Genomic DNA, 57,671 nt, shown 5'->3' on the forward strand with positions numbered 1-57,671 from the left:
GGTCGCCGGCTCGGATACCCGCCATCGCGGCAGATGCCGCGGCCAGAGCATCGTCGTACCGAGAGCGCGGCACCAGAAGTCTGGTACTGAGCGCGCATCCCTGACCGGCATGAACGCAGACGGAGAACGCGGCAACCGAGCATGCACCCTTGATGTCCGCATCGTCGAGGACGATGAATGCGGACTTACCCCCGAGTTCGAGGAAGACCTTCTTGAGAGTTTGCGCGGCCGTGGCCATCACTGTGCGTCCGGTGGCGGTGGAACCGGTGAAGGACACGAGATCGACGCGCGGATCGCTGCACAGCTGCGCGCCTAGGGAGTGATCCGTCGACGTCACGACGTTGACTACGCCGGCCGGGATCTCGGTTTCTTCTGCAATCACCTTGGCGACCAGCGCGGCGCACCAGGGCGTGTCCGGCGCGGGTTTGAGAACGATGGTGTTGCCGGCTGCGAGGGCGGGACCGAGCTTGGCGAAATTGATCTGGTGCGGAAAGTTCCACGGTGTGATTGCGCCGACGACGCCGACGGCTTCCTTGAGCAGTCGGCGATGGGTCGGAATCCCCATGGGTGACGCGTGCCCGAGATCTTGTTCCCACGAATAGGTTTCGATCAGATCGGCCCAGTAGCGAAGATCTTCGATCGGGCCTTCGAGTTGCGGACCGCTCGTCAGCATGACCGGTGCGCCGACCTCGGCGACGGTGATCTCACGCAACTCCTCGATGTGGGACTGGAGTGCATCGCACAGTTGGCGCAGGCAGCGAGCGCGAAACCCGTGATCGCGTGCCCATTCGGTGTCGTCGAACGCACGGCGCGCAGCGGCGATGGCCGCGTCCATGTCCGCGGCGGTGCCTTCGGCCGCACGGCCGATCAGTTCCTCGGTCGCCGGGTTGAAAACTTCGAAGGTCCCGCCGGATCCGGGAACCAGTTTTCCGTCGACGAGAAGTGCAGAACTGTCTGCGGGTCGAAGCGTCATAGCGCAAACCCTCTCTTTCTGGACATGTGTCTGGACTCTAGTTCACACTTGTGGTTGAGGCAATGGTTTTTGGGGCATAAGAGATTTCGAGAGCCCAGCGGTCTCGAGAGGGTCTCGGATCTGCTTCGACGAAAAGCGCCTCGTGTCCGGTGCGGCGCCGCTACGGTTCACCGCACATTCACAACCACGTCTTCACATCCACAGGAGAGAGGTCGAAATGAACAGAGTTGACGGAAAAGTGGTGTTGGTGACCGGCGCTGCTCGAGGTCAGGGGCGCAGTCACGCCGTCCGTCTCGCGCAGGAGGGCGCGCACATCATCGCCTTCGATCTGTGCGCAGACATCGCCAGCAACGAATACCCGCTCGCCAGTCCAGCCGATCTGGAGGAAACCGCTCGCCTGGTAAAAGAGGCCGGGCAGCAGGTGGTGACGGCGCGTGTCGACGTCCGTGATCGCGCCGGACTCGAAACAGCACTTGCCGAGGCGGTAGGGCAGTTGGGCGGATTGCATGTCGTCGTGGCGAACGCCGGTATCTGTCCGCTGGGCAAACACGTGTCGACCGCCGGTTTCGTCGACGCCTTCGATGTGAACTTTCTCGGTGTCGTCAATACAGTGCACGCGTCGATGGAATACCTCGGCGAAGGGGGTTCGATCATCGCGATCGGCTCTGTTGCCGGTCTGGTGCCGCAGACCGGATTCAACGGGCAACAGGCGCTCCAGGGTCCGGGTGGCGACGGATACGGCCTGGCCAAGAAGCTGATTCAGGCCTATACCAGTTCGTTGGCGCTGACCCTCGGGCCGAGTTCCATTCGCGTCAACGCGATTCATCCGACCAATGTGAACACCGACATGTTGCAGAGCATGCCGATGTACCGGACGTTCCGTCCCGACCTCGAAAATCCGACCGCCGAGGATGCGGCTGTGACGTTCCCGTTCATGCAGGCGATGCCGACCCCGTGGGTCGAACCCGCGGACATCTCGCATGCAGTCGTGTACCTGTCCTCGGACGAGTCGCGATTCGTCACCGGCCAGCAACTGCGCGTGGACGCTGGTGCCGGGATGAAGATCGGTCTGTAGTAGAACTTTTCGCGTCGCTGCTGCCTGTTCGTGGTGAATTTTCCAAGTTTCCCCATTTCGTTGCCCTGGACAGGACGCTGTAGTAACGTCCAGACACGTGTCCAGCAAACGGGGCGATTCAAGTGGCGGGGGATCGATTGTCTACGAATCCACTCGCAGGCGCCTCACGGGCAAACAGGCGGAAACTGTGGCCAGGCTTGCCGAAGCAACAGTGAAAGTTCTACGCAAACAAGAGTTTTCCGGGCTGACTGTCCGTTCGGTTGCGGCCGAAGCGGGCGTGGGAACTGCGACCGCTTACACGTATTTCGCGTCCAAGGAGCATCTCGTCGCAGAGGTTTTCTGGCGAAGACTTCAGAACTCGTCGGCGCCTGATGGCTCAGGGTTGGATCGCACCGCGCACGTGCTGTCTGTACTTCGAAATATCGCGCTGCTTCTCGCGGACGAACCGGAGGTATCGGCCGCCGTGACCAATGCACTGCTCGGATCCGACCCTGAAGTGGAACATCTTCGCGGCCGGATCGGGCTCGAGATCCATCAACGACTCGCCTCGGCGTTGGATCCGAATGGCGAACCCGAAGTGTTGGAAGCGCTCGAAATGCTTTATGCCGGGGCGCTTCTGCGGGCAGGGATCGGCTACGGAACCTACGCGCAAATCGCTGGACGCCTCGAGGCCTCAGCTCTACTGATCCTGGAGAAATCATGACAGAAGCTTTGATCGATCCGGTGGTCTTCAATCCGTACGACTACCACTTTCACGACGATCCGTATCCGACGTACAAGCGTCTGCGCGAAGAATCACCCCTGTATCACAATCCGGACGTGGGCTTTTGGGCATTGTCGCGATATGCGGACGTGGTCGACGGATTCAAGGACAACAAGCGTCTGTCGAGCGCAAACGGAGTATCACTCGACCCCGCTGCATACGGTCCACACGCGCATTATGTGATGTCGTTTCTCGCTATGGATGATCCCCGCCATATGCGGTTGCGCCAGTTGGTTTCTCGCGGATTCACACCGCGGCGTGTTGCGGAGCTCGACGGCCGGATACTCGAACTGACGAAGCAACATCTGATACCCGCGCTGGGCGCGGGGGAGTTCGACTGGATTACGGAGGTGGCGGGAAAGCTGCCGATGGACGTCATCTCCGAACTCATGGGTGTCCCCGAACCCGACCGAGCCGAACTGCGGCGCAAGGCGGATCTGGTGGTGCATCGAGAGGCGGGTGTTCTCGACGTGCCGCAACCTGCGGTGGAGGCTTCGATCAGTTTGATGGGCTACTACAAGGAGATGATCGCGCAGCGTCGCCGATCGCGGACGGACGATCTGACCTCGGCCTTGCTCGACGCCGAGATCGACGGAGACAAGCTTTCGGACCAGGAGATCCTCGGATTCATGTTTCTGATGGTCGTGGCCGGAAACGAGACCACGACCAAGCTTCTCGGAAACGCTCTGTACTGGGGTTCGCACCACCGGGAGCAGATCGCACCGGTCCTCGACGATCCCGAACGAGCCTCGGAATGGGTGGAAGAGACTCTTCGCTACGACACGTCGAGTCAGATCGTGGCTCGGACTTCGGTTGTCGACCTCGAATACCACGGACGCACCATTCCGGCGGGGGAGAAGGTCCTGCTCCTGATCGGATCGGCCAACCGAGACGCCGACGTCTTCGACGATGCCGACAGCTTCCAGATCGGCCGGAGTTCGTCGGGCAAACTCGCGAGTTTCGGTGGTGGCGTGCACTTCTGTCTCGGTGCCCACCTTGCCAAGCTCGAAGCCAAGATCGCCCTGGCGGAGTTCGGGCGGCGGGTCAGCGACTACGAAGTCGTCGAGTCCGGAATCGAGCGTGTTCATTCGACAAATGTCCGGGGCTTTGCGGCCCTGCCGGTGAAAGTGCAGGTGCGCTGATGCCTCGTTTCGAACCCAATCCCGTTCGCCGGCCGGCACTGATCAGTGGTGCGTCGTCGGGAATCGGCACAGCCACCGCGTATGCCCTGGCCGAACTCGGGCATCCGGTTGCACTCGGTGCGCGTCGAGTCGCCGAATGCGAAGCCATCGCCGAGAAGATCCGCAGCAACGGTGGTGAAGCGTTCGCCCACTTCCTCGACGTCACGGACGGTGATTCGGTCGACGGGTTCGTCTCGGCCGCAGAGGCAGTCCACGGCCCCGCGGAAATCGTCGTCTCCGGTGCCGGAGACCTCGAATTCGGGGCTGCGGACGAGATGAATCCTGAGGCGTTTCTACGGCAGATCCAAGTTCACCTCGTCGGTGCGCAGCGATTGGCGCATCGTGTTCTCCCCGGTATGAGGCAACGACAGCGCGGTGACTTCGTACTGATCGGCTCGGATTGTGCCGAGCGCCAGCGTCCACTCATGGGTGCGTACGACGCGGCGAAGGCCGGGCTCGAGGCAATGGGGCGTCAGATGCGAATGGAGCTCGAGGGAACAGGCATTCGCGCGTCGATCGTGCGACCCGGGCCGACACTGACCGGCATGGGGATGGACACGACGCCGGAGATCATCGGACCGGTCGGGGAATCGTGGAGCAAGTGGGGGTTCGCCCGCCATGGTTACTTTCTGCGCGCCTCGGACATCGCCAATGCCATCGTCGCCGTTGTGTCGGCGCCGCGAGGAGCACACATCGTGCTCGTCGAAGTTCAGCCCGAGGCGCCACTGGACAAACTTCCCACTGCGAACTCACAGGAGACGACATGACGCACGGAGTGCAAGAGACGTCGCGAACACTGCCAGAGCCGCCGCGGGTGTCCGGCGGGGATCTCCCGCACGGGCATCTCGAGGAACTGCGAACCGACCCGATAGCGCTCATGCGCCGGGTGCGTGAGGAATGTGGTGACGTCGGCGCCTTTCAACTTGCCGACCGCACAGTGATCTTGCTGTCCGGAGCCGAGGCAAACGAGTTCTTCTTCCGCTCCACCGACGAGGATCTCGACCAACAAGCGGCTTACCCCTTCATGAAGCCGATATTCGGTGAAGGCGTCGTCTTCGACGCCAGCCCGGAGCGGCGTAAAGAGATGCTGCACAACTCGGCTCTGCGCGGCGAACAGATGCGCGGGCACGCCGCCACGATCGGCCGCGAAGTCGAGGCGATGGTCGCGCAGTGGGGAGACGAAGGCGAGATCGATCTGCTCGACTTCTTCGCCGAGCTGACCATCTACACCTCGTCGGCGTGCCTGATCGGCAAGAAGTTCCGCGACGAACTGGATGATAGCTTCGCCAAGCTGTATCACGAGCTCGAACAGGGAACGGATGCATTGGCTTTCGTGGATCCGTACGCGCCGATCGAGAGTTTCCGCCGCCGCGACGAGGCCCGGTTGGCGTTGGTCGCTCTGGTACAGGACATCATGAACGGGCGCATCGCGAATCCTCCGCAGGGCAAGGATGACCGCGACATGTTGGACGTGTTGGTCTCGGTCAAGGACGAGAACGGCGACCTCCGGTTCAGTGCCGACGAGATCACCGGAATCTTCATCTCGATGATGTTCGCCGGCCACCACACGACTTCCGGCACGGCAGCGTGGTCGCTGATCGAGATGTTGCGGCATCCCGACACCATGACGGACGTCGTCGACGAACTCGACAATCTGTACTCCGACGGCGCCGATATCAGTTTTCATGCCCTGCGCCAGATTCCGGTTCTCGAGGCTGTGGTCAAGGAAACCCTTCGACTGCATCCGCCGTTGATCATCCTGTTGCGGGTGGCACGTGGAGATTTCGAAGTGGGCGGCTTCGAGATCCGAGAGGGCCATCTTGTCGCCGCGACACCCGCGATCTCCAATCGAATCGCCGAGGACTTTCCCCGGCCGGACACCTTCGATCCCGGGAGGTACATCGACCCGAATCAAGAGGACATCGTCAACCGCTGGACGTGGATTCCGTTCGGAGCCGGCCGGCATCGCTGCGTCGGCGCTGCGTTCGCCCAGATGCAGCTCAAAGCGATCTTCTCGATCCTGCTGCGGGACTTCGAGTTCGAGATGGCGCAGCCGTCGGAATCCTACCGAAACGACCACAGCAAGATGGTCGTCCAGTTGCAGCAGCCGTGCGCGGTGAGGTACCGGCGCCGAACACGTCCCGGGCGTGAGGGGTGATCATGCACGTCGAAGTCGACCTCGACCTGTGCCAAGGCCATGCGGCGTGTGAGCTGGAGGCACCGGAGATCTTTGTCGTCCCGAAGCGGGGGAAGGTCAGTCTTCTGGACTCGGACCCACCCGAGTCGCTCCGCGGTGAAGCCGAGATGGCGGTCAGGTACTGCCCGACCGGCGCCCTGAGAATTGTCGATTGATTGCAGCGAATTCATGTGCTCGAGGGAGGAAGTTCAGATGACGGGTTTCGACCGCGCAGAGCTCGACGAGATGGTCCAACGCTGGATCGAGGCGAACAAAAAGGCCGAAGCCGCCGGCGATTGGAAACCGTTGGCGGACATGTATACCGAGGACGCCACGTACGGGTGGAACTACGGCCCCAAGCAGGATTTCATGGCGGTGGGGCGCGAGGAGATTCGCGAAGTCGCGCTCGGTCTCGAGATGAAGGGCCTCGAAGGCTGGGAGTATCCGTATCAAGACTTTGTGATCGACGACCGTAGCGGAAACGTGATCGGCTTGTGGAAGCAGATTTCCGATGCCAAGCGTGAGGACGGTAGCAACTACTCCGTCTACGGTATCGGTGGTAGTTGGTTCCGCTACGGCGGGGATTTCCAATGGTCGTGGCAGCGTGACTTCTTCGACTTCGGGAACGTGTCGGCACTGTTCATGGAGATGATCGGCAACAATGCTCTCTCGAAGGGGATGCAGGGCCGGATCCAGCGATCGATCTCGGGCGACCCGCTACCGGGCTGGTATCCGGTGGGCACCGCGCCGGTTTCGCTGTGGTGAGTCCGATGCCGGTGCGCGATTCCTTCGAGGCACTCTCGCAGCGCGACCTTGCCGTGCTGGTGCCCGAGTTGCTCCTGTGCGGGCAGCTGATCGACCGATCGGGCATGGCGCATCTGATCGTCGAATTCGGACGCGAGGGTATGGCACAGGTGGCCGTCGAGGAGTGGGAGTCGGCCAGCCCCTGGTACACCCGCCGCATGCAGAAGGCTCTCGGATACGAGGGTGACGACGTCGTGACGATCTTCAAAGGTTTACAACTCGACATCGGCGCTCCGCCACAGTTCATGGACTTTCGATACCGGGTCGACGATCCGCTGCACGGTGAATTCTGGCTCGATCATTGCGGAGCACTCATGGACGTCGAGCCGTTGGGCGATGAGTTCGTGACCTCAATGTGTCACGACATCGAGGATCCGACTTTCGATGCAACGGCCATCGCGACCAACCCGCGCGCCCAGATCCGGCCGATTCACCGACCACCGCGCAGGCCCGCGGACCGACATCCGCACTGCGCCTGGACCGTGTCCATCGACCCGTCGCACACGCCTCCCGTGATGACCGCGCACACCGAGCAGATCGGACGCACCGCCGCGGTGACGGTCGAGCTGAGCCCGATCGATCACGGTGGGGACGGTAGGGCGGACTACTCGGGTCCGTTGTTGTCCGACCTGAGGTTTTCCGACTTCTCGCGATCAGCCTTGGTTCGTATCGCAGAGGAGATCTGCGTGCAGCATCATCTGTTGGCGTTGGGCTTTCTGGCAGCGGTTCGCCGCCGTGCCGACGAAGACAAGGCTCGCGAGATCACGCGAAAGCAATTGACCGGAATCGCGGGAGTTGCGGCACAGCGTATTCGAGATGCGCTCGGGCTTCCTTCGACGCTGGAATCGTTGGCATTGGTCCTGTCCGTGCATCCCTTGCTGAATCCGAAGCAGTATGTGGAGAGCGAGATTCGACAGGACGGCGGTGCTCTGGAGCTGCGGATCTCGCGAGAAGCTCTTGTCGACCGCGACGGCGGTTGGCCGACCTTGCTCGGCAGCGAGCACCTCGATCCTCTCCAAGCTTTGGTCCGCGGCGTGAATCCGCACTTCACCGTGAGAGTGGTGGCCGAAGATGCCGCGGGGCTTCTTCTGGCCGTCGACATCACCGAAGCTCCCGCTCCGGAATGCGTCGAAGTCGCCATCACGAAGGTCAGTACCGGCGCGGCATTCGTATTCGAAGATCGCGGAATCCCTTTGCCTCTCTTCGTCGTCTGACCGGCCGAACCCGAAGGACTCAACCTATGGCGTACACGTTTGCAGACCTGTTCGAGCATTCCGTCGATGTGATGCCCGATCGCCTCGCGCTGATCGTTTCCGGCGAGGAGGTGACATACCGTGAGCTCGACGAGCGGGCCAACCGATTGGCGCATTACTTCCAGTCCGTCGGGTTGGGTGTCGGTTCGCACATCGGTATTCAGCTGCACAACTCGATCGAGGCGATGGTTGCTGTCCTCGCGGCCTTCAAGATCCGCGGCGTTCCCATCACGGTGAACTACCGCTACACGAGCGACGAATTGGTTTATCTGTACGAGAACGCGGATCTCACGGCGTTGGTTTTCCATCGTGGTTTCGCTGAGCGGGTCGCCGAGGCCTTGGTGGCCACGCCGCGGGTCAAGTACGTGATCGAGGCGGCGGACGAACTCGCTCTCGGGAACGAACCGTCGATTCCGGGGGCAGTGGCGTACGAGGATGCGCTCGGCAACCAATCCTCGCTTCGCACAGGTGAACATGCATTTCCCGAGCGTTCCGGCGATGACGTCTACGTTCTCTACACCGGCGGAACAACCGGACGACCGAAAGGCGTCGTCTGGCGGCAGGAAGACATCTGGCGCGTATTGGCCGGCGGTTACGACTTCTATTCGGGTGAGCCGATCGCCGACGAGTACCAGCAGTCGCGCGGTGGCGCCGCGGCAGCCGAACCGATGCGGTGGTGCATGCTTCCACCGCTGATCCACACCTCGGCACTGATGCCGACGTTCAACGCTCTGTTCTCCGGAAACACCGTCATCTTCGAACCGAAGTTCGATGCGGCACAGGTCTGGAAAGTCGTCGCCGAGTATCGGCCGCAGGTCATGGTCATCACCGGCGACGCCATGGGCCGTCCACTGGTCGAAGCCCATCACGAATTGCAACCGGATGGGTCGAGCCTGGCTGTGCTCGCCTCTGGCGCTGCGCTCTTCTCCGGATCGGTCAAAGATGCGTTCTTCGACGTCTTTCCGAATCTGATGATCTCCGATTCGGTTGGATCGTCCGAAACAGGCTTCGGCGGAATCGGATTCGCAACCAAAGGGCTCGAGCAGCGTGGCGGACCCAAAGTGGGTGCCAACAGATTCACGGTCGTCGTCGACGACGACAACCGTGTGTTGGAGCCGGGCTCGGGCGCCGAAGGATGGCTGGCGAAACTCGGAAACGTTCCACTCGGCTACTACAAGGATCCGGTGAAGTCGGCCGAGATATTCCGCGAGGTGAACGGCGCACGGGCAGTGGTGACCGGAGACCGGGCGCGGATCGAGGACGACGGCTCGGTCACCCTCCTCGGACGGGGAAACATGGTGGTCAACACCGGCGGCGAGAAGGTCTTCGTGGAAGAAGTCGAAGCCGTGGTGAAGGCCCATCCCGACATCTACGACGCGACAGTGATCGGTGTTCCGGACGAGCGGTGGGGCAATCGGGTGGCGGCAGTGCTTCGCATCCGCGACGGTGTGGAACCGGATTTCGAATCCATCGAGAAGCACGCCCGCAGTCACCTCGCCGGCTACAAGATTCCGCGTTCCTTCTGGATCGCCGACGAGGTCGTTCGAGCGCCGAGCGGCAAGCCGGACTACCGCTGGGCCAAGGAGTTCTCACAGAACAGCGACCCGGTCCACCGGATCGACTAGCGCTCACACGCAACACCCGGCACCCGGCACCCATCCGTAAAGGAGCATCTGCAATGCCTGAGATCGACCTTCCCGACGGGTTCGACGTGACCGACCCACATCTGTACGGCGAGCGCGTCCCGCTTGCCGAGTTCGCCGAACTACGACGATGCGCTCCGGTCTGGTGGAACGCCCAGGAACCGGGTACCGGCGGATTTCACGACGGTGGTTGTTGGGTTGTCTCCCGCCACGCAGACGTCCGCGACGTCTCGTTGCGCAGCGAGGAGTTCTCGAGCAACGTCAACGGCTGCATTCCGCGGCATGAAGACAACATCTCGGCGGAGGAGTTGGAGGCGACAAAACACGTCCTCATCAACAAGGACGCCCCTGAGCACACACAGCTGCGCAAGTTGGTGGCACGCTTGTTCACTCCGCGGTCGGTGGAAGCGATGCGGGCCGGGTTGGAAGCGCGGGCAGAAGACATAGCGTCGGCTGCCGTGGCGGAAGGTAGCGGTGATTTTGTCAGCCAGGTCGCCAGCGAGTTACCCATGCAGGCGATCTCGGAGCTGATCGGTGTACCGCAGGACGGGCGCCGTCAGCTGTACGAATGGTCGAATCAGATGACGGGATACGACGACGAGTCGCTCGCCGGCGAGTCTCGGATGGCGTCGGCGCAGATCCTGGGCTACGCCTATCAACTGGCTGAGGCGAGACGGGAGGAACCGCTCGACGACATCATCTCACGCTTGGTGCATGCCGACATCGACGGGCAGAAACTCACCCCGGAACAGTTCGGTTTCTTCGTCATCATGTTGGCTGTCGCGGGCAACGAAACGACGCGAAACGCAACGACACTCGGCATGATGGCATTTCTCGAGCATCCGGATCAGTGGGAATTGTACAAGCGCGAGCGTCCGCGCACCGCCGCGGACGAGATCATCCGCTGGGCTTCGCCACTGACGTCGATGCAACGAACAGCCGTGGTGGACACACAGATTGCCGGCACTGCGATTGCGAAGGGGCAGCGCGTCGTACTGCTCTACGGCTCGGCGAACTTCGACGAAACCGTCTTCGGGAACCCCGACGTCTTCGACATCACCCGAGACCCGAACCCGCACCTCGCGTTCGGAGGAACCGGGCCGCACTACTGCGTCGGCGCCAACCTGGCCAGAATGGAGGTCGATCTGATCTTCGGCAAGATCGCCGATCACATGCCCGACATCAGCAAGCTCGGCGATCCGAGCAGGCTCTCGTCCGGTTGGCTCAACGGGATCAAGGAATTCAAGGTCGACTACGGCAACTCCACGTCATGTCCTTCGGGGCATTGACGTGTACAGCGGAAGAGTTGCACTTGCGGGCCCGATGCGCGAACTCGGCCAGTTCTACCGGATGGGCGCCGATGTCGCAGTGGGCTTGTTCCGCACCCGCTTTCAGGTGCAGGAGTTTCTCGAGCAGAGTTGGATGATCGCCCGGGTGTCGATCGTGCCGACCGTATTGGTGGCCGTGCCGTTCACGGTCCTGGTGAGTTTCACGCTCAACATCCTGCTCCGTGAGATCGGTGCCGCCGACCTCAGCGGCGCCGGGGCCGCGCTCGGCGCCGTGACTCAGGTCGGTCCGGTGGTGACGGTGCTGATCGTGGCAGGTGCGGGCGCGACTGCCATCGCCGCCGATCTGGGATCGAGAACGATTCGTGAAGAGATCGACGCCATGGAGGTGCTCGGGATCGATCCGATCACTCGGCTGGTGATTCCTCGGGTGGTCGCGTCGACCGTGGTGGCTTTGCTGCTCAACGGACTCGTCTGCGTCATCGGCATCGCCGGCGGTTACGCCTTCTCGGTGTTTCTCCAGGGCGTGAACCCTGGCGCCTTCGTCGAGGGAATCACGTTGCTGACCGGCCTGCCCGAGGTGGCGTTGTCGATGGTCAAAGCTGCACTGTTCGGGATGCTGGCGGGATTGGTGGCCTGCTATCGCGGACTGTCGGTACGGGGTGGGCCGAAAGGCGTGGGGGAGGCCGTCAACGAAACGGTGGTGTACGCATTCATGGCGTTGTTCGTCGTCAACACCATCGTCACCGCGGTCGGCATCCGATTGACGGCGGGGTGATCGAGGTGACGCTGTCGGATTCGCTGGCACAAATCGGCAAGTTCGGACGCACGCGGGCGCGGGTGGCTCGAACGTCACGCTCGATCGACGACGTCGGGCGACAAGCTGTCTTCTTCGCGCGCGCCATCGCTCACATCCCGTGGGCAATTCGCAAACACCCGAAAGAAGTGTTGAGGCTGGTAGCCGAGATCAGCATGGGCACCGGAGCTTTGGCAGTGATCGGCGGAACGGTTGCGGTCGTAGGATTTTTGACTCTCGCCTCGGGCGGCACCATTGCGATCCAAGGTTTCAGCTCACTGGGAAATATCGGAGTCGAAGCGCTCACCGGATTCTTCTCCGCCTTCATCAATGTTCGTATCGCTGCGCCGGTCATCGCGGGAATCGGCCTGTCGGCCACGATCGGCGCAGGTTCGACCGCGCAGATCGGTGCCATGCGCATCAGTGAGGAAATCGACGCCCTCGAATCGATGGCGATCAGTTCGGTCCCGTACGTCGTCAGCACCCGCGTCACCGCAGGGATGATCGCGATCTTGCCGCTGTACTCACTGGCGCTCGTGGGATCATTTCTGGCCGGACGATTCACCACGGTCGTGCTGTTCGGTCAGTCCTCCGGTCTTTACGACCACTACTTCACGACGTTCCTCGATCCGGTCGACGTCGCATGGTCCTTCGTTCAAGTGCTCGTGATGGCACTACTGGTGATGCTGATCCACACGTACTACGGATACAACGCGTCCGGGGGACCGTCGGGCGTGGGAACTGCAGTGGGCCGCGGGGTTCGGCTCTCGCTGATCTGCGTCGTGGCGGTGACCCTGCTCGTCTCACTCGCGCTCTACGGCGGTTCCGGCAACTTCAATCTGTCCGGTTAGGGGGACTGCGTGCACAGATACGGCTACAAGTTGGCTGCTCTGGGCTTGGCTGCGGCGATCGTCGGGGTCATCGCGTTGTCGGTCGCGTCTTTCAACCAGGAGTTTGTCGCTCGCGTCCCGATCACGGTGATCGCGGAGCGCGCGGGGCTCGTGATGGATCCGGGCGCGCGGGTGAAGATGGCCGGGGTGACCGTGGGCTCGGTGGAGTCCATCACGCCGACTGACGACGCCACCGCACAACTGTCGTTGTCGATCGATCCCGAAGCGCTCGAATCGATTCCGTCAAACGTGAATGTGGCGATCACGTCGAACACGGCCTTCGGCGCGAAGTTCGTCAGCCTGTCCTCGCCGGAGCAGCCGAGTAGTGCGCGACTTGCCGCCGGAGCGACGATCGACGCATCCCGGGTGACCGTCGAGCTGAACACGGTGTTCGAGAAACTCACCACCGTGCTCCGGACAGTGGACCCGGGCAAACTCGATTCGACATTGGGTGCCCTCTCGACTGCTCTGCAAGGACGCGGCGAACGGCTCGGGGTCGCACTCGAACAAGCAGATTCCTCCTTGCTCGAATTCAACACTGCACGTGAGGCTCTCGATCATGTGTTGACTGACCTGCCAGCCGTCACACAGACCTACCGCGACGCTGTTCTCGACTTGATGGACACGCTCGACTCGCTCACGACGACGGGATCCACTGTTCTCGACGAGCAGCAGAATCTTGATCTCCTCTTGCTCAACGTGATCGGGCTGGCCCGCACCGGCGAGGACGTACTGGGAGCCAACGCCGACGGCGTCGACACCGTTCTTTCCCTGCTACGTCCGACGACCGCTCTGCTCGAGGAATACTCCCCGGTGATTCCCTGTATGTTCCACGGTCTGCAGGAGAGCAAGCGGATCGGCGACGGCGCCTACAACGGTCAACCGGGCATCAAGATGTCGATAGGTCTGATTGCCGGAACCGAACCGTACCGCTATCCCGACGACCTGCCCAAGGTGGCGGCAACAGGTGGCCCGCAGTGTATGGGTCTCCCTTTGCGTGATCCGAACGTCAATGCGCCGTACCTGGTGACCGATACCGGGGTGAATCCGTTTGCGCCCGAGCGTCAGCCGAATGGTGGGCAACCGATGAACACGGTCCCGGATCTGATGAGCTACCTGTTCGGGACGGAGATCCGATGAAAGTTCGTGGGTACACCGTCAAGTTCGGAATTTTTGTTCTGGTGATGATCCTCGTCAACGCCGGGCTGATCCTCGTGTTCGGCCAGCTGCGGGGTGGCGACGCGAGGTCGTACTCGGCGGAGTTCGTCAACGCCTCCGGGCTCAGAGCCGGCGACAAGGTGCGCATCGCCGGTGTGCCGGTCGGTTCTGTCGGCTCCGTCGAATTCGGTGGGAATCACCGTGCCCACGTGAGTTTCAGTGTGGATACGGGTGACACCGTGACCGTATCGACCAGGGCCGCTGTTCGATATCAGGATCTGGTGGGTAATCGATACCTCGAACTGCTCGACGATCCGGGGATCGCGGAACCGCAACCGGAGGGCGAGAGCATCCCCGTCGATCGCACCGCACCGGCACTCGACCTCGATGCGCTACTCGGTGGTTTCAAGCCGCTGTTTCAAGCCCTGGACCCGGAGCAGGTCAACGCGTTGTCGATGTCCTTGCTCGAGGTGTTTCAAGGCCAGTCCGGAACTGTGGCATCGGTGCTGGCGCACACCGGATCGATTACGAACACTCTCGCAGACCGCGACCAACTGATCGGTCGAGTGATCGGCAACCTCGACGGTGTGCTCAGCGAATTGCGCAGCCGCGGTGGTCAGTTCAGTGACACTCTCGATCACCTACAACAGCTGGTCAGCGGGCTCGCGGCGGACCGGGAGATGATCGGGACTGCCGTCGAGAGTGTGAACACCGCATCAGGCACCTTCGCCGATCTCCTCGCCGGAGTTCGCCCGGACATCGCGGGAAACCTGTCGAAGCTGGACGCAAGCCTGAATCCGCTGATCGAGCAACAAAGTGAGCTCGATCGGATTCTCGCGTCCATGCCCTCGAACTACAAGCAGCTGATCCGAGTCGGCTCGTACGGGTCGTTCTTCAACTTCTATCTGTGCGGAATCGCACTGAAGGTCGACGGTGCCGACGGTACGCCGCTCACTGTCGACCTGGTGGATCAGACGACCGGAAGGTGCGCACCACGATGAGAGAGATGGCACAGAGCCAGGCCGTACGCGTGGGGGTCGTGGGATTGGTCGTCACGGCCGCCGTCGTATTGGCATCGCTCCAGTATCAGAATCTGCAGTTCCTGAAATCGGGTGTCGGGTACAGCGCGGTGTTCGCCGACGCCAGCGGTCTCGCGCCGGGAGACGAAGTCAACGCCGCCGGAGTGAAGATCGGAACGGTGGATCGGATCGAGGTCGAGCACGGACTCGCGCGCGTGGATTTCACACTGGAAGGCTCGATCGGTTTGGGAGAAAGCACATCGGCGGCCGTCACCACGATGTCGTTGCTCGGCAAGCGAGCGGTATCGCTCGATCTGGACGGTCCGGGAAGGATCGCGGTCGGCGGCGAGATCCCGGTCGAGCGAACAAGATCGGCGTACTCGCTGCCCGACGTGCTCGGTGACCTCACCACGACGGTCGAGGACATCGATCTCGACCAACTCTCCGAATCGCTCGACGCAGTGGGGCAGGTGATGTCCGACAGTGCGCCGAACCTGAGGCCGGCGCTGGACGGTGTCGCACGGATCTCCGACAGCGTCAATAGACGCGACGACATGTTGCGCACCTTGCTGTCCGATGCAAACGACGTCGCCGGGACGCTGGCCGAGCGTGGACCACAGGTCAACGCGCTACTCGTCGACGGCAACGCCTTGTTGGGAGAACTGGACCGGCGACAGGCGGCGCTGGGGGAAGTGATCACGAACATCTCGGCGTTGTCGACCCAGCTGAGCGGACTCGTCCACGACAACGAGGCGCAATTGCAGCCGGTCCTCGGCAAACTCGACACGGTTGTCGGAATTCTGCAGAACAACAAGGACAACCTTTCTCAGGGAATCGACGGTCTCGGTACGTACGTGGGCACGCTCGGTGACACCGTGGCCAGCGGCCCCTTCTACTACGCCTACGTTCAGAACCTGGTGCCAGCGCAATACACCCAACCGTTGATCAACGCGATGTTCGGGCTACCACCTGCGCCGCTACCGATTCCGGAGGTTCGATGATGGGTGCCTTACGAGTTCGCAAACCGGTGAACTGGCGTCGAATCGCCGTCGTTGGTGGAAGCGTCATCGGTGCGGCGATCGTCGTCGTGTCGGGATACCTTGCGGTGCAACATCTGCGCTACTACAACGTGACGGCCTACTTCACCTCGACGACCGGTCTGTATGTCGGTGACGACGTTCGTGTCGTGGGAGTCGACGTCGGCCGCGTCACCGCGATCGCCCCACAGGGAGATCGAATGCGCGTCGAACTGAAATTGGCGCGCGAGGTTCCCGTCGCCGAGGACGCGAAAGCGGTGATCGTTGCCCAGTCGCTGGTCTCGGCCCGCTTCGTGCAGTTGACGCCGGCGGTGACGGACGGCGCCGACGCACTGAATGACGGTGCGGAGATCCCACTCGACAGAACGGCCGTCCCGGTCGAGTGGGACCAGATCAAGGAACAGCTGGGCCGGGCTGCCGATGCTTTGGGTCCCGTCGGGGACGATCGCGGTCCCGCCGCCAACTTCCTCGACGGTGCCGGATCCGCACTGGCCGGCAACGGGGAAGCGCTGGGGCGCTCGGTGACCGAACTCTCGGAGGCTATGAGCACACTCGACGAAGGCGGAGCCGATCTGTTCGGCACCATCCGCGGCCTGCAGACCTTCACGACCGCACTCGCCGCAAGCGACGAACAGATCGTTCAGTTCCAAGGACGACTGGCAAATGTCTCGAGTGTGCTCGCCGAGAGCCGGACGCAATTGGCTCCGGCTCTCGCCGATCTGGACGCCGCCGTCGTCGACGTACAGCGGTTCGTCGAACAGAACCGAACCGGCTTGACGGAGCAGATCGCGAAGTTGGCCGACGTGTCCCAGGTACTGGTCGACAAGCGCGCAGGCCTCGAGAAGGTACTGCATCTGGCTCCGACAGCGTTGTCGAACTACTACAACGTCTACCGGCCGGCCCAAGGAGCGATGGTGGGTGTGCCCGCATTCCAGAACGTCGGCAACCCGATCGACTTGATCTGCGGCGGAATCGCCGGCCTGGCCAACGACACCTCGAAGAAGGGCGCGGATTTGTGCATCGAATACCTCGGCCCGTTGCTCAACACGATCAAGGCCAACTACCCGGACCTGAGCATCAATCCGACCCGGGCGCTCGGCGCTCTTCCGGACCAACTGGTGTACAGCGAGCCTGATCTGGAACCGACTGGCGCCTTGAGCTTTCCGATCATGCCCCCGGCGCCTGACCTGGCCGGACTGCTCATGCCGTCGACGGAACCCCGATGACTACCCGGAGGTGGGTGACAGTCTGTGTGGGGGCGAGCACCGTGCTGGTTCTGGCGGGTTGCCAATGGAGCGGGCTGAATTCGGTTTCGCTGCCAGGCGCGGCTGGGCGCGGTGAAGGGAGTTTCGCAGTCGTGATCGAGATGCCGGACGTCACGTCGATAAGTCCCAACTCTCCGGTCATGGTCAACGACGTGACGGTCGGAAGTATCAGTGCGATCGAGACCGACAACTGGCACGCACGGGTGACGGTTGCACTCGACGGTTCGGTGTCCCTGCCCGCCAATGCGACGGCCAAGATCGGCCAAACCAGCCTGCTCGGGTCCAAACACGTTGCGCTTGCGCCGCCTACCGATGTTGCGCCGGAAGGGCGGTTGTCGGAGGGATCGGTGATCCCCCTCGCGTCGGCCGGCGTCTATCCCACCACCGAGGAAGCGTTGACGGCACTGTCATTGGTCCTCAACGGCGGCGGGCTCGCTCAGATTCACAGCATCACCACGGAGCTGAACACGGCGCTCGGCGGACGGACCGACGCGGCTCGCGACCTGCTGAGTCAGATGGATACCGTGACCGAAACACTCGACCGCCAACGTGATGCGATGGTCACGACCATGGAGAATCTCGACGTCTTCGCCGGTGAAATCACGGCCCAGCGAGATGTTCTCGGTCAGGCCTTGGAGATGCTCGATCCTGCCTTGGCGGAACTGAGCGCCCAGCGCGTGAGCCTGACCACCGCGCTCGATGCGGTCGGTAGGTTCGGGGACGTCGGGACCGATCTGGTCGATCGGACCCGCGACGATCTGAAAGCCAATTTGAGCTCCTTGGAATCGACGCTGCAGAAGGTGGTCGAAACGGGGCCGGACCTGATCAACAATTTGGGCAACCTGAGTACCTTTCCCTTCCCTCAGACGACCATCGACGACGGAATGCGCGGCGATTACACCAATCTGTGGGCGCTGATCGACCTCACGAGTAATCGTCTCCAGTCGGGGCTCGGCTTCGGCACTCCGTTCGGGGCGCCGCAAACCCCCGTGGAGAACGGAGTACTGGTCGATCCCTTGACCGCCCCACTCGGCACAGGGCAGCCCGGCCCACCTGGCACAGCGCAACCCGCCCAGGGAGGTGGACGATGATTCTCACGAAGTTGGTGCGAAGGCAATTGACGATCTTCGCGATCCTGGCGGTGATAGGCATGAGCGCAGCGGCTATCTCGTACCTGAGAGTTCCGACCATGCTCGGCATCGGGCGCTACTCGGTGACAGTCGAACTGCCCGACGCCGGCGGCCTGTATCGGAACGCGAACGTGACCTATCGCGGCGACACCATCGGTCAGGTCAGGTCGGTGCGTCTGTCTCCGGGAGTGGTACGCGCCGAATTATCTTTGGAGAGTGCGGTTCCCGTTCCCTCCAGCGGGCTCACAGTAGCGGTGCGAAGCGTGTCGGCAATCGGCGAGCAATACGTCGACATGCAACCGAGCACCGCGGACGGACCCTTTCTGACCGACGGAGACGTGATCGGCCCCGACGCTGTCACGATCCCGACCGAGATCGGACCGGTCCTCGATCAGGCGCAGGCGATGCTCGCATCCGTACCGCAGGACAAGTTGCGATCGGTGATCGACGAGTCCGCGGCAGCTTTCGGAGGCAGGGGAGAGGATCTGGCTCGTCTGCTGGATTCGACCACTTCGTTCGTCGATCAGATGTTCGCTGCCACAACGCCGGCTACGACGCTCGTACAGCAGTTGGATCCGCTCCTGCAGACACAGGTGGTGACGGGCGATCAGATTCGCCAGTGGGCGTCCAGTGTCGCTCAACTCAGTGGACAGTTGGCGGTCGCCGACGGGTCCGTGCGCAATATCCTCGAGACCGGACCGGGCTTCGCGACTGAAGCCGACCTGCTGTTTCAAGGCCTCAAGCCCACTTTGCCTGTGCTGCTTGCCAATTTCACCAGCACCGCTCAGGTGGCTTTGACGTACAACGCCGGGTTGGAGCAGGTGCTCGTCATCTTGCCGCCACTGGTTGCGGCACAGGAAACCGTTGTCCAACGCGGGCAGGTGGACGGCGCCGCGAACGTCAACTTCCACCTCCAAGCGCAGGACCCCGCGGCGTGCTCGACCGGTTACCTTCCGGCCGATCAGCGACGGGACCCGACCCAGATGAGTGTGCCGGACACCCCGGCTGATCTGTACTGCAAAGTTCCGCAGAACTCGGTCTTCGCAGTTCGTGGATCCCGGAACATTCCCTGTATGGAGGTACCGGGCAAACGAGCACCGAGCCCGGAGATCTGCCGGAGCCCCGAAGCGTACGTGCCGTCGGGGACCAATGCTCCCGGCGAGTTGTACACCGGGCCTGACGGTGTCGACTATCAACACACGGAATTAGCTCCTGCTGCTTCCGATTCGGGGGAGGGTGAGCCGTGGCAACAGTTGCTGACGCCGACGAATCGTTGAGAGGCGAGGTGCTCGAGCCGGTCCTAGGGAAACGCGGTGTTCTCACTGCCTTGGCATGGATCGCACTCGCGGCTCTGAGCGTCGTTGTGGTCTTCGGTGCTCTGGCAGTTCAATCCGACCGGGGCGCGCGAGACCCAGCGTCAAGGGTTCGTCGACGGTGCGGTCGCAGGAGCCCTCGCTCTGATCGACGTTTACTCTGCCACGCTCGACGAGAATCTCGCGACGCTACAGGCCCTGAGTACGGGAGCCTTTGCCGACGAACTGAAGTCCGGCGAATCTGCGTTCGTCGCGTCCATCCGTGATTTTGCCGTCGATTCCGACGGGCGTGTCGACACCGCAGCCCTGGCATCGGAATCCGGAACCTCGGGGGTGGTACTGATCGCGGCATCGGCTCAGGTCGCCAATTCAGCGGGAGAGTCTTCGGCGCGAACCTACCGTCTGCGCGTCGGTGTCGAAGAGGTCGAGGGTCGGGTACTGATGTCGAGTGTGGAGTTCGTCCCGTGAAGCGCGCGGTCTTGGCGTTTGCAGCGCTGATCTTGGTGGGAGTCGGCGGGACTCTGCTCTGGAGTCACCACCGTTCGGCAGCCGCTGAAACCGCACGTGTCGAGGTGATCGGTGTGGCGCCGATGCTCGTCGAGAATCTCTTGAGCTACAACAGCGACACGGTGGACGAGGATCTTGCACATGCTGCCGAGGGCGCAAGTGGAACATTTCAGGACCGCTTCGCTGAATTCGGATCGAAAACCGTTGCACCCCAGTCGAAGGAGCAGGGAATCAGCACGAAGGCGCGAGTAGTCGACGTGGGAGTGCTCTCCGCTGCTGCAGACCGAGCGGAATTGCTCCTGTTCGTCGATCAGATCACGACGAGTATCGCGCGGCCGGCACCAGCGTCGACGTCGAGCCGAGTCGAGGTGACACTCGATCGAGTCGACGGCACATGGCTGGTGAGTGCCATGACCCCCGTCTAGTGAAGGTTGTCGCGGCCCGCCATGATCAGCCTGGCAGTGACTTCGAGCCGGTCTGCGATCTGCGAATAGGACTCGTAACCCATGCCGGCTCGGACAAGCGCTCCGGACCAGGAGATTTCGAGTGCTTCGAGTACGTCGGGATCGTATGACGGCCCCAGCGCCTCGATGAGCCGCTCGCGGATGTTCTTGCCGATACGTCCGCGGAGGTGTTCGACGTCGGGATCGTTGCCCATCATCGCCGTGGTCACTGCCGCCGCCAGCTCCGGTTCGTCGGAGACGAGCAGTGCGACGCTGCGCAGGACCGAACAGACCTGCGCTTCCCGTTCCGCCTCCGGGGAGGGCTCGTGGGGTACCGCGTCGAGGCGACGCCAGAACAGTTCTGCCACAAGGTGACTCTTGGACGAGAAATAGGTGTATGCCGTAGCCGCGGCGACACCGGCTTCTGCTGCCACCATCCGCACGGTCAGATCGGCAAACCCTTTGTCGCGCAGGACCGTGATCGCTGCCGCGGTCAATCGATCGACGGTTTCGGCTTGCTGCTGGGTCAGTCTGCGGCGAGTGGACTCGAACTTGGTCTTACCAGACATGTGTCCAGACACTACGGGATCAGACCCGTGCGAGCAAAGTGTGCGCTATCGCTGCTCGTTCTCGCTCCCGCTCGGCGTCATGTCTCGCTCCCGCTCGGCGTCATGTCTCGCTCCCGCTCGGTGGGACAGAATTTCGAACCCCCGCGATCGCTAAGTCCATGTGTTAGAACGATTTCTAGAACATGTTCGGAAACTGTGCCCAGAATCAGAGAGGCTGACGATGACGAAGTGGGACGAGACGTGCGACGTACTCGCTGTGGGATCAGGTGGTGGACTCACCGGCGCGTACACGGCAGCCCGCGAAGGCCTCGACGTCATTGCGATCGAAGCAACCGACAAGTACGGCGGAACAACGGCGTACTCGGGCGGCGGCGGAATGTGGTTCCCGTGCAACGCCGTTCTTCGTCGGGGCGGGGACGTCGACACCATCGAGGATGCGCTGGAGTACTACCGATCAGTGGTGGGTGATCGTACGCCCGCCGACGTTCAGGAAGCCTACGTTCGAGGTGGCGCCGGGTTGATCGACTACCTCGAAGAGGACTCGAACTTCGAGTTCCAGATACTGCCGTGGCCCGACTACTTCGGTGAGGAGCCCAAGGCTCGAGCGAGCGGACGGCACATTGTTCCCAAGCCGATGAACGCGAACAAGCTGGGTGCGCTTCGTGATTCGCTTCGTCCGCCGCTGGCGACGGAACGGCTGGGGGAGGAGTTGCCGAAGTACCTCGTCGGCGGCCAGTCGTTGATCGGTCGATTCCTGTTGGCTCTTGCGGAACTCCCGAACGCCACCATGCACCTGAAGACCACTCTCGAGGAACTGGTTGTCGAGGACGGAGTGGTGGTCGGAGCCGTCGTCGACCGAGATGGTCGGCGTCGAACCATTCAGGCACGCAGAGGAGTGATCCTCGCCGCCGGTGGATTCGAGCAGAACGAGACCATGCGTGCCGAATTCGGTGTCCCCGGATCCGCTCTCGACACGATGGGCTGCCCCGGCAACCTCGGGAAGGCGCACCAGGCGGCGGTCGCCGCGGGTGTCGACACCGACCTGATGGGCGAGGCCTGGTGGTCGCCGGGACTCACCCATCCAGATGGGCGCTCCGCGTTTGCGCTGTGGTTCACCGGCGGAATCTTCGTGGACGACGACGGTCGTCGATTCGTCAACGAATCAGCGCCGTACGACCGCTTGGGTCGCTCTGTCATCGAACACATGCGGGCAGGGAAAGTGACCACGCCGTACTGGATGATCTACGACAACAGAGAAGGCGCAGTGCCGCCGGTGAAGGCACCCAACGTACCCATGGCCCAGACGGAGCAGTATGTGGCTGCGGGGTTGTGGAAGAGTGCACAGACACTCGAAGACCTCGCTGCCCAGATCGATGTTCCCGCAGCGGAACTGGTGGAGACAGTGAAGCGATTCAACGCGTTTGCGGCGACTGGCGTCGACACGGACTTCGGTCGAGGAGACACTGCGTACGACCGCGCCTTCTCCGAGGGGGCTTCGCCGCTCGTACCGATCGATCAAGGGCCGTTTCACGCTGCCGCTTTCGGCATCTCCGACCTCGGGACCAAAGGTGGTCTACGGACCGACGCGACCGGGAGGGTGCTCAAAGCCGACGGTACGGCGATTGCCGGGTTGTACGCGGCGGGGAACACGATGGCAGCGGCCAGCGGGACTACGTACCCCGGCGGTGGAAACCCGATCGGAGCGAGCATGCTGTTCAGTCACTTGGCTGCACTCGACCTCGCGAAGCTGCCGTCTTGATCATCAGTCGCTCGTCTCGGGGATGTGGTCAGGCCTTGCCGAGTCCGGCGGCGATTCCCTTGTCCAGTTGGGTGAGCATTGCTGTACCCAACGACGAAAGCTGGGCGACCTGGCGATCGTCGAGGCCCTCGAAGAGGAGACCTTGAACTGAGGCGACGTGCGGCGGTGCGGCCGCGACCACCTTTGCCATTCCCTCATCGGTGAGCACTGCGTTGGAGCCGCGGCTGCCACGAATGACTTCCCGTTTCACCCAGCCGGCCTTCTCCATCTTCGTGATCACGTGCGAGAGGCGGGACAGGGACGCGTTCGCGCGCTGGGCCAGTACCGACAACTGGAGCTTGTGGTCGGGGGCGTCCGAGAGTGCCGCGAGTACGAAGTATTCGAAGTGTGTGAGTGCCGAATCGCGTTGTAGTTGAGTGTCGAGTGCGGCAGGCAACCGTGTCACGAGAGCGATCAGTGTCAGCCATGCTTCTTGCTGCTCGGCTGTGAGCCACTTCGTCTGAGACTGCGCGTCGGGCTGCGCGGTCGGTTCACTCATCGGTGACTTCTCCTTCGGGTCGAGCATTCTTCGTGCACGGAGCGTGCTTGTGTACAGCGTCTCAGACGCATGTCCAGAAGAATCCTGCGGGGAATAGTTGCGGGACGCAAGTGTTGAGTTCTATATTAGGTTGAATCTTCAACTTACGACGAATGTCTATCCCGAGGAGTCCGTATGTCCACCACAACCATGCCTGCGCTGTATCTCAGCCACGGTGCTCCGCCGCTGGTGGACAGCGCGTTGTGGGTCGACCAGTTGGGGGCGTGGGCCAGCGATCTTCCGCGGCCGACGGCAATCCTCGTCGTATCGGCGCACTGGGAATCAGCACCGCTGACGATCGGATCGACGACCACGGGCACCCCGCTCATCTACGACTTCGGTGGTTTTCCCGAGAGGTTCTACCGCGCGAAGTACAACTCTCCCGGCGCTCCGGAACTCGCCGCCCAGGTTGCCGCGTTGATGCCGGACAACGAACGCGTGGTTCAGCAGCCGAATCGAGGCCTGGATCACGGTGCCTACGTGCCGCTCACGGTGATGTACCCGGACGCAGACATCCCGGTACTGCAAATTTCGCTGCCAACCCTCGATCCCGAGCGTTTGCTCCATCTCGGACAGCGCCTACGGCCACTCCGTGAGCAAGGTGTACTGATCGTGGGATCCGGATTCACCACGCACGGGCTACCGTTCCTGCGCGATCCGTCACCGGAGGCGCAGGCCCCGGGATGGTCGGCGGAATTCGACGCGTGGGCAGGGGAGAGGTTCGCTGCCGGTGACGTCGATTCCTTGATCGACTTCCGCGCTCAAGCTCCCGGGATGCCGTACGCGCATCCGACCATCGAGCACTTCGCCCCGTTGTTCGTCACGCTCGGTGCGTCGTCCGATCCGGAACAGGTGCCCACCCAGGTGATCGACGGATTCTGGATGGGGCTTGCGAAGCGCTCGATTCAGGTCGCATAGAGGGTTTAAATCGCGCAGAGAATCAGGTGCCCAGGCACGTCAGCTTCGATTGCGAAGGAACTCGAGCGCCTGGTCTCCGTGGGTGTTGGCGCGTAGTTCACTCGAGATGACTTTGAGGACGGTGCGGTCGGTGTCGATCACGAAGGTCGAGCGTTTGACCGGAGCCAACTTGCCCAGGAGTCCGCGCTTGACGCCGAACTGTTCGGCTACCTTGCCCTCGGTGTCGGCGAGTAGGGGGTAGTCGAAGGATTGTGCGGTGGCAAAGGTGGACTGAGCTTCGACCGTATCGGTGCTGATGCCCGCTCGCGAAGCGCCCACCGCGGCGAATTCGCTGCCGAGGTCACGGAAGTGGCACGCCTCGGCGGTGCACACCGGCGTCGAGGCTGCCGGGTAGAAGAAGAGGACCAAGGGTCCGTTCTCGAGCAGGCTCGTCAGCGAGCGCGGAGTCCCGTCCTGGTCGGGCAGTGAGAAATCGGGAGCGAGTTGGCCTGGTTTCATTCGGCCGAGGTTACCCGCGCACGACGGCCACATGGGGGAGCCTGGGATGATGGAGCCATGCACGGCGAGCCCACCTCCATGTCCGCACGGTCATCCGACACCGCGATCGTCGGTGACGCGTCCGATTCCACCACGACCCGGGAGCAGTTCCGAGCTCTCGCAGCTGAGCACCGGGTCGTTCCGGTCACTCGGAAAGTGTTGGCGGACTCCGAAACTCCGCTCTCGGCGTACGAGAAGTTGGCCGGCAATCGTCCCGGCACCTTCTTGCTCGAGTCGGCCGAGAACGGTCGTTCGTGGTCGCGGTGGTCGTTCATCGGCGTCGGGAGTCCGGCTGCACTGACCGTCGTGGACGGAGAGGCGGCCTGGTACGGCAACGTTCCGGCCGGCGCTCCGGCCGGCGGCGACCCGATCGACGCGCTCGGTGCCACCCTCGAGCTGCTTCGTTCGGAGCGGCTGCCCGACCTGCCCCCGCTGACCGGCGGAATGGTCGGATTCCTCGGCTACGACGCGGTGCGGCGCCTCGAGAGATTGGGTGACTCCGCGGTCGACGACCTGCAGATCCCCGAGATGGTCATGCTGCTTGCCGCCGACATCGCCGCAGTCGATCACCACGAAGGGGCGATCACCCTCATCGCCAATGCCGTCAACTGGGACGGCACGGACGAGCGCGTCGACACGGCGTACGACGACGCAGTCGCCAGGTTGGACGCGATGACTCGCGCTCTCGCGGCGCCGGCGAAATCGACGGTGTCGACATTTTCGAAAGCGACTCCGAACTACCGCCGTCAGCGCACCACCGAGAGCTTCGGTGTCGACGTCGAAAAGTTGATCGGCGACATCGAAGCGGGCGAGGCATTCCAGGTAGTTCTCTCGCAGCGATTCGAGATCGATTGCACTGCAGCGCCGATCGACGTGTACCGGATGCTGCGAGCGTCGAACCCCAGCCCGTACATGTATCTGCTCAACGTGCCGAACGGTGATGGAGAGACGGCGTTTTCGATCGTCGGTTCGAGCCCGGAAGCACTGGTCACGGTTGCTGAGGGCGTCGCGACAACACACCCGATCGCTGGAACCAGATGGCGCGGTGCCACAGAGGAGGACGACATCCTGCTCGAGAAGGACCTCCTCGCCGACGAGAAGGAAAACTCCGAGCACCTCATGCTCGTCGATCTGGGGCGAAACGATCTGGGTCGTGTCTGTCGCCCGGGCACGGTGAAGGTGCACGACTACCGGCACATCGAGCGGTACAGCCACGTGATGCATCTCGTATCGACCGTCACCGGTCATCTGGCCGAGGGAAAGCACGCTCTCGACGCCGTCACCGCATGCTTCCCCGCTGGAACCCTCTCGGGGGCACCCAAGGTCCGAGCGATGCAGCTGATCGAAGAACTGGAACCGACCAGGCGCGGTATCTACGGCGGCATCGTCGGCTACCTCGACTTCGCCGGCGACGCCGACACCGCGATCGCGATCCGAACGGCATTGATCAAGGACGGGATTGGATACGTCCAGGCGGGCGCCGGTGTCGTCGCCGACTCGGATCCGGTCTACGAGGACACCGAGGCCCGCAACAAGGCGATGGCAGTGCTGAGCGCGATTGCGTCGGCGCACACCCTGCGCACCATCGGAGGTGACGATCAGTGAGTGAGAACGAGTCGAGTGCAGCGGAGCCTACAAGCGTTTCTCGTGGCACCGCCGTGCCGAGAACGCTTCTGCTGGCGTTGTCGGCAGCAGCTCTGTGGGGCAGCTCACGAATGACGTGGGTTCATCTGACCTCGAGCGACGGCAAGACGCTGGAGAGGACGACGGATCTCGACGGCAGCACCTGGGCGGCGGCGATGACTCCGCTCGCGCTCGCGCTTCTGGCGGCGATCGCGGCGTCGTTTGCGGTGCGAGGTTGGGCACTTCGGGTAGTCGGACTGTTGGTTGCCCTCGTCGCCGTCGCGGTAGCGGTTCCGGCAGTGCAGTTGTTGGTGTCCGGAGCCTCTGCGGACCGAGCGGTGGAGTTGGCCGAGTTGTCCGGTCACCCGGAAGATCTCTCGACGACTGTTTCGGTACTGCCTGCCTTGCTTGCGTTGGTCGGAGCGGTGGCGGCGCTCGGCGCGGCAGTACTTCTGATGCGCAAACCTCCAGTGCGAGGCGGGTTGTCGTCGAAATACGACAACCCTGCCGCGCGCCGCGAGGCCGCGGCCAAGCTTGGTCAGGGAGACAAACCTGCATCGGACGAGCCTGTGACACAACGGATGTTGTGGGATGCGCTCGACGCCGGAGAGGACCCGACAGCGACTGACGGGGACGACGGAGTTGGGGGAGACAACGGCGCGAAACCGGGGTCGTCCCACTGAGTAAGACTGAACCCTCACCTGCGTGGGTACCCCGACGGAGTAGCAAAATTTCGTCCCACTAGGCTGAGACCACCCTGATGACGTATCTCACATCGGGCTCTTGCCCAGAAAGGATTCGGGCCACGATGACCGTACTCGACTCGATTCTCGACGGGGTGCGCGCTGACGTCGCCGCCCGCGAAGCCGTACTCGACTTCGCTGCAGTCAAGGCTGCTGCGGCCGCTGCACCGCCTGCACTCGATGCTGCAGCAGCACTTCTGGAATCGAGCATCGGCGTCATCGCCGAGGTCAAGCGAGCGAGCCCGTCAAAGGGTGCGTTGGCCGACATTGCCGATCCCGCTGAGCTTGCCGCGGCGTACCAAGCCGGTGGCGCACGCATCATCAGTGTTCTCACCGAAGAGCGCCGTTTTCACGGCTCGTTGGCCGACCTGGACGCAGTCCGTAAAGCGGTCACCATTCCGGTGCTCCGCAAGGACTTCATCGTGGGGCCGTACCAGATTCACGAGGCTCGCGCTCACGGCGCCGACGTCATCTTGCTGATCGTCGCGGCACTCGAGCAGCAGGCGCTCGCCTCGTTGATCGATCGCACCGAATCTCTGGGAATGACTGCCCTCGTCGAGGTGCACACCGAGGAAGAAGCCAACCGCGCGCTCGAAGCCGGCGCCAAGGTGATCGGTGTGAACGCCCGCAATCTCAAGACTCTCGAGGTGGACAAGAACACCTTCGGTCGCATCGCTCCCGGTCTTCCGACCGAGACGATCAAGATTGCCGAGTCCGGTGTTCGCGGAACTGCCGATCTGTTGGCGTACGCCGGGGCGGGCGCCGACGCAGTGCTCGTCGGTGAAGGCCTCGTGACCAGCGGCGACCCTCGCAAGGCCGTCGCAGATCTGGTCAATGCAGGTGCGCACCCGTCCTGCCCCAAACCGTCTCGATAAATCGCTTCACCCGCCCGGCGTGCTTTGATGCACCCGGGCGGTGACCAGCGACACCGTTGGGGCAGACTGGTGGGGTGACTTCACGTACTCAGGAACCAGGCTCCGGTGCAATATTCAAGGGCGGCAATCTGCCGCCGGCCAGCGCGGGACTCACCGAGCGCTCCCACGATCCCGACGCCGGAGGCCATTTCGGCGTCTACGGCGGACGGCATGTGCCGGAAGCCCTCATGGCGGTTATCGACGAAGTCACTGCGGAGTACGAAAAGGCTCGAGCGGACGACACGTTCTTGAACGAACTCGACCGCTTGCAGCGCGATTACACCGGGCGCCCGTCGCCGATTTTCGAGGCAACGCGAATGAGCGAGTTCGCCGGCGGTGCGCGCATCCTTCTCAAGCGTGAAGATCTGAACCACACCGGTTCTCACAAGATCAACAACGTTCTCGGTCAGGTTCTGCTGGCAAAGCGTATGGGCAAGACCCGCATCATCGCCGAGACCGGAGCGGGCCAGCACGGTGTGGCATCGGCCACCGCCTGTGCACTGCTCGGTCTCGAGTGCGTCATCTACATGGGTGCTGTCGACACCGAACGTCAAGCACTGAACGTCGCGCGCATGCGACTTCTCGGCGCGGAGGTCGTCTCGGTCGAGACCGGTTCGCGCACGCTCAAGGACGCGATCAACGAAGCCTTGCGCGACTGGGTTTCCCACGCGGACAACACCTATTACTGCTTCGGTACCGCGGCAGGCCCGCACCCGTTCCCCACCATCGTTCGGGACTTCCAGCGAGTGGTCGGCCTCGAAACACGCGTCCAGGTTCAGGCACTGACCGGCCGCCTGCCCGATGCAGTCACAGCCTGCGTCGGAGGCGGCTCCAACGCAATCGGAATCTTCCACCCGTTCATCGACGATCTGTCGGTACGGCTGGTTGGCTACGAAGCAGCCGGCGACGGTGTCGAAACCGGAAGGCATGCAGCAACGTTCGCCGGCGGTACCCCTGGCGCATTCCAGGGTGCCTACTCGTACCTGCTCCAGGACGAAGACGGTCAGACCATCGAATCGCACTCGATCTCTGCTGGTCTGGACTACCCGGGCGTCGGACCCGAGCACGCTTACCTGAGCGATATCGGGCGCGCGACCTACGAACCCGTCACCGACAGTGAAGCCATGGATGCGCTGCTGCTGCTCTCACGCCGCGAGGGCATCATCCCGGCCATCGAATCGGCCCACGCCGTCGCCGGCGCACTCCGACTGGGCAAAGAACTCGGTGAGGGCGCGATCATCGTCGTCAATCTCTCCGGTCGCGGTGACAAGGACATGGACACCGCCGCAAGCTGGTTCGGTCTTTTCGACGGCGCCTCAGGTCAGGCAGCCGCTCCGGATGATGCAGCAGACGAGAACGACAACACGGAAGGCTCGGACAAGTGAGCGAACGACCATCACGCCTCGCACCCACCTTTGCCGCGTGCAAGGCTGACAAGCGTGCCGCCCTCGTCGGTTACCTGCCTGCCGGTTATCCGACCGTTCCCGAATCGATCGACGTGTTCAAGGCGATGGTCGACGGCGGCTGCGACATCATCGAAGTCGGTGTCGCGTATTCCGATCCGGTCATGGACGGTCCGACCATCCAGCGTGCAGCCGAAACCGCACTCACCAACGGCGTTCGCCTTCGCGATATCTTCACCGTGATCGAGCAGATCAGTTCGGTCGGCGGCAAGGCCGTCGTGATGACCTACTGGAACCCGGTACTGCAGTACGGCGTCGACAAGTTCGCACGAGACCTCGCTTCCGCCGGCGGGCTCGGACTGATCACCCCCAACCTCATTCCGGAAGAAGCCGGCGCCTGGATGGAAGCATCCGAGGAGCACCACCTCGACCGGATCTTCCTTGTCGCTCCGTCCTCGACGGAAGAACGACTCGCGATGACACTCGATGCGAGTAGTGGATTCATCTACGCGGCCTCGACGATGGGTGTCACCGGCGCTCGCGACGCCGTGTCTTCGATGGCTCCGGAACTGACCGCACGAATCCGCGCGCATTCCGACATTCCCGTCGGCGTCGGATTGGGAGTTCGCTCCGGCGCACAGGCTGCCGAAATCGCGGCATACGCCGATGCCGTCATCGTCGGCTCGGCTCTGGTCTCCGCGGTCGAGAACGGCCTGGGAGCGGTTCGCTCGCTCACCGAAGAACTCGCCGAGGGCGTCCGCTCGGCTACCGTGGCGTCGTGACCTCAACTGTGGACCTGCTGGCCTATATCCCCAGCCCGCCCCAAGGCGTCTGGTACGTCGGACCGGTGGCGCTTCGCGCCTACGCGCTCTTCATCATCCTCGGCATCATCGTCGCGATCGTGTGGGGAGATCGTCGTTGGGTCGCCCGCGGCGGCGAGAAGGGGACCGTTCTCGACATCGCGATCTGGGCCGTTCCCTTCGGTCTGATCGGTGGCAGGCTCTACCACGTTTTGACCGACTGGCCCGCCTATTTCGGCGAGAACGGTCAGCCACTCGACGCACTCAAGGTGTGGCAGGGAGGCCTCGGAATCTGGGGAGCAGTGTTCCTCGGCGGCATCGGTGCGTGGATCGGCTGCCGTCGACGCGGCATTCCGGTGTCCGCCCTCGGAGACGCGATTGCGCCCGGAATCTTGCTCGCGCAGGCCATCGGTCGTATCGGCAACTACTTCAACCAGGAATTGTACGGTCGCGAGACCACCGTCCCGTGGGGCCTCGAGATCTTCGAGCGTGTGAACTCTTCCGGCCAGCTCGATCAACTGGCAGGTGTCTCCAACGGAGAAGTCATTCGGGTCGTTCACCCGACGTTCCTCTACGAAGCTGTGTGGAACGTCCTGATCGTGATCCTGCTGGTCCTCGTCGACCGACGATTCAAGATCGGCCACGGACGCCTGTTTGCTCTGTACGTCGCGGGCTATTGCCTGGGCCGGTTCGTCGTCGAACTGATGCGCGACGATTTCGCCTACGAGATCGCCGGCATTCGCGTCAACACCTTCACTTCGGGGATCGTGTTCTTCGCCGCACTGGCCTACTTCTTCCTGGCGAAGAAGGGTCGTGAGGATCCGGCTGATTTGAAGTCGAAGGACTACGTCGCTGCGGTAGCCGCCGGCGAAGCAGGAGTCGCGGCGCCAGTTACCGAAACTGACTCGGCGAAGGCCGACGCGAAAGGCGCCGACGCTGAAGATTCTGAATCCGATGCTGCTGAATCCGCTTCCAGTGAGGCAAGCGACTCCACGGCAGCGTCGGATGAGTCGTCGGACGCGGTGAAGCTGTCGAAGAAAGACAAGCCGTGACAGGTCCCTATTCGCAGGGGGGATTCCCCGAGGATCAGGGACCGGTCTACGGCGCGCCCAATCCGTACGGATATCAGCAGCCATTGCCGCCTCCATCGATGTACGGGTTCGGAGATCCCTACGCCCCGTACGGTCGGCACCCGGTAACCGGGGAACCGTATTCCGACAAGTCGAAGGCCACCGCTGGACTGTTGCAGATCTTGCTGGGCTTCTTCGGAATCTGTGGAGTCGGGCGCCTCTATATCGGAAGTGTCGGCATCGGATTGTGCCAACTGCTCGGCATGTTCTTCGCGCTGTTCATGTCGGCGTTCCTCATCGGAATTCCATTTGCGATCGGAATCTGGATCTGGGCGTTCGTCGACGGCATCGTGATACTTTCGGGCAATGCGCGGGACGGTGCTCGCCGGCCATTGCGAGGATGAGTCGCGAGCGCGAACCGAGGAAACATGTGTGGGGGACTGGCCTCGAGAAGGTCGAACCTTCTCGAAGTCCGATAACAAAAGCTATTACGTACCGTCGTCGAATCGAAGGAAAGTACGTTGCCTAACTTGAACAAGAATCCGGAACCTTCCGAGTCGGGGGACTCGTCTGGATCACAGCCGCCGGTTCCACCGCAGTTCGGGTCGCCGTTCGACTACGACGCGACGGCGGATGCGTCGTTGACGGAAACCTCGGCACCCACCGAAAAGACGCCGTCGACGGAGACCACCGGCACCGGTCCAGGCTGGGACACGTATTCGGGAGTCGGAAACGGTCCGGGGTGGGGAAACCACCCCATCTACCCGCCGCCGACCGGAACCGAATCGACCACAGCGTTTCCCGCTGCCGGTTCTGATTCCACCCCGAATCAGCCCACAGCGCCGTACACGTCGCAGGAAAGTTACGCCGCCCAGAACTATCCGGCGACCGACTATCCGGCGCCTGACTACTCGAGCCCGACCCAAACCCCGACGGACGGTCCCGTCTACGGTGCACCGGCAGATCAAACTCCGAATCCCTACGCGGCTCCGCCGCAGGGCTACCCCCAGCCGGGATACTCACAGCCGGGTTACGGTCAGCCTCAGGGGTACCCACAAGCTCAGGGTTATCCTCAGCCTGGCTACGGCCTGGTCGACCCGTCCGCACCATACGGACGTGACCCGATGACCGGTGAACCGTACTCGGACAAGTCGAAGACGACTGCCGGATTGCTGGGCATTCTGCTCGGCGGATTCGGTGCAGGACGTTTTTATCTCAACCAGCCCGGCATGGCTGTCGCACAGATCGCGGTCACTTGGTTGACGTGTGGAATCGGTGGCATCTGGCCGCTCATCGACGGAATCATGATGTTGACCGGCAGTGTGCGCGATCAGTACAACCGCCCTTTGCGTAGCTGATCGAAACGACCGTCGGCAAGTGTGACCCCCTGATGCCTCGGTATCAGGGGGTCACCGTTTTGCTCTCGCGACCTGCGGTTATGGGCTGATAAACTAGCGCACGTCGGCTGCATGTCCGCGTGGAGGTCGCCGAGTGCCGTTTTCTCGAATACCTGAACCTCGGGGCCTGTACGACCCCGATCAGGAAACCGATTCGTGTGGTGTAGCCGTGGTAGCAGACACCTCTGGACGCCACCTGCATTCCATTGTCGACGATGCGCTCGCGGTCCTGGGCAATCTCTCCCATCGCGGCGCAGTTGGGCGCGAATCCAACAGCGGAGACGGCGCGGGCATTCTGATTCAGCTGCCGACGGAGTTCTTCGACGCGGTGACCGAGTTCGAGCTTCCACCACCCAACGCGATGGGTGAGAACACCTACGCGGCCGGAAACTGCTTTCTCCCAGTGGATCAGGAAGCACGTTGGCGCGCGGTAGTTCGGATACACCGGTACGCAGCGGCAGAAGGACTGCGGATTATCGGGTGGCGAGAGGTGCCGGTCGACCGCGACTGCGTCGGAACCGTTGCCGCGCAGTGCGCTCCGTACATCAGTCAGTGTTTTGTGACGTGCGCCGAGTCACGGGATCGTAGTGTGGGCGGAATTGCCTTGGACCGACGAGTCTTTGCCCTCAGGAGACAAGCCGAGCGGATTCACTCGGCCGATGATGCGGTGTATTTCCCCTCGTTGTCCGCCCGAACCATCGTGTACAAGGGCATGCTGACGCCGACGCAGTTATCCGGTTACTTCACCGACCTACGCGACGACCGAATGCGAACTGCGTTGGCAGTCGTGCACAGTCGATACTCCACGAACACATTTCCGTCGTGGCCACTCGCTCAGCCGTATCGCTGCATCGCCCACAACGGCGAGATCAATACGATTGTGGGAAACAGGAATTGGATGCGCGCTCGCGAGCCGATGCTGCGGAGCACACTTTTAGGTGGGGACATCGATCGCCTGTTTCCGATCTGCACCCCGGGAGGATCCGACTCTTCGTCGTTCGACGAAGTACTGGAGTTTTTGACGCTCGGGGGCCGCAGTGTGCAACACGCCATCGCGATGATGATTCCCGGAGCCTGGGAGAACGATTCTTCGATGCCCGACGAGATAAAGGCCTTCTACCAATTTCACGGTTGTCTGATGGAACCGTGGGACGGTCCGGCGTCCGTGACGTTCAGCGACGGCATTGTTGTCGGGGCCGTGTTGGATCGCAACGGTCTTCGCCCAGGGCGATGGTGGCGGATGAAGAACGACCGTATCGTGTTGGCCAGTGAGAGCGGCGTGTTCGACGCTCCCACGTCCGAGGTGTTGGAGAAGGGGCGCCTCGAACCGGGACGCATGTTTCTCGTGGACACCGCTCGCCATCGCATCGTTTCCGATGCGGAGATCAAGTCCGAACTCGCGAGCACAGCCCCCTACCGGGACTGGGTCGACGGGGGATTGGTCGACCTCGAGGACATCCCCGAGACTGCGCCTGCTCGAGGCGATCCGGCTCCGCTGTTGCAACGGCAGTTGCTCTTCGGATACCACGCCGAGGACCTGCGGGACATTCTTGTCCCGATGGCAAGCTCAGGATCGGAGCCGTTGGGGTCGATGGGTGTCGACACGCCCCTCGCCGTTCTCTCGGATCGGCCGAAGCTGTTGTACGACTACTTCGTCCAGCTCTTTGCTCAGGTGACCAACCCGCCTTTGGACGCGATTCGCGAGGAAGTCGTCACTACGCTTGGTGTCACCCTCGGCGGTGAGCAGAACTTGTTCGAAGCGTCGGCGCTGTCGTGCCGAAGGATTGTTCTCGACAAACCGGTGATCGGACCGGGGAAGATGGCGAAGGTCGCCAAACTATACGGCGCAAGAACTCCGAGAAGCGCTGTCCTTCGCGCAAGTTTCGATCCGAGGGGCAGTCTCACCGAAGGCGTCGAGAGGCTTCGTGAGTCCGCCCGAACAGCCGCCGCAGCCGGTATCGAGATTCTGGTGATCTCCGACCGTGGATCAGGCCCTGAGCAGGCTCCCATTCCGTCATTGCTCGCAGTATCAGCCGTGCACCACGATCTGGTTCGTCATGGCCTGCGGACCAAGGTTTCCCTTGTCGTCGACTCGGGTGACGCGCGCGAAGTTCATCACATCGCGCTGCTGATCGGCTACGGTGCGGCGGCTGTCCACCCGTATCTTGCTCTCGAATCTGTCCAAGCCCTCAGCGAGCACGACGAACTTCCCGGGATAGATCCGAAGACTGCGTCGGACAACTACCTGAGAGCAACAAATTTCGGCGTGCTCAAAGTGATGTCGAAGATGGGAATCGCTACGGTTCACTCCTACACGGGCGCACAGGTATTCGAGGCCGTGGGCTTGGGTCGAGAGTTGGTCGACGAATACTTCTGCAACACACGGAGCCGGATCGGCGGGATCGGTATCACCGAAGTCGCGCGCGAAGTTCTGATGCGCCACACGGCTGCGTTCTCGTCGTCCGCAGTGCAGCATCGTCAGTTCGACAATCGTCAGTTGACCGACAGCGGACAGTACCGGTATCGCCGCGATGGTGAATTGCATGTGTTCACACCCGAATCCGTGTTCTTCCTTCAGCATGCGACCCGGACCGGGCGAAGTGAGATGTTTCGTCGCTACAGCGATGAAGTCGATCGACTGAGCGCGCAGGGCGGAACACCGCGGGGATTGTTTCGATTTCGGTGTGAGGTTCGTCCGCCGATTCCGCTCGATCAGGTCGAACCCGTCGAGTTGATTCTCGCTCGATTCAACACCGGTGCGATGAGCTACGGTTCCCTCTCTGCGGAGGCGCACGAGACGATGGCGGTTGCGATGAATGCTCTCGGCGGGCGTTCCAACACCGGTGAGGGCGGAGAGTCGCCGGAGCGGTTGCGTGACGACAAGCGTCGAAGCGCTGTCAAGCAGGTCGCGAGTGGTCGCTTCGGGGTGACCAGCGATTACCTGGTCAATGCCACCGACATTCAGATCAAGATGGCCCAAGGTGCCAAGCCGGGTGAAGGAGGGCAGCTTCCGGGGTCCAAGGTGTACCCGTGGATCGCGGAAACCCGGTACTCGACGCCTGGGGTCGGGCTCATTTCTCCGCCCCCGCACCACGACATCTATTCGATCGAGGATCTCGCCCAATTGATCTACGACCTCAGATGCGCGAACAATCGCGCGCGGATACACGTGAAGTTGGTCAGCGCAGCCGGAGTCGGGACTGTTGCGGCAGGTGTGGCCAAAGCGCACGCCGACGTGGTGCTGATCTCCGGTCACGACGGCGGGACGGGTGCTGCGGCACTCTCGTCCATCCACCACGCGGGTACGCCGTGGGAGATCGGGCTGGCCGAAACTCAGCAGACCCTGGTGCTCAACGGGTTACGCGATCGGATCGTCGTCCAGTGTGACGGGGGTTTGCGCACGGCGCGGGACGTCGTCGTCGCCGCGTTGCTGGGGGCGCAGGAGTACGGGTTTTCCACGGCGCCACTCATCGCGGCCGGGTGCGTCATGATGCGGGTATGTCACCTCGACACCTGCCCTGTCGGAGTAGCGACGCAGAATCCCGAACTGCGCGAGCGATTCACCGGCCGGCCCGAGTATGTCGAGAACTTCTTTCGCTTCATCGCCACCGACGTACGACGGTTGTTGGCAGAACTGGGGTTTCGAAGTATCGACGATGCTCTGGGGCACGCAGACGTATTGGAAATGTCTCCGGCGGTGGCGCATTGGAAGAGTAGGACGTTGGATCTCTCACCACTCTTCGACGTTCCGGCCACGCCGGCCGGCGCGGCCTACCAACCGTATGTACCTGTTTCGAGCGAACTCGAACGCACCCTGATCGACTTGGCTGCGAACTCGCTCGAGGACGCTCGACCCGTGCATATCGAACTGCCAGTACACAATACGGATCGGGCGGTGGGGACGAGGCTGGGCGCAGAGGTGACCAGACGCTACGGCGCCGTCGGGCTACCTGACGGCACCATCGACGTCGTGCTCCGTGGAACGGCAGGCCAGTCACTCGGTGCGTTCCTGCCGCCCGGCATCTCGCTGGTCGTCGTCGGCGATGCAAACGATTACGTGGGGAAGGGGCTCTCCGGTGGACGAATCGCGCTTCGGCCGAGTGAGGACGCGCCCTTCGTGGCGGAGGATCAGGTGATTGCCGGCAATACGCTGCTGTACGGCGCTACGAGCGGTGCGCTCTATGCCAGGGGGCGTGTCGGGGAACGATTCGCGGTGCGCAACTCGGGCGCGGTCGCTGTGGTGGAAGGCGTCGGAGACCATGCGTGCGAGTACATGACCGGGGGTCGCGTCGTCATCATCGGCCCAACTGGTAGGAACCTTGCTGCGGGAATGTCGGGCGGAATTGCCTTCGTACTCGACGTGAAGGCAGAGAAGGTCAACGGCGACATGGTCGTTCTGGAGCGGCCTTCGGCGGAAGACTGCAGTCAGCTGGTCGAAATTCTCGGCGAGCATTTGGCTGCGACCGGCTCGCCGGTGGCGGCAAAACTTCTCGACGACTGGGTTGGCCAGAGTCCGAGATTCACCAAAGTTTTGCCTGTCGACTACCGGAAGGTCGTGGAAGAGAACGAACTGGTGGAGCCGGCTCATGCCTGACGCACGCGGGTTCCTCAACGTGAAACGATCCGGCTCACCGACCAGATCGACCGATGTGCGTGTCGGCGACTGGGCGTCGGTATACGAGTCGCTGGATCCCGTCGTGCGAAATCGAGACGTATCTGCACAGGCCTCGCGTTGCATGGACTGCGCTGTGCCGTACTGCCATTCGGCCGACGTGGGGTGTCCGCTCGGCAATCTCATTCCGGAATGGAACGACCTGGTTCGGCGTGGACGGTGGTCCGAAGCCTCGGAGAATTTGCATTCCACCAACAATTTCCCCGAGTTCACCGGACATCTGTGCCCCGCACCGTGCGAAACGGCGTGCGTTCTCGCACTCGACGACGAGCACACGTCGGGGGGTGTCACCATCAAGCGCATCGAACAGGCGATTGTCGACAACGCCTGGGAGTCGGGTTGGTTGGGGCCGCAGGCTGCGGTAGTTCACAGCGGAAACCGTGTTGCGGTTGTCGGTTCGGGACCGGCGGGACTGGCCGCGGCTCAACAACTGACACGAGCCGGACACAGTGTCACGGTGTTCGAGCGGAGCGATCGGATCGGGGGACTGCTTCGCTACGGAATTCCTGAATTCAAGTTGCCCAAGGCCCTCATCAACCGGCGGCTGGACCAACTGACCGCCGAGGGGACCCGATTCGTCACTGACTGCGCCGTCGGAGTGAACGTGAGCGCGCACGACCTCCTGACGGATTTCGAGGCGGTAATCCTGGCGGTCGGGGCTGATCGTGTCAGAGACACCGACGTACCGGGTCGTAGTCTTCGCGGAATCCATCCTGCGATGACGTACCTGCGGGCGGCCAACCGCGAATGCGAGGGTGATGGTGCGTCGAGCATCTCGGCGCGAGGTAAAAACGTCGTGATCATCGGTGGCGGCGACACGGCCGCCGATTGCCTCGGCACGGTGCATCGCCAGGGTGCGCTCTCGGTGACGGAATTGGACTACCACGTCCCACCTCCGGCACGCCGCGATCGAGATCGCGACCCATGGCCGTTGTGGCCGCGGGTCCTGCGCACCTCGCCGGCGGACGAGGAGGGCAGTGACAAACGATTCCGATGGGCGGCGCAGGAATTTCTCGACGACGGTGGGGGTGCGGTCCGCGCAATCCGGATGGTTCCGGTAGCCGTGTCACGAGCGAAGGACGGACAACGGACCCTGGTGGAGACCGGCGACACGACGGATCTGGTGTGCGAGATGGTCCTACTCGCTCTGGGTTTCGACGGCGTCGAAACCGCTCCACTGCTCACCGACCTTGATGTCGGCACCGATCCACTCGGCAGAATCGAGTGTGATGTCGGGTGGCAGACCCGGACACCCGGCGTATTCGTCTGCGGCGACGCGCATCGCGGGGCGTCGCTGGTCGTGTGGGCGATTGCCGAGGGACGGTCGGCCGCACGTGCCGTCGACATGTTTCTCACAGGCGAGTCGGCGCTTCCGGCTCCGGTTCATCCAAAGGCATTTCCGCTGTTCGTGAGCTGACCAACTGAATCGAGTAAGTACAGAAAGTGCAGGTCGCAAATGCCGGATAGAAGTGCGGTGGGGTAGCGACTAGGCTCGAGCCGTGAACCGACGGACAAAAATTGTATGCACACTTGGACCTGCGACAGCTTCTGGCGACCGCATCCGTGAGCTCGTGGAGAGCGGCATGGACGTGGCGCGCCTCAACTTCAGCCACGGCGAGCATGCCGATCACGAAGAAAACTACATTCGCGTCCGCGCCGCGTCGGACGCCACCGGAAAGGCCGTCGGTGTTCTCGCCGACCTTCAGGGGCCCAAGATTCGCCTCGGCCGATTCAAGGACGAGCGGACCACCTGGGCCAACGGTGAAGAGGTTCGTATCACCGTCGACGACGTCGAGGGAACGCACGATCGCGTCGGGACCACGTACAAGGAATTGGCGCGCGACGCCAAGGCCGGCGATCGACTGCTGGTCGACGACGGAAAGGTCGGCCTGGTCGTCACGTCCATCGACGGCAACGACGTCGTCTGTCGGGTCACCGAAGGCGGTCCGGTCAGCAACAACAAGGGCCTCTCACTGCCCGGTATGAACGTCTCCGTTCCAGCCCTGTCGGGCAAGGACATCGCCGACCTCGAGTTCGCTCTCAAGCTGGGTGTCGACTTCATTGCACTCTCCTTCGTTCGCTCACCGGCGGACGTCGAATTGGTTCACGCCATCATGGATCGAGTCGGGCGCCGCGTTCCCGTCATCGCGAAGCTCGAGAAGCCCGAGGCCATCGACAATCTCGAAGCCATCGTGCTCGCGTTCGACGCCGTCATGGTCGCCCGCGGTGACCTCGGTGTCGAGTTGCCGCTCGAGCAGGTCCCGCTCGTTCAGAAGCGCGCAATCCAGATTGCTCGTGAGAACGCGAAGCCGGTCATCGTCGCGACGCAGATGCTCGAGTCGATGATCGAGAACTCGCGTCCCACTCGCGCAGAGGCATCCGATGTCGCCAACGCCGTTCTCGACGGCGCCGACGCAGTCATGCTCTCGGGCGAGACTTCGGTGGGCAAGTACGTCATGGAAACCGTTCGCACCATGGCCCGCATCGTCGAGGCCGTCGAGAACGAATCAACCCGTGTCCCACCGTTGACCCACGTCCCGCGCACCAAGCGCGGTGTCATCTCGTACGCAGCACGCGACATCGGCGAACGTCTCGACGCCAAGGCCTTGGTTGCGTTCACTCAGTCCGGTGACACGGTGCGTCGACTGGCTCGTCTGCACACGCCGCTGCCGTTGCTCGCCTTCACACCGCTGCCCGCGGTGCGCAGTCAGCTGACGCTGACGTGGGGAACCGAGACGTTCCTGGTCGATGCGGTGGCCACCACCGACGAGATGGTGCGTCAGGTGGACAGTGCGTTGCTCTCCCTCGGGCGGTACGTCAAGGGCGACCTCGTGGTCATCGTTGCCGGATCCCCTCCGGGAACTGTCGGTTCCACCAACCTCATTCACGTCCACCGTATCGGCGAAGAGGACCACTGAGTGACCCACGCGAACGCGTCCACCGACCTCGGTACTCTCCTCGGTTTGTTGGATCTGGAGCAGATCGGTGAAGACGCGTTCCGTGGATACCACCCGAAACAGGTAGGTTCGCGGACGTTCGGCGGTCAGTTGGTGTCTCAGGCACTGATGGCCGCCGGGCGGACCGTCGACGGTGATCGCCCCATCCATGCGGTGAATGCCCATTTCATTCGCGGCGGAGATGTCAAGGCGCCCATCGAGTATCGGGTGGATCGTCATCGCGACGGGCGGGCGTTCGCCAACCGTCAGGTGACTGCCTATCAGGGTGAGAACGAATTGTTCGTGATGCTCGCGGCGTTCCAGGACTCCGGCAAGGGGCTCGACCATGCTGTCGAGATCCCGGATGTTCCACTTCCGGAGTCGTTGCCTCCCATCGGCGATCATCTGGTGGGGTACGAGGAAAAACTGCCGCATTTCAGTGCGGCGCTCAAGCCGATCGACATGCGGTACGCCAACGATCCGGCGTGGATCCTCAAGGGCACCGGCGAGAAACTCAACCACAATCGGGTGTGGATGCGCCCCGACGGTGATCTGCCGGACGATTCGCTCATTCATGCTGCGACGCTGGCATATTCGTCCGACACCACCGTGCTCGATTCGATTCTGACCACTCATGGTTTGTCCTGGGGTCATGATCGTATCGTCGCGGCGACGGTCAATCATTCGATCTGGTTCCATCGCCCGTTCCGGTTCACCGACTGGGTTCTGTACGCCACCGAATCGCCGGTCGCCGCAGGTTCGCGCGGTCTGGCAACCGGACGGTACTTCTCGGTGGAAGGACTGCTGTTGGCGACGGTGGTCCAAGAAGGAATGATCAGGCATTTCCCGCGTAAAGGGGAATGAGATGCGGGCCCGAGACTGAACTCGGGCCCAGAATCAAGCAGACTTGCGATATTGCGGTGAGAGTTCGTCGGCGCGGTCCCACGGAGACCAGTCGACTTTGCGTCCATCGAGTTGGGCCGCAACAACTTCCAAGCCCGCGTGCCAGCCGGCAGCGTGGGCGTACGCGGACTCTTCGTCTTCCATCGTGTGGGTGAGGGTCAGCCAGCAACCGCCGGTGCCGTCCGGTGCCAGTTCCCAATGCAGAGTATCTGCGTCCCAGAGGAATTCGAGAATTCGGTGCGGGTGGACGCTGATGACCGTCCCGCGCGTCACGTGATCTGCTGGCAGTCCGAAACGCTCGACTTGTTCCGGGGTCACCTTGAACAGCAGATCCGCGCCGGGAGTGAGATCGAAATCGACGTCCGCCGGGAACCAGGCGTCGAGGTACTCGCGTTCCGTTATCACTTTCCAGACCTTGTCCGGTGCGTGCGGAATTGCCAGTTGGAAGCTCAGTGACACCCGACCGTCATAGGTCAGGTTTATCTTGCCGTTGTCCATCGGTGCCTCCAATGCTTGGTGCCCGTGCGGTTGCCCCCATCGTGCCATCTAATTGCTTAGGATGGAATAACTGCAGGTCAGATCGTTACCTATTGATAGGTTATGTCGATTTGTCTCGTTTTGAGAGCGGCGTTCCGGATGCGTTTCGTGGCAGTGAGACAAACGCGCGGTACGCTGACCACGCACGACTGGCGCGGGTGGGAATTACCACCGGGGAGTGCACATCGCGAGGCATCGACCGCCTGGGTGCTTCACACATCTTGTGTGAAGGGGATCCATGTCTACCGAGAATCGGCCTACCGAAAACGTCTCTACCAAGAATCTGTCGACCCAGACCGCGCCCGCTCGAATAATCGACGGACGCGCAATTGCCGATGCTGCGCTCGCGGACCTGTCAGTGCGCACCAGGCAGTTTCGTGATGAGGCGGGGCACGTTCCTTGCCTGGCCGCCGTCATCGTGGGAGCGGACCCGGCCTCGAAGGCGTATGTACAGATGAAGGTCAAACGATCTGTCGCCGTCGGAATGACGTCGCGGACGGTCGAACTCCCGGTGAGTACAACCACCGAAGAACTGGTCGACGTGCTGAGAGCGTTGTCGGCGGACCCTTCGATCGACGGCATACTGCTGCAACACCCGGTGCCAGACCACATCGACGAACGGGCCGCGTTCGATGCCATCTCGGCCGACAAAGACGTTGACGGCGTCACTTCGGCATCTTTTGCGGCAATGGCGTTGACCGGTGGGGGATTCGAATCGTGTACGCCGAGTGGCATCCTGCGCCTGCTCGACGCCACAGGCGTCGAACTCTCCGGAAAGCATGCTGTCGTGGTCGGCCGAAGCCCGATACTCGGATTGCCGATGGGAATGCTCCTCCTGCGTCGAGGCGCAACGGTGACATACTGCCATTCGCGCACCGTCGACCTGGCCGCCCACGTCGCCTCGGCAGACGTCGTCATCGCGGCCGTCGGTGTTCCGGAACTGATCAAAGGGACGTGGATCAAGCCTGGTGCAGTGGTGATCGATGCGGGGTACAACGAGGGCAACGTCGGAGATGTGGAGTACGCCGCTGCGCTCCCACATGCCGGTGCGATCACACCAGTGCCGGGTGGCGTCGGCCCCATGACGGTGGCAGTCCTGCTGGAACAAACACTGGCAGCAGCAGTTCGAGCAGCGGACGTTCGGGCATGCAGCGAGAATCATGACAGTCGTGTTGAACCGGACCCCGCAATCGCCTCGGATCGATTGTGAGACCTCGGTTTCGAGACGGAGTATTCATCCGCCCCGCGATAACCGAATTACCGCGTCGCGCACCGCTGCGCTGGAATGGCTGAGCTGAGCGCGCAATTGGGTATTCGACAGTCAGCTGTCTGCCTTGGGGATGTCGATCGTCAACTGGGACGGTGAATCGGATGTCGATACGGTGTATGCCGGACGGATGTCGACCGTGCCGACAAACGACTGCAGGATCGCACTGTTCCTGGCTGCACTGTCTATGCGCGTGATGTTTTCGCCCTCGTGAGATACGGAGTTGAGCGACGAATCCGATTGGACTCCCATCAGGTCGACTTGAAGTATCGATCGACTTCCGACGTCCACGACTGTGCTGTCACCCGCTCGGATTGCTTCACTGACATATTCGGTTTTCCAGAACACAGATCCGCTTCCGTCGAAGCGATAGGTGATGCGGGTGAAACCATCGTGATCGATCACGTCGATCTCGGTCACGTCGACGCGCGGAGTCGGTGAAGGGACCTCCGTGTCGTTCGGGAACGGGGGAGGCACGGAGATCTCGGTGGATGGGGCATCGATCGGGGGAGAGCCGACCTGAAGGGTGCCGGTCTGTGTTGCAGCATCGAGCGCGGCCTGGGTGGAAGATTCGCCGGCAGTGCTGGATTCGCCGGCAGTATTGGATTGGCCGTCTGTTTGACACCCGGTGAGCAGCGCGAGAATCGATATGGCTCCGAGCAGAGCAATCAGCCGGTGACCGTTCATGGATCGAATCTAAAGGCGGTCGATCTGGGGTACAGCCGAATGCCGAAACCTTGCGGTGCGGCCAGCTGCGGCAGGTGGTGCCCTCGGTGAGACTCGAACTCACACTGGACGGGTTTTGAATCCGTTTCCTCTGCCAATTGGGATACGAGGGCTTGTTGCGATGACTACATTAGAAGATGCGATTTCAATGTCAAACACCGGTACCCTCTAATCGTTCGCGTCTCGTGTCGGGGCGGTTCGATGGAGGAGGATGGTGGCCATGAATTCGCCGCAGCCGCAAGGCAATCAGCTCGCACCCCGTCGTGTTGTCGTCGCTGAAGACGAGGCGTTGATCCGCATGGATCTGGTCGAGATGCTCCGCGAAGAGGGCTACGACGTCGTCGGTGAGGCGGGTGACGGGCAGGTCGCGGTGGAGTTGGCCGAGTCGCTCAAGCCTGATCTGGTCATCATGGACGTGAAAATGCCCAGGAGAGACGGCATCGACGCCGCTTCGGAGATTGCCGCCAAACGCATCGCTCCTGTTGTCATTCTCACAGCGTTCAGTCAGCGCGAGTTGGTCGAGCGCGCACGCGATGCCGGCGCCATGGCTTACTTGGTCAAGCCGTTCTCGATCAGTGACCTCGTTCCCGCTGTCGAATTGGCGGTCAGTCGTTTCCGCGAGGTGACGGCGCTCGAGCGTGAGGTCGCTGATCTTTCCGACCGGCTCGAAGCGCGCAAGCTGATCGAGCGAGCCAAGAGTGTTCTGATGGTGCGCCAAGCGCTCACCGAACCTGAGGCGTTCAAGTGGATTCAGCGCGCCGCGATGGATCGGCGCTCCACGATGAAGGCGGTCGCACAGGTCGTACTGGAAACTCTGGGCGGTGAACCGGACGCTTGAGCAAAGTGTCCGGGTTACCCGGTTGCTGCGTCGACCGTCGAAACGTCGCGCAGCGCTACAGCCGTGTAAACACTGTGCACCTTCAGATAACAGTCAGGTCACAGGGCTTTCTTGAAGGATCGCGAAACGGTTCCAAGGTCTAGCGTCTGATCCCACAGCGAGCGCCAGTTCGGGTGGCGCGAGCACCGGCTGATCTTAGGAGCGTGGGATGGCTAGACGAACACTTGTGCGTACTGCTGCAGTTCTCGGCGCGGCATCACTGGCACTTGCAGGCTGTAGCTCGGACAAGTCGGATGACTCGTCTTCGAGTGGCTCTACGTCCGGCGCTTCTGCCGCGACGACATCCGTCACGACTGATTGCACCCCGGAGCAGGCCAAGGCCGGCGCCACCCCGTCCACGGAAGCGCTGCGCATCGGCACGCTTCTTCCCGATACAGGCAGCTTGTCGTTCCTCGGGCCGCCGATGGTCGCGGGCACCCAGCTGGGAGTCAACGACGTCAATGCAGCCGGAGGCGTTCTCGGCCAACCGGTCCAGCTGATTCCCGGCGATTCGGGTGACACCACAACGGACACCGCCAATACCACCGTCGACCGCGAATTGGCTGCAGGCACTCAGGTCATCGTCGGCGCCGCGTCGTCTTCGGTCTCGCTCAAGGTGATCGACAAGATCGCCAGCGCAGGCGTCGTGATGTTCTCGCCTGCCAACACCTCGGACCAATTCGTCTGCTACCCCGACAAGGGCATGTACTTCCGCACCGCTCCGACGGACGTACTGCAGGCTCAGGCCGTCGCACAGCTCATTTCGGACGACGGTGGTCAGCGCGTAGCGATCATGGCCCTCAACGACCCGTACGGGACGGGTCTGGCGGACAACATCGAAAAGAATCTGATCGATTCGGGTGTCCCCTCCGATCAGATCGAGAAGATCATCTACGACCCGAACGCGCAGTCGTTCAACTCCGAAGTCGATCAAGTCAAGAACTTCAATCCGGATGCAGTGGCACTGGTGGGCTTCGAAGAGTCGGCGAAGATCATCACGCGCATGCACGAAGTGGGCATCGGCCCGTCGGACGGAATGGCGATGTACGGCGTCGACGGCAACATGGGCAACGCTCTCGGCGAATCCGTGGCGAAGCCGTTGCTCGACACCATGCAGGGAACGACGCCCCTGACGGACGTCGGAGCTGCCTTCCAGGATCGTCTGAAGGCTGTGAACCCCTCTCTGATCGACTTCAACTACGCCGGAGAGTCATACGACGCGGTGGTGATCTCAGCGCTCGCTGCCGAGCAGGCGAAGTCGACGGCCGGTACCGACATCGCAGCCAACATCAACAGCGTCACCGAAGGTGGCACCAAGTGCACGTCCTACGTCGAGTGCCTGCCGTTGGTGAAGGCGGGAACCGACATCGACTACGACGGCATCACCGGTGAGTTGGACTTCAACGATTCGGGGGAGCCGTCCATCGGTTCGTACGGAAAGCTCAAGTTCGGCCCTGAGAACACCCTGACCACAGAAGGATTCGTGGTGGTGGGCAAGTAAGTCGTGGGCAAGTAAGCAGCCAACGAGAATGGGCCAGGGTCGCGAGACCCTGGCCCATTCTCGTGTCTGTCCTACTTCTCTTTGCTTCCGGCGAGCGTTCCCAAGTACAACTCGATCACCTTGGGGTCGTTCATCAGATTGGCGCCGGTGTCGGTGTACGCGTTCTTACCCTGATCGAGTACGTAGCCGCGGTCGCAGATCTGAAGGCAGCGGCGCGCGTTCTGCTCGACCATGATGACCGAGACACCCGCAGCATTTATCTTCTTGCAGCGGATGAACACCTCGTCCTGGAACATGGGGGACAGGCCCGCGGACGGTTCGTCGAGCAGCAGCACCGACGGATCCATCATCAGGGCCCGGCCCATCGCGACCATCTGGCGTTCGCCGCCGGAGAGTGCGCCGGCCTTCACCTTTCGTCGTTCACTCAGAAGAGGGAACAGTTCACTCACGAAGGCGAATCGTTCCGCGAATGCCTTGGGCCGCAGATAAATGCCCATTTCGAGGTTTTCTTCGATGGTCAGAGTTTGAAAGACGTTCTGTGTCTGAGGGACGTACCCGACTCCCTTCTGAACGAGGACGTGAGCGGGCGCAGACGTGATGTTGTCCTCGCGTAGGGTGACCGACCCTTCGCGTACCGGTATCAGTCCGAACAGTGATTTCAGGAGTGTCGATTTGCCTGCGCCGTTAGGTCCGATGATTCCGACGATTTCCCCTTCCTTCAGGAAGAAGTTGCATTCACGCAGGATGTTGACGCCGGGAATGTAGCCCGCGACGAGGCTGTCGGCGCGGAGCAGGGCACCTGCCGACAGTCGCTGATGCTCCTCGGCCGTCGCGGCGAACTCTGCAGGCGTGAGTGAACGTGCGTGGTTCTCGCTCATGGCTTCTCGTGCCTTCCGCGCGGTTCCTCGGGACTCGATTCCAGCGTCGCGGCGAGATCGGCCGGAAGGTTGTCGACGTCGGGTTCCGACAGGTCCCCGCCTGACTCGAGGGTTTCGACCTCGGCTTCAGCCAGGGCGGCGGCCAGAACGGCCGTCTCGCCCACCGGATTTCCGTTGTCGTCGAACTCGAGGGCCTGGTCATGGTGACTGCCCAGATATGCGTCGACGACGGCTGTGTTGGACGAGAGTTCGACCGGGGTGGATTCGGCGATGACGCTGCCCTGCGCCATGACCACCACCCAATCGCTGATGTCTCGGATCACGTCCATGTCGTGCTCGACGAACACGACGGTCATTCCGTCGTCGCGCAATGACTTGATGTGTCCGAGCAGGCTTTGCGTCAGAGCAGGATTGACCCCCGCCATCGGTTCGTCCAGCATCACCACCGAGGGCGAGGTCATGAGTGCGCGAGCCATTTCGAGCAGTTTGCGCTGCCCACCGGAGAGTGAACCGGCGAGGTCGTCGGCCTTGGTGTCGAGTTTGAATCGTGCGAGGAGTTCGTTGGCGCGTTCGGTGATCTCGCGTTCCTGGCCTTTCCAGATCCACGGGACGAGAGATGCAAAAATGCGTTCACCACGTTGGCCGGTGGCACCGAGACGTACGTTGTCCAGCACGGTGAGTTTGGAGAGCGCCTTGGTCAACTGGAACGTCCGTACCACTCCTTTCCTGGCTACCTGATGGGGATACATGCGGCCCAGCGATTGACCGTCCATCGACCACGTACCGGTGTCCGGCCGGTCGAATCCGGTAAGGAGGTTGAAGAGCGTCGTTTTTCCGGCACCGTTTGGACCGATCAGACCCGTGATGCACCCTCGTTGAATCTCGAGGTGATCGACGTCGACGGCCTTGAGACCGCCGAACGTCCGCGAGACGTTGTCAGCGACCAACACCGGGTCGGGTTTCGCCGATCCGGGAAGGTGAGGAACGTCGGTAAAGATCTGTGCTCTGGTATCGGCGTCAAGCATTGAGTTGCACCTCCCGCTTGTTACCCAGTATTCCCTGTGGTCTGAAGACCATCAGGAGAGCAATCATCAATCCGAGCAGGACATACCTGGTGGCTCCGACCTGTTGTTCGGTCAGCGAGAGCAGCGGATTCTCGCCGGAGATCGCCTGACGCAGCAAGGCGTCAGGGATGGCGAGGAGGAACCAGAACAACATTGCGCCGACCACCGGGCCGAATACCGTTGCCGCCCCGCCCAGAATCAGTGCGCCGAACGCGAAGAACGTCTGCGCTGTCGAGTAGAAGTCCGGGTTGATGGACTTGGTCTGCAAAGCGTTGAACACACCGGCCAGACCACCGATCACGCCGCCGAGAACCAGCGCCTGCATCTTGTACACGAACACGTTCTTGCCCAACGATCGCGCTGCGTCCTCGTCTTCGCGTACCGCCTTGAGGACGCGCCCCCACGGGCTGTGCGTCAACAGGTAGACAAATCCGCACAAGATCAAGACCAGGGTCCACCCGACGACCATCGACCAGAGGTCGTCTCCGTAGAACTTCACGCCGAGAAATGAGTACTGCTTGGCCGAGTCGAAGGGGCTCAGTGCGGTGAACGGGTCTGCGAAACCGAACAGGCCGTTGGTGGAACCGGTCACCGAATCCGACGCGGTCGAGCGGAAGATCAGACGCAGGATCTCCGAAGCGGCGATGGTCACGATGGCGAGATAGTCGGCGCGCAGACGCAGCGTCGGGATACCGAGCACGAGCGCGAGGAGCCCGGCTGCGGTGAGTCCGACGAGGATGCCGAGCCACAACGGCTGGTCGTAGGTCACGGTCATGATGCCGACGCCGTAGCCGCCGAGGAGGGCAAAACCGATCTGACCGAAGTTGAGCAGTCCGGCGTAGCCGAAGTGCAGGTTCAGCCCGATTGCCAGCAGTGCGTAGAAGATTGCCGACGGCCCGATCAGCTGGGCGAAGGAAACCTGGAAAGCTCCCATGATGTCCATGTTCGTCACCCGATCCTTTGTCTGGATCCGAGGATGCCCTGGGGGCGAACCACGAGGATCACGATCAAGACGAGAAGTCCGCCGATGTATTTGAGATCGGGGTTGATGATGAGCGTCGAGAGTTGGACCAGAAGTCCCACGATGACGCAGCCGAGTAGCGCCCCGTACGCGGTTCCCAGACCACCGAGGGTGATTCCGGCGAACATGAGCAGCAACAGTTTGAAGCCCATTTCCCACTGGACGCGTCCGCCGAGTTCGGAGATACCGAACAGCACACCGCCGAGGGCGGCCAATCCGCCGCCGAGACCCCAGACGAACATGATCACGCGCTCGACGTTGATTCCGGACGAAGCGGCGAGGTCACGATTGTCGGAGACGGCACGCATGGCCTTTCCGATGCGGGTCTTCTGCAGAAGCAGTGCGACGCCGACCAGGACGACCAGACTGACGATCATGACTATCGCGTTGGCGTCGGTCAGTGCGATCGGGCCCCAGTTCTTCTCGACCTGGCCCTGGTAGTCGTCGAACGGTTCGGCGCGGTCGGAGAAGAAGATCAGGATCAAGTAGCGCAATGAAATCGCGAGACCGATCGAGACCACCAATTGCGCGATCAACCCGGTCTTGCGCTTACGCAGTGGTTTCCAGACGATTCCGTTGGTCAGCAGGCCGATGCCGATGCCGACGAAGATCGCGAGGATCGTGGCGGGAATCAGCGGAACGCCGAAGGACGTGTTGATCACCCAGGCAGCAACGGCTCCCAACGTCACCATCTCGCCGTGAGCGAAGTTGGTCAGGCCAGTGGTGCCGTAGATCAGGCTCAAACCCACACCGGCGATCGCGATCACGAGGCCGAACCGCAGACCGTCGACCGTCGTGCGGATCAGCTTCTCGCCGAAGCTGACATTCGAGGCGGTACGTACCTCGCCGAACGAGAAGATCACGGTGTTCGCGCGGCCGGCCACCACCTCGCGTTCGACAGCGGCTTGCACACTGACCCCGTCGGGAAGTGTGTCGGCAACGATCTCGAAGGTGTAGGTGCCCGGTGCCACGGCCAGTTCCCAACGGCCGTTCGATGCCGATTCTCCGGTGGCGACTTCCGTGCCGGAAGAATCGAGTGCACGGACGGTGACGCCCTCGAGGCGTGTGCCGCCGTTGTTGAGATTGCCGCTGACGGGGACAGCGTTGTCGGGAACCGGTGCTGTCGGTGTTGCGGATGCTGTCGGGGTCGGCGGTGTAGGGGAAGTGGTCGGTTCCTGAGCCGAAGCAATTCCGGCCAGGCTGAGTAATGCGAAGAACGTCAGTAATGCAAAGGCCAGTAGTCGGCTGAGTGTCGCGAGGGTCTGCCGTTTCACTACGGGTGGGGCCACGTACGTCCTCCGAGCGGGTCGGGAATAGCGCGTCTGGACAAAGGTGCCGCGCAGCACAGGGATTGTTTCGTTGCTGCGATTTCCGGACTCTAACGGCTCCGTTCGCTTCAGATGGGGTTCTGAGATTTCCGGGATGTTTCGGTTCCGTATCGAAGGCCGAAGGCTGCATCAATTGTCCGATTCTTGTGTCTGTTCCTGCGTAAACAACGGCGAAGGCGTCGATGTCGGTCGCGATCCCTAGACTGATGAACCGTGAGCCCCGCAACCACAACTCGGTCCAGCACGTCCACCGCTTCAGCCGGCACCACCGGCAAGGCGGACGATCGCCCTCTTCTGATGCTTCTCGACGGGCATTCGTTGGCATTTCGCGCCTTCTATGCGCTGCCTGCAGAGAACTTCAAGACACACAGTGGGCAGGCCACCAACGCGGTGTACGGCTTCACGTCGATGTTGATCAACCTTCTTCGTGACGAGCAGCCCACCCATCTGGCCGCGGCCTTCGACGTGTCGCGTCAGACGTTTCGCGCCGACCTGTTCCCCGAATACAAGGCGCAGCGCGCGAAGGCTCCGGACGAATTCAAGGGCCAGATCGACATCACCAAGGACGTTCTCGGCGCGCTGGGCATCCCGGTCATGGCCGAGGAAGGTTTCGAGGCCGACGACGTGATCGCCACCTTGACCACGCAGGCGGAGGCACTCGGATACCGGGTTCTCGTCGTGACCGGTGACCGTGACTCGCTGCAACTGGTGACCGACAACGTCACTGTGCTCTACCCGAAGAAGGGCGTCTCGGAGCTCACCCGATTCACGCCGACGGCCGTAGAGGAGAAGTACAGCCTCAGCCCGGCGCAGTATCCCGATTTTGCTGCACTGCGCGGCGACCCGAGTGACAACCTCCCCGGCATCCCCGGCGTCGGCGAGAAGACCGCCACCAAGTGGATCCGTGAGTACGGCGACCTGCAGGGACTGGTAGACAACGTGGACAAGGTCCGCGGCAAGGTGGGCGACTCACTGCGGGAGAACCTCGCGAACGTCCTGCTCAATCGTCAGCTCACCGAAATGGTTCGCGACGTTCCCTTGCCGTACACGCCCGAGCAGTTGGTGTTGGCCCCGTGGGACCGCGAGAAGATTCATGCGTTGTTCGACGATCTCGAGTCTCAAGGTTCTCCGCGATCGACTGTTCGCGACCCTGTCGTCGTCCGAGCCCGAAGCAGAGGAAGGGTTCGAGGTCAGCGGCGACGCACTCGCCCCGGGTGCGGTTGCCGCGTGGCTCGACGCCCACGCACGAACCGGTGAGCGTCACGGCGTGACGGTGCTCGGAACCAGAACTCCGTTCGCCGGCGACGTCACTGCACTCGCGATCGCGGCCTCCGACGGTGAATGTGCATACATCGCGGCGTCGACGGCAACACCGGAAGACGAAGCAGCTCTCGGTGATTGGCTCGCCGACGCATCGCAGCCGAAGGCGCTGCACGAAGCCAAGTGGGCGATCCATGCTCTGCGTGGGCGTGGTTGGACGCTCGGTGGACTGACCAGCGACACTGCTCTGGCCGCGTACCTCGTCCGGCCGGGCCAGCGCAGCTTCAATCTCGACGACCTCTCGCTCCGCTACCTCAAGCGTGAACTGCGCGCCGAAACATCCGGCCAGGAACAGCTTTCACTGCTCGACGACACCGAGCAGCTCGATGCCGAAGCGGCCGAGACCGCGATGCTCAGCGCTCAGGCCGTTCTCGACTTGGCAGCTGCACTGGACACCGAGTTGGAGTCGATCGAATCCAAGTCGCTCCTCTCCGACATGGAACTGCCGTTGACGATCGAGCTCGCTCAGATCGAGGCCACCGGCATCGCCGTCGACAGCGCGCATCTGCACGATCTTCAGAGCCGTTTCGCCTCCCAGGTCGCCGACGCAGCAAACTCGGCCTACGAGGTGATCGACAAGCAGATCAACCTGGGTTCGCCGAAGCAGCTGCAGGTGGTCTTGTTCGAAGAACTCGACATGCCCAAGACGAAGAAGACGAAGACGGGCTACACCACCGACGCCGAGGCGTTGCAGGGTCTGTTCGACAAGACAGGACACCCGTTCCTCGAACACCTTCTCGCGCACCGTGATGCGACGCGTATGAAGGTGACCGTCGACGGTCTTCTCAAGGCCGTAGCCGAAGACGGACGCATTCACACGACGTTCAATCAGACGGTTGCCGCGACCGGACGCCTGTCGTCGACCGATCCGAACTTGCAGAACATCCCGGTGCGAAACGACGCGGGGCGCGAGATTCGCGACGGATTCGTAGTCGGGCAGGGGTTCGACGTTCTGCTCACTGCCGACTACAGCCAGATCGAAATGCGCATCATGGCGCACGTGTCAGGCGACGAGGGGCTGATCGAGGCATTCAACACCGGTGAGGACCTGCACAGCTTTGTCGGCTCGCGCGCATTCGGTGTACCGATCGAAGAGGTGACTCCAGAACTGCGGCGCCGGGTCAAGGCGATGTCGTACGGTCTGGCCTACGGGCTCAGTGCCTACGGATTGGCGTCGCAGCTGAAGATTTCGACCGAAGAAGCGAAGCAGCAGATGGATGCGTACTTCGCTCGTTTCGGCGGCGTGCGGGATTACCTCCACGCGGTGGTCGAGCAGGCACGTAAGGACGGCTACACCTCGACGCTCTACGGTCGTCGTCGCTACCTGCCGGACCTCAACAGCGACAACCGTCAGCGTCGTGAGGTCGCCGAACGTGCTGCCCTCAATGCGCCGATCCAGGGCACTGCGGCCGACATCATCAAGGTCGCGATGATCAACGTGCAGAAGGCTCTCGCCGACGCCGGATTGAAGTCGCGCATGCTGTTGCAGGTGCACGACGAATTGGTGCTCGAAGTGGTTGCCTCCGAGTTGGAGGAGGTCACCGCGCTGGTCAAGGACAAGATGGCCACAGCCATCGAGCTGTCGGTACCTCTGGATGTTTCGGTGGGAACCGGTCGAAGCTGGGACAGCGCGGCTCACTAGGCAACAACGAAAAAGGCTGGGCCGGAATCGGCTTCGATTCCGGCCCAGCCATTTCACGCTATTCAGCAGATGCGGTCTGCTCTGCGATCTGCTTGCGGACCTCGTCCATGTCGAGTGCCTTGACCTGAGTGACGAGCTCTTCGAGCTGAGCGGCGGGAAGCGCGCCGGCCTGGTTGAACACGAGTACGCCTTCGCGGAAGGCCATGATCGTGGGGATGGAGCGGATGTTGGCGGCCGCTGCGATTCCCTGCTCGGCCTCGGTGTCGACCTTGGCGTGAACGACGTCGGCATGCTTCTCCGAAGACGCTTCGAACGTCGGTGCGAACTGGCGGCACGGGCCGCACCAGGAGGCCCAGAAGTCCACGAGGACGACGTCGCTGCCGTTGATCGTTTCGTCGAAGTTCTGCTGGGTGAGAGTCTGGGTGGCCACAGGGGTCCTTTCCATTGTGCGGGCTGTTGGTGTGTGCAACGCCCCGGAACCGCTGATTCTTCCCTGAGCCGATTTCAGCTTGCGTTCTCGGTCGCCCGAAACGTCCGGCGGTAGGCCTGCGGCGTGGTGCAACGCAGACGAATGAAGTGCTGGCGAAGCACGGCACCGCCGCCGAATCCGACGCGTTCTGCGATGACGTCGACGGAGAGGTCGGAATTCTCGAGGAGATGTTGGGCGGCCAGTACTCGCTGATCGCTGAGCCAGCGGGCGGGGGTTGTTCCCGTTTCCGCTTGGAAACGGCGCGCGAACGTGCGCGCGGACATGTTCGCGCGGGCTGCGACCATGCCCACAGTGAGGTCGAGGGCGAGGTTCTCCGTCATCCAGTCGAGGAGCGGGGCAAGGGTTGCACTCGGCGTCGAGGCGAGGGGAGTGGCAACGTACTGGGCTTGCCCACCGTCACGATGGGGCGGCACCACCATCCTTCTCGCGATGCCATTGGCAACGCGAGAACCCTGTTCTTTTCGGACGATGTGCAGGCACAGGTCAATTCCTGCCGCGGTGCCTGCGCTGGTGAACACCGGATCTTCGTCCACGTACAACACGTCCGGATCGACCTTGGCTTCCGGATACGTCTGGGCAAGCCTCTCTGCATGCCGCCAATGCGTCGTGCATCGCCTTCCGTCCAGTAGTCCAGCTGCCCCGAGGACAAACGCTCCGGTGCACAGACTCGCCACCTTGGCGCCCCGGGCTACGGCCTCGTTGAGTTTGACCAACAGGGGATCGACACTCGAGTCGGGACTCGGTGAGCACATGTACGCGTCGCCGGCGTCGTAGGTTCCGCCGGCGGACACGACGATGAGATCGGCGTCGTCGAGAGAATCGAGGTTGTACGGAACATCGATGTTGTACCCGAACCGCGTTCGGATCGGACCCGGAACTGCGGCGATCAGAGAGAAGTCGTACGTGGGGAGGCCGTCGTCGGATCGGTCGAAGCCGAAGACTTCACATGCCACGCCGAGTTCGAACGCCTCGGTCATCGGCATCAGTGGGACCACCACTTTCGCGAGCATCTTTCGAGTGTGACAGAAAAACAGGAAAGTGGCAGAAAATCGTCCAAGTCTGGCTTTTCTGCCACTACTGCCACGTGGGACATTCCGTCAGGCTGGACACATGGCAATCATCGTCGTCAGCGTCTTGGTCCTACTGGTCCTGAACGTACTAGCTCTTGCCGGCCGAACGCCCGACACTCGTCACGACGTCAGTCCGCACGGAGACTTCACCCTTTGAGGGCAAGTCTGGCCTTTCAATACACCGCAGCTGCGGTGGTGTGGGGAGCCAGTTTCCTCTTCATGAAGATCGGGCTCGAAGGTCTGTCCTTCACGCAGGTAGTTCTGTGGCGCTTGGTCTTCGGTGCGCTCGCGCTGGTTCTCGTGTCAGCGGTCAGCCGGATCGGCCTACCGAGGGACTTTCGCGTCTGGAAACACATGGCTTTTCTCGCAGCGACACAATGCATCGTGCCGTGGCTGCTGTTCAGTTGGGCGGAGCAAAACATGTCCTCGGGACTCGCGAGCATCTACAACGCCACCACGCCACTGATGACTATGGCTGTCTCCCTTGCCTTTCTGCCGGGGGAGACGCTGACGCGATACAAATCGCTGGGGTTGCTTCTCGGATTCGGTGGGGTGCTGATCGTATTGGCGCCGTGGAATCTCGGCGTCGGCGGAAGTGTCAGTTCTCAGGTCGCTTGCCTGGGAGCGACTGCCTCGTACGGGATTTCGTTTGTCTACCTCAGACGTTTCGTGCTTCCTCTCGGCGTCGACACCCGCACGGTCGCGTTATTGCAGATCAGTATCGGTGCATTCGTGATGGTTCTGGCCTCACCGGTCATCGCGAATACACCGATGCACCTGACGCCGGCAGTTGTCCTGTCGATGATCGCTCTGGGCGCACTGGGGACCGGGCTCGCATTCATCTGGAACACCAATGTCGTTCAGGGGTGGGGGCCGACTGCGGCGTCCACCGTCACTTACCTCAGTCCAGTGGTGGGCGTCGCTCTCGGCGCAATAGTCTTGAACGAAAGCGTTGGCTGGAATCAGCCGGTTGGTGCACTCACGGTGATCGCGGGAATCCTGGTGACCCGACGTGCAACCCGATCTGTCACAGCGGCGGCGTCAGTAACCACTCCGTCTTCTGTTCGCCGTCCCAGCGCCTGATCGCGCCGCTGCGCCCGTGAATCACGTCGTTACCGACCAGGGCAATGGCTTCACCCAGACGTGCAGGTTCGACGCGTCGGGCGAGCGTCACATGAGGAGTCCACCCGCCGGGCTCGACGTGGGCGGGAAGCGCCGTCGAACCAACGGTTGCCTCGGCTATTTCTCGGTGCAGGTGAAGGAGTGCGCGCGAAGGAATGACCGAGCGCGCCAAGACCATCTGCTTGCCGCCGAACACGATGTAGCCACCGAGTCGGACCTCGAAGTCCGGGGCCGAGAAGCGCCGCTTCAACAGTTCGTCGACCTCCGCGGGGATCTCACGGGCGACGAACAGTGTGATGTGCGGACGGTTGGACGGGCTGTGATGAGAGGCCTGACTTGGTAAACCGGCGTCGGCGAGAAGCTGCCACTGTGCTCGGACTTCCGACTCACTCACTGGATCGAGGAGCAATTCCACCGACTGGACCATGGTGAGCAATGATTGCCTGATGACAGGTGCGAGCGCAATCGGTACTTCGGCCATGCGGCTGGGACTCATGCACGGCGACGGAATCGGCCACGAAATCGTCCCGGCGACACGGCAGATCGTGGATGCGGCGTTGTCAGCGGTTCATGCTCCGCCCGTCGAGTGGGTCGAGCTTCCGCTCGGGAACACGGCCATCGACAGCCACGACACACCGATTCCCGACGAGACCATCGATTCGTTGGGGCAGCTGCAGGGTTGGATTCTCGGACCCCACGACAGTGCGTCCTATCCGGAGAGGTTTCGCGGACAACTCACACCCGGCGGCGTCATCCGGAAGAAGTTCGAGCTGTTCGCGAACATTCGGCCGGCAGCGGCGTTCCCCGGTGTCAAGGCAATGGTCCCCGACATGGATCTGGTGATCGTCCGCGAGAACACCGAGGGGTTGTACGCGGATCGGAACATGGCAGTCGGCAGCGGCGAGTTCATGCCGACGCCCGACATCGCGCTGGCCGTCGGTGTGTTCACCCGCGCTGCGTGTGAACGGATCGCACGCACTGCCTTCGCGTTGGCGTCGCGAAGGCGCAATCACGTCACGATCGTCCACAAAGCCAACGTCCTCACACTGACCACCGGCCTGTTCCGTGACGCCTGCCGAACAGTCGCTGCGGAGTACCCACACGTAGTCGTCGACGACGAGCACGTCGACGCGATGGCGGCGCACCTGGTTCGGCGCGGCGGCGACTTCGATGTCGTGGTGACCGAAAACATGTTCGGCGACATCTTGTCGGATCTGGCGGGCGAGCTGTCCGGTTCACTCGGAACCGCGCCGTCGATCAACGCTTCCGAGACGCAGGTCATGGCTCAGGCTGCG

52 protein-coding genes, 1 tRNA gene, 1 pseudogene and 1 riboswitch (2 of these 55 running past the window's edge) are annotated in these 57,671 nt (G+C 62.3%); of the genes and pseudogenes, 40 read left to right on the forward strand and 14 right to left on the reverse strand.

Features of this window, described 5'->3' with window-relative positions; all coding sequences use genetic code 11:
• A protein-coding gene (locus ABIE52_RS05725) for an aldehyde dehydrogenase (protein WP_030536772.1) crosses the window boundary here: on the reverse strand, positions 1 to 973 show its 5' portion. The gene continues 494 nt to the left of window position 1, outside the view; 973 of the gene's 1,467 nt are visible here — the first part of the coding sequence; the start codon lies at positions 971 to 973; its stop codon lies off the left edge, out of view.
• A gap of 217 nt (positions 974 to 1,190) precedes the next feature.
• On the opposite strand from ABIE52_RS05725, the gene ABIE52_RS05730 reads away from it, so the two are divergent.
• The 20 genes from ABIE52_RS05730 to ABIE52_RS05825 all read left to right on the forward strand — a co-directional run bounded on the left by ABIE52_RS05730 (position 1,191) and on the right by ABIE52_RS05825 (position 20,694).
• Positions 1,191 to 2,048: a mycofactocin-coupled SDR family oxidoreductase gene (locus ABIE52_RS05730; protein ID WP_007728643.1), complete on the forward strand. Its 858-nt coding sequence runs from the start codon at positions 1,191 to 1,193 to the stop codon at positions 2,046 to 2,048.
• A gap of 136 nt (positions 2,049 to 2,184) precedes the next feature.
• Positions 2,185 to 2,751, forward strand: coding sequence for a TetR/AcrR family transcriptional regulator (locus tag ABIE52_RS05735; protein ID WP_024487471.1), 567 nt, complete (start codon positions 2,185 to 2,187; stop codon positions 2,749 to 2,751).
• Positions 2,748 to 3,953 carry a cytochrome P450 gene (locus ABIE52_RS05740; protein WP_003944019.1) on the forward strand — a complete coding sequence of 402 codons (1,206 nt, stop codon included), beginning with the start codon at positions 2,748 to 2,750 and terminating at the stop codon, positions 3,951 to 3,953. Before ABIE52_RS05735 ends, ABIE52_RS05740 begins: the two co-directional genes overlap by 4 nt.
• A complete protein-coding gene (locus tag ABIE52_RS05745; protein WP_003944110.1) occupies positions 3,953 to 4,759 on the forward strand; it encodes an SDR family oxidoreductase in 807 nt (268 codons plus the stop codon). The genes ABIE52_RS05740 and ABIE52_RS05745 overlap by 1 nt, the downstream gene beginning before the upstream one ends.
• Entirely contained in the window at positions 4,756 to 6,150 is a 1,395-nt protein-coding gene (gene cyp51, locus ABIE52_RS05750) for a lanosterol 14-alpha demethylase (RefSeq protein ID WP_007728646.1), read from the forward strand. Before ABIE52_RS05745 ends, cyp51 begins: the two co-directional genes overlap by 4 nt.
• A gap of 2 nt (positions 6,151 to 6,152) precedes the next feature.
• Positions 6,153 to 6,344, forward strand: a complete 192-nt coding sequence (locus ABIE52_RS05755) for a ferredoxin (RefSeq protein WP_020907945.1) — start codon at positions 6,153 to 6,155, stop codon at positions 6,342 to 6,344.
• A gap of 37 nt (positions 6,345 to 6,381) precedes the next feature.
• Entirely contained in the window at positions 6,382 to 6,933 is a 552-nt protein-coding gene (locus ABIE52_RS05760; RefSeq protein WP_007728648.1) for a Cif family virulence factor, read from the forward strand.
• Positions 6,934 to 6,938: 5 nt separating this feature from the next.
• Positions 6,939 to 8,186: a hypothetical protein gene (locus ABIE52_RS05765; protein WP_003944063.1), complete on the forward strand. Its 1,248-nt coding sequence runs from the start codon at positions 6,939 to 6,941 to the stop codon at positions 8,184 to 8,186.
• Positions 8,187 to 8,212: 26 nt separating this feature from the next.
• Positions 8,213 to 9,850, forward strand: coding sequence for an acyl-CoA synthetase (locus ABIE52_RS05770; protein ID WP_030536771.1), 1,638 nt, complete (start codon positions 8,213 to 8,215; stop codon positions 9,848 to 9,850).
• 53 nt (positions 9,851 to 9,903) lie between these two features.
• Entirely contained in the window at positions 9,904 to 11,157 is a 1,254-nt protein-coding gene (locus ABIE52_RS05775; protein ID WP_030536770.1) for a cytochrome P450, read from the forward strand.
• Between the two features lie 34 nt (positions 11,158 to 11,191).
• On the forward strand, positions 11,192 to 11,932 hold the full coding sequence (locus ABIE52_RS05780) for an MlaE family ABC transporter permease (RefSeq protein ID WP_030536769.1): 741 nt from the start codon (positions 11,192 to 11,194) through the stop codon (positions 11,930 to 11,932).
• Positions 11,929 to 12,801, forward strand: coding sequence for an MlaE family ABC transporter permease (locus ABIE52_RS05785; RefSeq protein ID WP_003944051.1), 873 nt, complete (start codon positions 11,929 to 11,931; stop codon positions 12,799 to 12,801). The genes ABIE52_RS05780 and ABIE52_RS05785 overlap by 4 nt, the downstream gene beginning before the upstream one ends.
• A 9-nt stretch (positions 12,802 to 12,810) precedes the next feature.
• Positions 12,811 to 13,980 (forward strand): MCE family protein, encoded by a 1,170-nt coding sequence (locus tag ABIE52_RS05790; protein ID WP_030536768.1) that lies wholly within the window; start codon positions 12,811 to 12,813, stop codon positions 13,978 to 13,980.
• Positions 13,977 to 14,999, forward strand: coding sequence for an MCE family protein (locus ABIE52_RS05795; RefSeq protein WP_030536767.1), 1,023 nt, complete (start codon positions 13,977 to 13,979; stop codon positions 14,997 to 14,999). The genes ABIE52_RS05790 and ABIE52_RS05795 overlap by 4 nt, the downstream gene beginning before the upstream one ends.
• Positions 15,000 to 15,004: 5 nt before the next feature.
• On the forward strand, positions 15,005 to 16,018 hold the full coding sequence (locus ABIE52_RS05800; protein WP_050794052.1) for an MCE family protein: 1,014 nt from the start codon (positions 15,005 to 15,007) through the stop codon (positions 16,016 to 16,018).
• Positions 16,018 to 17,280 (forward strand): MCE family protein, encoded by a 1,263-nt coding sequence (locus ABIE52_RS05805; protein ID WP_030536765.1) that lies wholly within the window; start codon positions 16,018 to 16,020, stop codon positions 17,278 to 17,280. The genes ABIE52_RS05800 and ABIE52_RS05805 overlap by 1 nt, the downstream gene beginning before the upstream one ends.
• A complete protein-coding gene (locus tag ABIE52_RS05810; RefSeq protein WP_030536764.1) occupies positions 17,277 to 18,410 on the forward strand; it encodes an MCE family protein in 1,134 nt (377 codons plus the stop codon). The genes ABIE52_RS05805 and ABIE52_RS05810 overlap by 4 nt, the downstream gene beginning before the upstream one ends.
• On the forward strand, positions 18,407 to 19,726 hold the full coding sequence (locus tag ABIE52_RS05815) for an MCE family protein (RefSeq protein WP_030536763.1): 1,320 nt from the start codon (positions 18,407 to 18,409) through the stop codon (positions 19,724 to 19,726). Before ABIE52_RS05810 ends, ABIE52_RS05815 begins: the two co-directional genes overlap by 4 nt.
• Before the next feature lie 96 nt (positions 19,727 to 19,822).
• Positions 19,823 to 20,230, forward strand: coding sequence for an Rv1363c family protein (locus ABIE52_RS05820; RefSeq protein WP_354541467.1), 408 nt, complete (start codon positions 19,823 to 19,825; stop codon positions 20,228 to 20,230).
• On the forward strand, positions 20,227 to 20,694 hold the full coding sequence (locus tag ABIE52_RS05825; protein ID WP_030536761.1) for a hypothetical protein: 468 nt from the start codon (positions 20,227 to 20,229) through the stop codon (positions 20,692 to 20,694). The genes ABIE52_RS05820 and ABIE52_RS05825 overlap by 4 nt, the downstream gene beginning before the upstream one ends.
• On the opposite strand, the gene ABIE52_RS05830 is transcribed toward ABIE52_RS05825, so the two are convergent.
• The gene (locus ABIE52_RS05830; RefSeq protein WP_003943994.1) at positions 20,691 to 21,281 is read right to left on the reverse strand and encodes a TetR/AcrR family transcriptional regulator; all 591 of its coding nucleotides are present in this window, start codon (positions 21,279 to 21,281) and stop codon (positions 20,691 to 20,693) included. The genes ABIE52_RS05825 and ABIE52_RS05830 overlap by 4 nt on opposite strands.
• Before the next feature lie 220 nt (positions 21,282 to 21,501).
• Between ABIE52_RS05830 and ABIE52_RS05835 the strand changes: the two genes are divergently transcribed.
• Positions 21,502 to 23,040, forward strand: coding sequence for an FAD-binding protein (locus tag ABIE52_RS05835; protein ID WP_030536760.1), 1,539 nt, complete (start codon positions 21,502 to 21,504; stop codon positions 23,038 to 23,040).
• Between the two features lie 28 nt (positions 23,041 to 23,068).
• Here ABIE52_RS05835 and ABIE52_RS05840 read toward each other — a convergent pair whose 3' ends face one another.
• The gene (locus tag ABIE52_RS05840) at positions 23,069 to 23,578 is read right to left on the reverse strand and encodes a MarR family winged helix-turn-helix transcriptional regulator (RefSeq protein ID WP_030536759.1); all 510 of its coding nucleotides are present in this window, start codon (positions 23,576 to 23,578) and stop codon (positions 23,069 to 23,071) included.
• Between the two features lie 174 nt (positions 23,579 to 23,752).
• Here ABIE52_RS05840 and ABIE52_RS05845 point away from each other — a divergent pair, with 174 nt between their 5' ends.
• A complete protein-coding gene (locus ABIE52_RS05845; RefSeq protein WP_192712928.1) occupies positions 23,753 to 24,535 on the forward strand; it encodes a dioxygenase family protein in 783 nt (260 codons plus the stop codon).
• 39 nt (positions 24,536 to 24,574) lie between these two features.
• Here the strand turns inward: ABIE52_RS05845 and ABIE52_RS05850 are convergent, their stop codons facing one another.
• Positions 24,575 to 25,033, reverse strand: a complete 459-nt coding sequence (locus ABIE52_RS05850; RefSeq protein WP_030536758.1) for a peroxiredoxin — start codon at positions 25,031 to 25,033, stop codon at positions 24,575 to 24,577.
• 57 nt (positions 25,034 to 25,090) lie between these two features.
• Here ABIE52_RS05850 and ABIE52_RS05855 point away from each other — a divergent pair, with 57 nt between their 5' ends.
• The 12 genes from ABIE52_RS05855 to ABIE52_RS05910 all read left to right on the forward strand — a co-directional run bounded on the left by ABIE52_RS05855 (position 25,091) and on the right by ABIE52_RS05910 (position 41,494).
• Positions 25,091 to 26,677 carry an anthranilate synthase component I gene (locus ABIE52_RS05855; protein ID WP_007728697.1) on the forward strand — a complete coding sequence of 529 codons (1,587 nt, stop codon included), beginning with the start codon at positions 25,091 to 25,093 and terminating at the stop codon, positions 26,675 to 26,677.
• Positions 26,674 to 27,378 carry a TIGR02234 family membrane protein gene (locus ABIE52_RS05860; RefSeq protein WP_030536757.1) on the forward strand — a complete coding sequence of 235 codons (705 nt, stop codon included), beginning with the start codon at positions 26,674 to 26,676 and terminating at the stop codon, positions 27,376 to 27,378. Before ABIE52_RS05855 ends, ABIE52_RS05860 begins: the two co-directional genes overlap by 4 nt.
• A gap of 125 nt (positions 27,379 to 27,503) precedes the next feature.
• On the forward strand, positions 27,504 to 28,313 hold the full coding sequence (gene trpC / locus ABIE52_RS05865) for an indole-3-glycerol phosphate synthase TrpC (RefSeq protein WP_003944016.1): 810 nt from the start codon (positions 27,504 to 27,506) through the stop codon (positions 28,311 to 28,313).
• A gap of 74 nt (positions 28,314 to 28,387) precedes the next feature.
• Positions 28,388 to 29,737 (forward strand): tryptophan synthase subunit beta, encoded by a 1,350-nt coding sequence (gene trpB, locus ABIE52_RS05870; protein WP_007728699.1) that lies wholly within the window; start codon positions 28,388 to 28,390, stop codon positions 29,735 to 29,737.
• The gene (gene trpA / locus ABIE52_RS05875) at positions 29,734 to 30,537 is read left to right on the forward strand and encodes a tryptophan synthase subunit alpha (RefSeq protein WP_003944010.1); all 804 of its coding nucleotides are present in this window, start codon (positions 29,734 to 29,736) and stop codon (positions 30,535 to 30,537) included. Before trpB ends, trpA begins: the two co-directional genes overlap by 4 nt.
• The gene (lgt, locus tag ABIE52_RS05880; RefSeq protein WP_003944040.1) at positions 30,534 to 31,607 is read left to right on the forward strand and encodes a prolipoprotein diacylglyceryl transferase; all 1,074 of its coding nucleotides are present in this window, start codon (positions 30,534 to 30,536) and stop codon (positions 31,605 to 31,607) included. The genes trpA and lgt overlap by 4 nt, the downstream gene beginning before the upstream one ends.
• Positions 31,604 to 32,029, forward strand: coding sequence for a TM2 domain-containing protein (locus tag ABIE52_RS05885; RefSeq protein WP_030536756.1), 426 nt, complete (start codon positions 31,604 to 31,606; stop codon positions 32,027 to 32,029). Before lgt ends, ABIE52_RS05885 begins: the two co-directional genes overlap by 4 nt.
• Positions 32,030 to 32,155: 126 nt before the next feature.
• Entirely contained in the window at positions 32,156 to 32,983 is an 828-nt protein-coding gene (locus tag ABIE52_RS05890; RefSeq protein ID WP_030536755.1) for a TM2 domain-containing protein, read from the forward strand.
• Between the two features lie 133 nt (positions 32,984 to 33,116).
• Positions 33,117 to 37,616 (forward strand): glutamate synthase large subunit, encoded by a 4,500-nt coding sequence (gene gltB / locus ABIE52_RS05895; protein ID WP_158170922.1) that lies wholly within the window; start codon positions 33,117 to 33,119, stop codon positions 37,614 to 37,616.
• A complete protein-coding gene (locus tag ABIE52_RS05900; protein WP_030536753.1) occupies positions 37,609 to 39,111 on the forward strand; it encodes a glutamate synthase subunit beta in 1,503 nt (500 codons plus the stop codon). The genes gltB and ABIE52_RS05900 overlap by 8 nt, the downstream gene beginning before the upstream one ends.
• A gap of 82 nt (positions 39,112 to 39,193) precedes the next feature.
• Positions 39,194 to 40,612 (forward strand): pyruvate kinase, encoded by a 1,419-nt coding sequence (gene pyk / locus ABIE52_RS05905; RefSeq protein WP_003944038.1) that lies wholly within the window; start codon positions 39,194 to 39,196, stop codon positions 40,610 to 40,612.
• Positions 40,613 to 41,494 carry an acyl-CoA thioesterase gene (locus ABIE52_RS05910; protein WP_003944096.1) on the forward strand — a complete coding sequence of 294 codons (882 nt, stop codon included), beginning with the start codon at positions 40,613 to 40,615 and terminating at the stop codon, positions 41,492 to 41,494.
• A 33-nt stretch (positions 41,495 to 41,527) separates the two neighbouring features.
• On the opposite strand, the gene ABIE52_RS05915 is transcribed toward ABIE52_RS05910, so the two are convergent.
• The gene (locus ABIE52_RS05915) at positions 41,528 to 42,031 is read right to left on the reverse strand and encodes an SRPBCC domain-containing protein (protein ID WP_030536752.1); all 504 of its coding nucleotides are present in this window, start codon (positions 42,029 to 42,031) and stop codon (positions 41,528 to 41,530) included.
• A 174-nt stretch (positions 42,032 to 42,205) separates the two neighbouring features.
• Positions 42,206 to 42,286: riboswitch (ZMP/ZTP riboswitch) on the forward strand.
• A gap of 22 nt (positions 42,287 to 42,308) precedes the next feature.
• Here ABIE52_RS05915 and ABIE52_RS05920 point away from each other — a divergent pair.
• Positions 42,309 to 43,280, forward strand: a complete 972-nt coding sequence (locus tag ABIE52_RS05920) for a bifunctional 5,10-methylenetetrahydrofolate dehydrogenase/5,10-methenyltetrahydrofolate cyclohydrolase (protein WP_192712929.1) — start codon at positions 42,309 to 42,311, stop codon at positions 43,278 to 43,280.
• Positions 43,281 to 43,391: 111 nt separating this feature from the next.
• Here the strand turns inward: ABIE52_RS05920 and ABIE52_RS05925 are convergent, their stop codons facing one another.
• Entirely contained in the window at positions 43,392 to 44,024 is a 633-nt protein-coding gene (locus tag ABIE52_RS05925) for an AMIN-like domain-containing (lipo)protein (protein ID WP_075833328.1), read from the reverse strand.
• 75 nt (positions 44,025 to 44,099) lie between these two features.
• A tRNA-Leu gene (locus ABIE52_RS05930) sits at positions 44,100 to 44,176 on the reverse strand.
• 107 nt (positions 44,177 to 44,283) lie between these two features.
• On the opposite strand from ABIE52_RS05930, the gene ABIE52_RS05935 reads away from it, so the two are divergent.
• A complete protein-coding gene (locus ABIE52_RS05935) occupies positions 44,284 to 44,901 on the forward strand; it encodes an ANTAR domain-containing response regulator (protein WP_003944029.1) in 618 nt (205 codons plus the stop codon).
• A gap of 208 nt (positions 44,902 to 45,109) precedes the next feature.
• Positions 45,110 to 46,441 carry an ABC transporter substrate-binding protein gene (locus ABIE52_RS05940; protein WP_003944031.1) on the forward strand — a complete coding sequence of 444 codons (1,332 nt, stop codon included), beginning with the start codon at positions 45,110 to 45,112 and terminating at the stop codon, positions 46,439 to 46,441.
• Positions 46,442 to 46,512: 71 nt separating this feature from the next.
• On the opposite strand, the gene ABIE52_RS05945 is transcribed toward ABIE52_RS05940, so the two are convergent.
• From ABIE52_RS05945 to ABIE52_RS05960, 4 genes are read right to left on the reverse strand one after another with little or no spacing between them, the layout of a single operon-like run.
• Positions 46,513 to 47,319 (reverse strand): ABC transporter ATP-binding protein, encoded by an 807-nt coding sequence (locus ABIE52_RS05945; protein WP_007728720.1) that lies wholly within the window; start codon positions 47,317 to 47,319, stop codon positions 46,513 to 46,515.
• Complete coding sequence (locus ABIE52_RS05950; RefSeq protein WP_030536749.1) at positions 47,316 to 48,344, reverse strand: ABC transporter ATP-binding protein; 1,029 nt, start codon at positions 48,342 to 48,344, stop codon at positions 47,316 to 47,318. Before ABIE52_RS05950 ends, ABIE52_RS05945 begins: the two co-directional genes overlap by 4 nt.
• Entirely contained in the window at positions 48,337 to 49,326 is a 990-nt protein-coding gene (locus ABIE52_RS05955) for a branched-chain amino acid ABC transporter permease (protein WP_003944088.1), read from the reverse strand. The genes ABIE52_RS05950 and ABIE52_RS05955 overlap by 8 nt, the downstream gene beginning before the upstream one ends.
• Positions 49,327 to 49,331: 5 nt before the next feature.
• A complete protein-coding gene (locus ABIE52_RS05960; protein ID WP_037126618.1) occupies positions 49,332 to 50,642 on the reverse strand; it encodes a branched-chain amino acid ABC transporter permease in 1,311 nt (436 codons plus the stop codon).
• A 303-nt stretch (positions 50,643 to 50,945) separates the two neighbouring features.
• Between ABIE52_RS05960 and polA the strand changes: the two are divergent.
• Positions 50,946 to 53,694: pseudogene (gene polA, locus ABIE52_RS05965) on the forward strand (DNA polymerase I).
• Positions 53,695 to 53,752: 58 nt separating this feature from the next.
• Here the strand turns inward: polA and trxA are convergent.
• Complete coding sequence (trxA, locus tag ABIE52_RS05970) at positions 53,753 to 54,124, reverse strand: thioredoxin (protein ID WP_003944106.1); 372 nt, start codon at positions 54,122 to 54,124, stop codon at positions 53,753 to 53,755.
• Between the two features lie 74 nt (positions 54,125 to 54,198).
• The gene (locus ABIE52_RS05975; RefSeq protein WP_003944097.1) at positions 54,199 to 55,194 is read right to left on the reverse strand and encodes a helix-turn-helix domain-containing protein; all 996 of its coding nucleotides are present in this window, start codon (positions 55,192 to 55,194) and stop codon (positions 54,199 to 54,201) included.
• 213 nt (positions 55,195 to 55,407) lie between these two features.
• Here ABIE52_RS05975 and ABIE52_RS05980 point away from each other — a divergent pair, with 213 nt between their 5' ends.
• Positions 55,408 to 56,337: a DMT family transporter gene (locus tag ABIE52_RS05980; RefSeq protein ID WP_030536745.1), complete on the forward strand. Its 930-nt coding sequence runs from the start codon at positions 55,408 to 55,410 to the stop codon at positions 56,335 to 56,337.
• Here ABIE52_RS05980 and ABIE52_RS05985 read toward each other — a convergent pair.
• Complete coding sequence (locus ABIE52_RS05985; RefSeq protein ID WP_080712755.1) at positions 56,282 to 56,857, reverse strand: 2'-5' RNA ligase family protein; 576 nt, start codon at positions 56,855 to 56,857, stop codon at positions 56,282 to 56,284. The two genes, ABIE52_RS05980 and ABIE52_RS05985, sit on opposite strands and share 56 nt — an antisense overlap.
• On the opposite strand from ABIE52_RS05985, the gene ABIE52_RS05990 reads away from it, so the two are divergent.
• A protein-coding gene (locus ABIE52_RS05990; RefSeq protein ID WP_030536743.1) for an isocitrate/isopropylmalate dehydrogenase family protein crosses the window boundary here: on the forward strand, positions 56,823 to 57,671 show its 5' portion. Its footprint extends 249 nt past the window's final position; the window shows 849 of its 1,098 coding nt (coding positions 1-849); its start codon is at positions 56,823 to 56,825; its stop codon lies off the right edge, out of view. The two genes, ABIE52_RS05985 and ABIE52_RS05990, sit on opposite strands and share 35 nt — an antisense overlap.

It is taken from the genome of Rhodococcus sp. OAS809, assembly GCF_040546695.1.
Lineage (GTDB): Bacteria > Actinomycetota > Actinomycetes > Mycobacteriales > Mycobacteriaceae > Rhodococcus_F > Rhodococcus_F qingshengii.

Excerpts from the sequence above, each read along its gene's own strand:
- ABIE52_RS05780 (WP_030536769.1), top strand. The coding sequence starts at position 11,192 with ATGCGCGAACTCGGCCAGTTCTACCGGATGGGCGCCGATGTCGCAGTG.
- ABIE52_RS05745 (WP_003944110.1), top strand. The coding sequence starts at position 3,953 with ATGCCTCGTTTCGAACCCAATCCCGTTCGCCGGCCGGCACTGATCAGT.
- cyp51 (WP_007728646.1), top strand. The coding sequence starts at position 4,756 with ATGACGCACGGAGTGCAAGAGACGTCGCGAACACTGCCAGAGCCGCCG.
- ABIE52_RS05840 (WP_030536759.1), bottom strand. The coding sequence starts at position 23,578 with ATGAGTGAACCGACCGCGCAGCCCGACGCGCAGTCTCAGACGAAGTGG.
- ABIE52_RS05985 (WP_080712755.1), bottom strand. The coding sequence starts at position 56,857 with ATGGCCGAAGTACCGATTGCGCTCGCACCTGTCATCAGGCAATCATTG.
- ABIE52_RS05940 (WP_003944031.1), top strand. The coding sequence starts at position 45,110 with ATGGCTAGACGAACACTTGTGCGTACTGCTGCAGTTCTCGGCGCGGCA.
- ABIE52_RS05815 (WP_030536763.1), top strand. The coding sequence starts at position 18,407 with ATGATTCTCACGAAGTTGGTGCGAAGGCAATTGACGATCTTCGCGATC.
- ABIE52_RS05835 (WP_030536760.1), top strand. The coding sequence starts at position 21,502 with ATGACGAAGTGGGACGAGACGTGCGACGTACTCGCTGTGGGATCAGGT.
- ABIE52_RS05760 (WP_007728648.1), top strand. The coding sequence starts at position 6,382 with ATGACGGGTTTCGACCGCGCAGAGCTCGACGAGATGGTCCAACGCTGG.
- ABIE52_RS05800 (WP_050794052.1), top strand. The coding sequence starts at position 15,005 with ATGGCACAGAGCCAGGCCGTACGCGTGGGGGTCGTGGGATTGGTCGTC.
- ABIE52_RS05975 (WP_003944097.1), bottom strand. The coding sequence starts at position 55,194 with ATGCTCGCGAAAGTGGTGGTCCCACTGATGCCGATGACCGAGGCGTTC.
- ABIE52_RS05830 (WP_003943994.1), bottom strand. The coding sequence starts at position 21,281 with ATGTCTGGTAAGACCAAGTTCGAGTCCACTCGCCGCAGACTGACCCAG.
- ABIE52_RS05730 (WP_007728643.1), top strand. The coding sequence starts at position 1,191 with ATGAACAGAGTTGACGGAAAAGTGGTGTTGGTGACCGGCGCTGCTCGA.
- ABIE52_RS05775 (WP_030536770.1), top strand. The coding sequence starts at position 9,904 with ATGCCTGAGATCGACCTTCCCGACGGGTTCGACGTGACCGACCCACAT.
- ABIE52_RS05900 (WP_030536753.1), top strand. The coding sequence starts at position 37,609 with ATGCCTGACGCACGCGGGTTCCTCAACGTGAAACGATCCGGCTCACCG.
- ABIE52_RS05845 (WP_192712928.1), top strand. The coding sequence starts at position 23,753 with ATGTCCACCACAACCATGCCTGCGCTGTATCTCAGCCACGGTGCTCCG.
- ABIE52_RS05850 (WP_030536758.1), bottom strand. The coding sequence starts at position 25,033 with ATGAAACCAGGCCAACTCGCTCCCGATTTCTCACTGCCCGACCAGGAC.
- ABIE52_RS05920 (WP_192712929.1), top strand. The coding sequence starts at position 42,309 with ATGTCTACCGAGAATCGGCCTACCGAAAACGTCTCTACCAAGAATCTG.
- ABIE52_RS05770 (WP_030536771.1), top strand. The coding sequence starts at position 8,213 with ATGGCGTACACGTTTGCAGACCTGTTCGAGCATTCCGTCGATGTGATG.
- ABIE52_RS05925 (WP_075833328.1), bottom strand. The coding sequence starts at position 44,024 with ATGAACGGTCACCGGCTGATTGCTCTGCTCGGAGCCATATCGATTCTC.
- ABIE52_RS05915 (WP_030536752.1), bottom strand. The coding sequence starts at position 42,031 with ATGGACAACGGCAAGATAAACCTGACCTATGACGGTCGGGTGTCACTG.
- ABIE52_RS05955 (WP_003944088.1), bottom strand. The coding sequence starts at position 49,326 with ATGGACATCATGGGAGCTTTCCAGGTTTCCTTCGCCCAGCTGATCGGG.
- ABIE52_RS05795 (WP_030536767.1), top strand. The coding sequence starts at position 13,977 with ATGAAAGTTCGTGGGTACACCGTCAAGTTCGGAATTTTTGTTCTGGTG.
- ABIE52_RS05765 (WP_003944063.1), top strand. The coding sequence starts at position 6,939 with ATGCCGGTGCGCGATTCCTTCGAGGCACTCTCGCAGCGCGACCTTGCC.
- ABIE52_RS05755 (WP_020907945.1), top strand. The coding sequence starts at position 6,153 with ATGCACGTCGAAGTCGACCTCGACCTGTGCCAAGGCCATGCGGCGTGT.
- ABIE52_RS05935 (WP_003944029.1), top strand. The coding sequence starts at position 44,284 with ATGAATTCGCCGCAGCCGCAAGGCAATCAGCTCGCACCCCGTCGTGTT.
- ABIE52_RS05740 (WP_003944019.1), top strand. The coding sequence starts at position 2,748 with ATGACAGAAGCTTTGATCGATCCGGTGGTCTTCAATCCGTACGACTAC.
- trpC (WP_003944016.1), top strand. The coding sequence starts at position 27,504 with ATGACCGTACTCGACTCGATTCTCGACGGGGTGCGCGCTGACGTCGCC.
- ABIE52_RS05855 (WP_007728697.1), top strand. The coding sequence starts at position 25,091 with ATGCACGGCGAGCCCACCTCCATGTCCGCACGGTCATCCGACACCGCG.
- ABIE52_RS05945 (WP_007728720.1), bottom strand. The coding sequence starts at position 47,319 with ATGAGCGAGAACCACGCACGTTCACTCACGCCTGCAGAGTTCGCCGCG.
- ABIE52_RS05950 (WP_030536749.1), bottom strand. The coding sequence starts at position 48,344 with ATGCTTGACGCCGATACCAGAGCACAGATCTTTACCGACGTTCCTCAC.
- ABIE52_RS05805 (WP_030536765.1), top strand. The coding sequence starts at position 16,018 with ATGGGTGCCTTACGAGTTCGCAAACCGGTGAACTGGCGTCGAATCGCC.
- ABIE52_RS05810 (WP_030536764.1), top strand. The coding sequence starts at position 17,277 with ATGACTACCCGGAGGTGGGTGACAGTCTGTGTGGGGGCGAGCACCGTG.